The organism is Hyphomicrobium sp. B1 (assembly GCF_049532635.1).
Lineage (GTDB): Bacteria > Pseudomonadota > Alphaproteobacteria > Rhizobiales > Hyphomicrobiaceae > Hyphomicrobium_B.
In genome coordinates, this window is record NZ_CP134871.1 from 456894 (window position 1) to 513294 (window position 56401).

Annotated in this window: 58 protein-coding genes (1 of these 58 running past the window's edge); 34 read left to right on the forward strand and 24 right to left on the reverse strand. The window is 58.2% G+C overall.

The window, feature by feature from the left end:
- Nucleotides 1-43: 43 nt before the first annotated feature.
- Both RLW55_RS02280 and RLW55_RS02285 read right to left on the reverse strand, forming a co-directional pair.
- Nucleotides 44-454, reverse strand: coding sequence for a hypothetical protein (locus RLW55_RS02280; protein ID WP_423415443.1), 411 nt, complete (start codon nt 452-454; stop codon nt 44-46).
- 30 nt (nt 455-484) lie between these two features.
- The gene (locus RLW55_RS02285; protein ID WP_423415444.1) at nt 485-958 is read right to left on the reverse strand and encodes an SRPBCC family protein; all 474 of its coding nucleotides are present in this window, start codon (nt 956-958) and stop codon (nt 485-487) included.
- A gap of 230 nt (nt 959-1188) precedes the next feature.
- On the opposite strand from RLW55_RS02285, the gene RLW55_RS02290 reads away from it, so the two are divergent.
- The 4 genes from RLW55_RS02290 to RLW55_RS02305 all read left to right on the forward strand — a co-directional run bounded on the left by RLW55_RS02290 (nt 1189) and on the right by RLW55_RS02305 (nt 3685).
- Nucleotides 1189-1578, forward strand: coding sequence for a YciI family protein (locus RLW55_RS02290; RefSeq protein WP_409562029.1), 390 nt, complete (start codon nt 1189-1191; stop codon nt 1576-1578).
- 1 nt (nt 1579) lies between these two features.
- Complete coding sequence (locus RLW55_RS02295; protein ID WP_423415445.1) at nt 1580-2833, forward strand: RNA polymerase sigma factor; 1254 nt, start codon at nt 1580-1582, stop codon at nt 2831-2833.
- 71 nt (nt 2834-2904) lie between these two features.
- Nucleotides 2905-3312, forward strand: a complete 408-nt coding sequence (locus RLW55_RS02300) for a VOC family protein (RefSeq protein ID WP_409562027.1) — start codon at nt 2905-2907, stop codon at nt 3310-3312.
- Nucleotides 3313-3331: 19 nt separating this feature from the next.
- The gene (locus RLW55_RS02305) at nt 3332-3685 is read left to right on the forward strand and encodes a hypothetical protein (RefSeq protein ID WP_013946064.1); all 354 of its coding nucleotides are present in this window, start codon (nt 3332-3334) and stop codon (nt 3683-3685) included.
- Nucleotides 3686-3767: 82 nt separating this feature from the next.
- Here RLW55_RS02305 and RLW55_RS02310 read toward each other — a convergent pair whose 3' ends face one another.
- Both RLW55_RS02310 and RLW55_RS02315 read right to left on the reverse strand, forming a co-directional pair.
- Nucleotides 3768-5051 (reverse strand): Glu/Leu/Phe/Val family dehydrogenase, encoded by a 1284-nt coding sequence (locus RLW55_RS02310; RefSeq protein WP_423415446.1) that lies wholly within the window; start codon nt 5049-5051, stop codon nt 3768-3770.
- 124 nt (nt 5052-5175) lie between these two features.
- Nucleotides 5176-5613 carry a CBS domain-containing protein gene (locus RLW55_RS02315; protein WP_409562024.1) on the reverse strand — a complete coding sequence of 146 codons (438 nt, stop codon included), beginning with the start codon at nt 5611-5613 and terminating at the stop codon, nt 5176-5178.
- Between the two features lie 114 nt (nt 5614-5727).
- On the opposite strand from RLW55_RS02315, the gene RLW55_RS02320 reads away from it, so the two are divergent.
- On the forward strand, nt 5728-7389 hold the full coding sequence (locus RLW55_RS02320) for an alpha-keto acid decarboxylase family protein (protein ID WP_423415447.1): 1662 nt from the start codon (nt 5728-5730) through the stop codon (nt 7387-7389).
- A 73-nt stretch (nt 7390-7462) separates the two neighbouring features.
- On the opposite strand, the gene RLW55_RS02325 is transcribed toward RLW55_RS02320, so the two are convergent.
- Nucleotides 7463-8167 (reverse strand): sulfite exporter TauE/SafE family protein, encoded by a 705-nt coding sequence (locus RLW55_RS02325; protein WP_423415448.1) that lies wholly within the window; start codon nt 8165-8167, stop codon nt 7463-7465.
- Nucleotides 8168-8211: 44 nt separating this feature from the next.
- The gene (locus RLW55_RS02330; RefSeq protein ID WP_423415449.1) at nt 8212-10155 is read right to left on the reverse strand and encodes a primary-amine oxidase; all 1944 of its coding nucleotides are present in this window, start codon (nt 10153-10155) and stop codon (nt 8212-8214) included.
- Nucleotides 10156-10479: 324 nt separating this feature from the next.
- Between RLW55_RS02330 and qhpR the strand changes: the two genes are divergently transcribed.
- Nucleotides 10480-11556: an AraC-like transcriptional regulator QhpR gene (gene qhpR, locus RLW55_RS02335; RefSeq protein WP_409562020.1), complete on the forward strand. Its 1077-nt coding sequence runs from the start codon at nt 10480-10482 to the stop codon at nt 11554-11556.
- 15 nt (nt 11557-11571) lie between these two features.
- On the opposite strand, the gene RLW55_RS02340 is transcribed toward qhpR, so the two are convergent.
- From RLW55_RS02340 to RLW55_RS02370, 7 genes are all read right to left on the reverse strand, one after another.
- Nucleotides 11572-12372, reverse strand: a complete 801-nt coding sequence (locus RLW55_RS02340; RefSeq protein ID WP_423415450.1) for an ABC transporter permease — start codon at nt 12370-12372, stop codon at nt 11572-11574.
- 20 nt (nt 12373-12392) lie between these two features.
- Complete coding sequence (locus RLW55_RS02345; protein WP_423415451.1) at nt 12393-13334, reverse strand: ABC transporter permease; 942 nt, start codon at nt 13332-13334, stop codon at nt 12393-12395.
- A 3-nt stretch (nt 13335-13337) separates the two neighbouring features.
- Nucleotides 13338-14429, reverse strand: a complete 1092-nt coding sequence (locus RLW55_RS02350) for an ABC transporter ATP-binding protein (RefSeq protein ID WP_423415452.1) — start codon at nt 14427-14429, stop codon at nt 13338-13340.
- Between the two features lie 48 nt (nt 14430-14477).
- Nucleotides 14478-15443, reverse strand: a complete 966-nt coding sequence (locus RLW55_RS02355; RefSeq protein ID WP_423415453.1) for an ABC transporter substrate-binding protein — start codon at nt 15441-15443, stop codon at nt 14478-14480.
- A 358-nt stretch (nt 15444-15801) separates the two neighbouring features.
- The gene (locus RLW55_RS02360; RefSeq protein WP_414461618.1) at nt 15802-16914 is read right to left on the reverse strand and encodes an ABC transporter permease; all 1113 of its coding nucleotides are present in this window, start codon (nt 16912-16914) and stop codon (nt 15802-15804) included.
- A 1-nt stretch (nt 16915) separates the two neighbouring features.
- On the reverse strand, nt 16916-19687 hold the full coding sequence (gene rbbA, locus RLW55_RS02365) for a ribosome-associated ATPase/putative transporter RbbA (protein ID WP_423415454.1): 2772 nt from the start codon (nt 19685-19687) through the stop codon (nt 16916-16918).
- A complete protein-coding gene (locus RLW55_RS02370; RefSeq protein ID WP_423415455.1) occupies nt 19684-20850 on the reverse strand; it encodes an HlyD family secretion protein in 1167 nt (388 codons plus the stop codon). The genes rbbA and RLW55_RS02370 overlap by 4 nt, the downstream gene beginning before the upstream one ends.
- Before the next feature lie 399 nt (nt 20851-21249).
- On the opposite strand from RLW55_RS02370, the gene RLW55_RS02375 reads away from it, so the two are divergent.
- Nucleotides 21250-21396 (forward strand): hypothetical protein, encoded by a 147-nt coding sequence (locus RLW55_RS02375; RefSeq protein ID WP_013946049.1) that lies wholly within the window; start codon nt 21250-21252, stop codon nt 21394-21396.
- Between the two features lie 36 nt (nt 21397-21432).
- Here the strand turns inward: RLW55_RS02375 and RLW55_RS02380 are convergent, their stop codons facing one another.
- Nucleotides 21433-21849: an MOSC domain-containing protein gene (locus RLW55_RS02380; RefSeq protein WP_409562012.1), complete on the reverse strand. Its 417-nt coding sequence runs from the start codon at nt 21847-21849 to the stop codon at nt 21433-21435.
- Nucleotides 21850-21971: 122 nt separating this feature from the next.
- The gene (locus RLW55_RS02385; RefSeq protein WP_414461614.1) at nt 21972-22451 is read right to left on the reverse strand and encodes a hypothetical protein; all 480 of its coding nucleotides are present in this window, start codon (nt 22449-22451) and stop codon (nt 21972-21974) included.
- Nucleotides 22452-22839: 388 nt separating this feature from the next.
- On the opposite strand from RLW55_RS02385, the gene RLW55_RS02390 reads away from it, so the two are divergent.
- The gene (locus RLW55_RS02390; RefSeq protein WP_423415456.1) at nt 22840-23646 is read left to right on the forward strand and encodes a cobalamin-binding protein; all 807 of its coding nucleotides are present in this window, start codon (nt 22840-22842) and stop codon (nt 23644-23646) included.
- A 210-nt stretch (nt 23647-23856) separates the two neighbouring features.
- Nucleotides 23857-24210: a hypothetical protein gene (locus RLW55_RS02395; protein WP_423415457.1), complete on the forward strand. Its 354-nt coding sequence runs from the start codon at nt 23857-23859 to the stop codon at nt 24208-24210.
- Nucleotides 24211-24594: 384 nt separating this feature from the next.
- Here the strand turns inward: RLW55_RS02395 and RLW55_RS02400 are convergent, their stop codons facing one another.
- Nucleotides 24595-24768 (reverse strand): hypothetical protein, encoded by a 174-nt coding sequence (locus RLW55_RS02400; protein WP_409562008.1) that lies wholly within the window; start codon nt 24766-24768, stop codon nt 24595-24597.
- A gap of 597 nt (nt 24769-25365) precedes the next feature.
- Here RLW55_RS02400 and RLW55_RS02405 point away from each other — a divergent pair.
- Nucleotides 25366-25674, forward strand: coding sequence for a hypothetical protein (locus RLW55_RS02405; RefSeq protein WP_409562006.1), 309 nt, complete (start codon nt 25366-25368; stop codon nt 25672-25674).
- Here RLW55_RS02405 and RLW55_RS02410 read toward each other — a convergent pair.
- The gene (locus RLW55_RS02410; RefSeq protein ID WP_409562005.1) at nt 25619-26260 is read right to left on the reverse strand and encodes a TetR/AcrR family transcriptional regulator; all 642 of its coding nucleotides are present in this window, start codon (nt 26258-26260) and stop codon (nt 25619-25621) included. The two genes, RLW55_RS02405 and RLW55_RS02410, sit on opposite strands and share 56 nt — an antisense overlap.
- Before the next feature lie 98 nt (nt 26261-26358).
- On the opposite strand from RLW55_RS02410, the gene RLW55_RS02415 reads away from it, so the two are divergent.
- The 4 genes from RLW55_RS02415 to RLW55_RS02430 all read left to right on the forward strand — a co-directional run bounded on the left by RLW55_RS02415 (nt 26359) and on the right by RLW55_RS02430 (nt 30647).
- On the forward strand, nt 26359-26931 hold the full coding sequence (locus tag RLW55_RS02415) for a hydrolase (protein WP_423415458.1): 573 nt from the start codon (nt 26359-26361) through the stop codon (nt 26929-26931).
- A gap of 2 nt (nt 26932-26933) precedes the next feature.
- Nucleotides 26934-28040 (forward strand): AbrB family transcriptional regulator, encoded by a 1107-nt coding sequence (locus RLW55_RS02420; protein ID WP_423415459.1) that lies wholly within the window; start codon nt 26934-26936, stop codon nt 28038-28040.
- Between the two features lie 72 nt (nt 28041-28112).
- Nucleotides 28113-29108 (forward strand): aldo/keto reductase, encoded by a 996-nt coding sequence (locus tag RLW55_RS02425; RefSeq protein ID WP_423415460.1) that lies wholly within the window; start codon nt 28113-28115, stop codon nt 29106-29108.
- A 78-nt stretch (nt 29109-29186) separates the two neighbouring features.
- Nucleotides 29187-30647: an MFS transporter gene (locus RLW55_RS02430; RefSeq protein WP_423415461.1), complete on the forward strand. Its 1461-nt coding sequence runs from the start codon at nt 29187-29189 to the stop codon at nt 30645-30647.
- Here the strand turns inward: RLW55_RS02430 and RLW55_RS02435 are convergent, their stop codons facing one another.
- Both RLW55_RS02435 and RLW55_RS02440 read right to left on the reverse strand, forming a co-directional pair.
- A complete protein-coding gene (locus RLW55_RS02435) occupies nt 30648-32261 on the reverse strand; it encodes a DHA2 family efflux MFS transporter permease subunit (RefSeq protein WP_423415462.1) in 1614 nt (537 codons plus the stop codon).
- 50 nt (nt 32262-32311) lie between these two features.
- Nucleotides 32312-33499, reverse strand: a complete 1188-nt coding sequence (locus tag RLW55_RS02440; RefSeq protein WP_423416368.1) for an HlyD family secretion protein — start codon at nt 33497-33499, stop codon at nt 32312-32314.
- Between the two features lie 191 nt (nt 33500-33690).
- Here RLW55_RS02440 and RLW55_RS02445 point away from each other — a divergent pair, with 191 nt between their 5' ends.
- The 3 genes from RLW55_RS02445 (at nt 33691) to RLW55_RS02455 (ending at nt 37280) form a co-directional block, all read left to right on the forward strand.
- Complete coding sequence (locus RLW55_RS02445; RefSeq protein WP_423415463.1) at nt 33691-34338, forward strand: TetR/AcrR family transcriptional regulator; 648 nt, start codon at nt 33691-33693, stop codon at nt 34336-34338.
- 168 nt (nt 34339-34506) lie between these two features.
- Entirely contained in the window at nt 34507-35676 is a 1170-nt protein-coding gene (locus RLW55_RS02450) for an HlyD family secretion protein (protein WP_423415464.1), read from the forward strand.
- Nucleotides 35673-37280: an MFS transporter gene (locus RLW55_RS02455; protein ID WP_423415465.1), complete on the forward strand. Its 1608-nt coding sequence runs from the start codon at nt 35673-35675 to the stop codon at nt 37278-37280. Before RLW55_RS02450 ends, RLW55_RS02455 begins: the two co-directional genes overlap by 4 nt.
- A 34-nt stretch (nt 37281-37314) precedes the next feature.
- Here the strand turns inward: RLW55_RS02455 and RLW55_RS02460 are convergent, their stop codons facing one another.
- On the reverse strand, nt 37315-37542 hold the full coding sequence (locus RLW55_RS02460) for a hypothetical protein (RefSeq protein ID WP_423415466.1): 228 nt from the start codon (nt 37540-37542) through the stop codon (nt 37315-37317).
- Nucleotides 37543-37907: 365 nt separating this feature from the next.
- Between RLW55_RS02460 and RLW55_RS02465 the strand changes: the two genes are divergently transcribed.
- From RLW55_RS02465 to RLW55_RS02490, 6 genes are all read left to right on the forward strand, one after another.
- Nucleotides 37908-38528: a ribonuclease D gene (locus RLW55_RS02465; RefSeq protein WP_409561994.1), complete on the forward strand. Its 621-nt coding sequence runs from the start codon at nt 37908-37910 to the stop codon at nt 38526-38528.
- Between the two features lie 85 nt (nt 38529-38613).
- Nucleotides 38614-40566 (forward strand): LPS export ABC transporter periplasmic protein LptC, encoded by a 1953-nt coding sequence (lptC, locus tag RLW55_RS02470; protein ID WP_423415467.1) that lies wholly within the window; start codon nt 38614-38616, stop codon nt 40564-40566.
- A 90-nt stretch (nt 40567-40656) separates the two neighbouring features.
- Nucleotides 40657-41484: an LPS export ABC transporter ATP-binding protein gene (gene lptB / locus RLW55_RS02475; RefSeq protein ID WP_423416369.1), complete on the forward strand. Its 828-nt coding sequence runs from the start codon at nt 40657-40659 to the stop codon at nt 41482-41484.
- 44 nt (nt 41485-41528) lie between these two features.
- Nucleotides 41529-43064 carry an RNA polymerase factor sigma-54 gene (gene rpoN / locus RLW55_RS02480; RefSeq protein ID WP_409561992.1) on the forward strand — a complete coding sequence of 512 codons (1536 nt, stop codon included), beginning with the start codon at nt 41529-41531 and terminating at the stop codon, nt 43062-43064.
- A gap of 230 nt (nt 43065-43294) precedes the next feature.
- Nucleotides 43295-43909, forward strand: coding sequence for a ribosome hibernation-promoting factor, HPF/YfiA family (hpf, locus tag RLW55_RS02485; RefSeq protein ID WP_409561991.1), 615 nt, complete (start codon nt 43295-43297; stop codon nt 43907-43909).
- Nucleotides 43910-44001: 92 nt separating this feature from the next.
- A complete protein-coding gene (locus RLW55_RS02490) occupies nt 44002-44466 on the forward strand; it encodes a PTS sugar transporter subunit IIA (protein WP_409561990.1) in 465 nt (154 codons plus the stop codon).
- A 39-nt stretch (nt 44467-44505) separates the two neighbouring features.
- Here RLW55_RS02490 and RLW55_RS02495 read toward each other — a convergent pair whose 3' ends face one another.
- Nucleotides 44506-45303 carry an undecaprenyl-diphosphate phosphatase gene (locus tag RLW55_RS02495; RefSeq protein WP_409561989.1) on the reverse strand — a complete coding sequence of 266 codons (798 nt, stop codon included), beginning with the start codon at nt 45301-45303 and terminating at the stop codon, nt 44506-44508.
- Between the two features lie 142 nt (nt 45304-45445).
- Between RLW55_RS02495 and RLW55_RS02500 the strand changes: the two genes are divergently transcribed.
- The 4 genes from RLW55_RS02500 (at nt 45446) to RLW55_RS02515 (ending at nt 49160) form a co-directional block, all read left to right on the forward strand.
- Nucleotides 45446-46150 carry a glutathione S-transferase family protein gene (locus tag RLW55_RS02500; protein WP_423415468.1) on the forward strand — a complete coding sequence of 235 codons (705 nt, stop codon included), beginning with the start codon at nt 45446-45448 and terminating at the stop codon, nt 46148-46150.
- 8 nt (nt 46151-46158) lie between these two features.
- Nucleotides 46159-47310, forward strand: a complete 1152-nt coding sequence (gene queG / locus RLW55_RS02505) for a tRNA epoxyqueuosine(34) reductase QueG (RefSeq protein ID WP_409561987.1) — start codon at nt 46159-46161, stop codon at nt 47308-47310.
- On the forward strand, nt 47307-48176 hold the full coding sequence (locus RLW55_RS02510; protein WP_409561986.1) for an SDR family oxidoreductase: 870 nt from the start codon (nt 47307-47309) through the stop codon (nt 48174-48176). Before queG ends, RLW55_RS02510 begins: the two co-directional genes overlap by 4 nt.
- A 108-nt stretch (nt 48177-48284) precedes the next feature.
- Entirely contained in the window at nt 48285-49160 is an 876-nt protein-coding gene (locus RLW55_RS02515) for a hypothetical protein (protein WP_423415469.1), read from the forward strand.
- On the opposite strand, the gene RLW55_RS02520 is transcribed toward RLW55_RS02515, so the two are convergent.
- Nucleotides 49161-49955, reverse strand: coding sequence for an alpha/beta hydrolase (locus RLW55_RS02520; protein WP_409561984.1), 795 nt, complete (start codon nt 49953-49955; stop codon nt 49161-49163).
- Nucleotides 49956-49990: 35 nt separating this feature from the next.
- Between RLW55_RS02520 and RLW55_RS02525 the strand changes: the two genes are divergently transcribed.
- From RLW55_RS02525 to RLW55_RS02535, 3 genes are all read left to right on the forward strand, one after another.
- Nucleotides 49991-51970, forward strand: a complete 1980-nt coding sequence (locus RLW55_RS02525; RefSeq protein ID WP_423415470.1) for a glycosyltransferase — start codon at nt 49991-49993, stop codon at nt 51968-51970.
- Nucleotides 51971-52162: 192 nt separating this feature from the next.
- Nucleotides 52163-52693, forward strand: coding sequence for a translation initiation factor IF-3 (infC, locus tag RLW55_RS02530; protein WP_013946013.1), 531 nt, complete (start codon nt 52163-52165; stop codon nt 52691-52693).
- Between the two features lie 143 nt (nt 52694-52836).
- On the forward strand, nt 52837-53211 hold the full coding sequence (locus RLW55_RS02535) for a cyclic nucleotide-binding domain-containing protein (RefSeq protein WP_013946012.1): 375 nt from the start codon (nt 52837-52839) through the stop codon (nt 53209-53211).
- Nucleotides 53212-53700: 489 nt separating this feature from the next.
- On the opposite strand, the gene RLW55_RS02540 is transcribed toward RLW55_RS02535, so the two are convergent.
- On the reverse strand, nt 53701-53901 hold the full coding sequence (locus RLW55_RS02540) for a hypothetical protein (RefSeq protein ID WP_013946010.1): 201 nt from the start codon (nt 53899-53901) through the stop codon (nt 53701-53703).
- A gap of 232 nt (nt 53902-54133) precedes the next feature.
- Between RLW55_RS02540 and RLW55_RS02545 the strand changes: the two genes are divergently transcribed.
- Nucleotides 54134-54592: a GtrA family protein gene (locus RLW55_RS02545; protein WP_423415471.1), complete on the forward strand. Its 459-nt coding sequence runs from the start codon at nt 54134-54136 to the stop codon at nt 54590-54592.
- Here RLW55_RS02545 and RLW55_RS02550 read toward each other — a convergent pair.
- Nucleotides 54570-54917, reverse strand: a complete 348-nt coding sequence (locus RLW55_RS02550) for a hypothetical protein (RefSeq protein WP_013946008.1) — start codon at nt 54915-54917, stop codon at nt 54570-54572. The two genes, RLW55_RS02545 and RLW55_RS02550, sit on opposite strands and share 23 nt — an antisense overlap.
- A gap of 415 nt (nt 54918-55332) precedes the next feature.
- Here RLW55_RS02550 and rpmI point away from each other — a divergent pair, with 415 nt between their 5' ends.
- The 3 genes from rpmI to pheS form a co-directional block, all read left to right on the forward strand.
- Nucleotides 55333-55533 carry a 50S ribosomal protein L35 gene (gene rpmI, locus RLW55_RS02555; RefSeq protein ID WP_013946006.1) on the forward strand — a complete coding sequence of 67 codons (201 nt, stop codon included), beginning with the start codon at nt 55333-55335 and terminating at the stop codon, nt 55531-55533.
- Between the two features lie 101 nt (nt 55534-55634).
- Nucleotides 55635-56012, forward strand: a complete 378-nt coding sequence (rplT, locus tag RLW55_RS02560; RefSeq protein WP_013946005.1) for a 50S ribosomal protein L20 — start codon at nt 55635-55637, stop codon at nt 56010-56012.
- Between the two features lie 177 nt (nt 56013-56189).
- Nucleotides 56190-56401, forward strand: the start of a protein-coding gene (gene pheS / locus RLW55_RS02565; protein ID WP_423415472.1) for a phenylalanine--tRNA ligase subunit alpha. Its footprint extends 865 nt past the window's final position; 212 of the gene's 1077 nt are visible here — the first part of the coding sequence; its start codon is at nt 56190-56192; its stop codon lies beyond the right edge, outside the window.

Here is a 56401-nt window from a genome sequence, read left to right on the forward strand (position 1 = left end):
GTCACTCGCAGAACGACCGTCTACGCCGAGTGCGCAATAGATTCTAAAAAAAAGCATCCAGATACGCCGCAGCTTCATCTGAAATTCCGACGACCTTATTCGTGGCCTGTCGATAGAATTTGAAGTTGAGTTCTGTTTCAGGCCGGCCATCGTCCCAATCCGAAAAAAGTTTAAGGTTGTTGCGACCAAGAGCTTGCTTTGCCACGCCTGTCCGTTTGATGACCACGCTTACGCGAGGTGTCTGCCTCACGACGCCGAGTTTTCTCGCGACCGGTTCGGCAGCGACAATAACACCCCTCGCGATAAGACCAACACCACCCTCATTTTCGCTGGCGAACACAAAGATCGTATCGCCCTTAGCAACTTTTTTGCCGCCATACATGGTCTTCTGCGAGGAGAAGGCAAACGTCTTCGCCTTCACATCCAGCACTTCAACTTTGATGGCGTACTTCATGGCGGCTCGTCGGCAAATGCGCACATAGACTCAATCCGGAATATCCGGTTCGATGAGTTTCGCAAGCTGCTCCAGCGACTGTTGCCACCCGAGATAACAGGCTTCGACCGGAATGACGGCCGGCAAGCCAGATTGCTCAATGCTGACGTCCGTCCCGACTGAAACGGCCTTCAGCACAACGGTGACATGAATGGTGCCGGGAAGATTGGGATCGTCGAATTTATCCGTGTAGCGGATGAGCTCGTTCGGAACGAGTTCCAGATATTCCCCGCCAAACGAATGCACTTTTCCGCTCGTGAAGTTCTTAAATGACATTTTGAACTTGCCGCCCACCTTTGCGTCCATCTGCGCGACGTGACAGATAAAGCCGTAAGGCGGCAGCCAACGCGCCATAGCATCGCCATCCAGAAATGCCCGATAGACCTTCTCTGGCTTGGTGGCAAAGACACGATGCAATCGAACGGTATTTGTGGCTGCTGCAGTCGCTTTCTGCTTGTCCGACACAACGCTTCTCCCTTTTTCGCGGTCGCGGCAAAGCCGTTATCGGCTCCGCTCTGTCTTCAAGACGTTTGCTGCGCCGCCCATCCGACAACAGGAATGGGTGATTTTTTTGGAATGTTCATTCGCAATCCGGAGCGACAGCCCTATACCCGATGCCGTACCGCTTTTTTCTATTGAATATGTCGGACTGATAGGTGTTGAGACGTCCTGGAAGCGAACACAGAGGAGACGCCATGCTCTACACACTGCTTTGCTATAATAAAGAAGACGTCGTCTGGTCCTGGAGCAAGGAGGAAGACGACGCCGTGATGGGGCGGCTGAATGTAGTTCACGAGAAGCTCGTCAAAGAAGGCAAGCTCGGCCCCGCGCTACGACTCTTGCCGACCACCACCGCGACCACACTGCGCGGTCCCGACATGGTTATTGACGGCCCGTTCGCCGAAACCAAAGAGCAGCTCCTAGGCTTCTACGTCATAGACGTTCCCGACCTCGACGCAGCGTTGACGGTTGCGCGTGAACTCTCTGCGGCCAATCCGACGAGCGTCTATGAAATCCGTCCTGTAGCCCTCTACGTGCCTGAAGCGCGAGAGAACGCACCGAAGGATCGCATCAAAGCCTATTGATATGAGCCAGGTCATTCAAGATCCGACATGGATAGACAGCACACTGACCGCTTGTCGCCCGCAGGCGATCAGTGCGCTTCTTCGTTACTTTCGCGATATGGACACGGCCGAAGAAGCCTATCAGGAAGCCTGCCTTCGCGCGCTCCGCAATTGGCCTCGAAACGGCCAGCCACGCGATCCGGTCGCTTGGCTGATCTTGGTTGGCCGCAATGCGGCTCTCGACGGCACCCGTCGCAAAAGCCGTGACATAGCGTTACCGCCTGATGAGATGATCTCCGATCTTGGCGATGCGGAAGCTCCGCTGATTGAACGGCTGGATGACTCGCATTACCGAGACGATGTCTTACGCCTTCTCTTTATCTGCTGCCATCCGGAGCTTCCCGCGACACAACAAGTTGCGCTGGCGCTTCGTATCGTTTCGGGCCTCTCCGTCGCACAGATCGCACGCGCATTCCTTGTCAGCGATGCTGCAATGGAGCAACGCATCACGCGCGCCAAGGCTCGAATAGCGAAAGCCGACGTACCGTTCGAAACGCCAGGGCCGGTTGAACGATCCGAACGTCTCGCGACCGTCGCAACGATGATCTATCTGCTCTTTAACGAAGGCTATACGGCGGGCAACGACCCTGCCCGCGCGTCTCTATGCGATGAAGCCATTCGCCTGGCACGATTAATTTTGCGACTCTATCCGACAGAACCGGAAATCATGGGGCTGACGGCGTTGATGATGCTGCAGCAATCACGTTTGCGCGCCCGGTTCGATGACAAGGGCGAAGCAGTCCTGCTGGAAGATCAGGATCGAAATCTCTGGAACACAAAATTGATCAACGAAGGCGTGGCTCTCTTGGACAAAGCCATGCGCCATGACCGTCCAGGCCCCTACCAGGTCCAAGCTGCCATCGCAGCAACACACGCCCGCGCCGGCAGCTTCCAGGAAACCGACTGGCTGGCGATCGACGGTCTTTACGCCGCCCTCGAACACATGCAGCCTTCGCCCGTCGTCACGTTGAACCGCTCCGTGGTAGCCGCAAAACTTCGCGGACCCGACGCAGCTCTTGCCATGATCGAGCCGCTCGAGAAACCGTTGTCCGGGTATTTTCATTACTTCGGCGCCCGCGCCGCTTTTTTATTGCAACTCGGTCGAACGGCGGAAGCACGCGCTGATTTCGATCGCGCTATATCTCTGGCCACGACGCCAGCTCAGGCGGCTCATATTCGCCAGCACCTGGACCGGATCATCCGTGACGCCGAATGATTTTTTTATCCACCCTGTCGGATGACGACCGGAAGCACCGTCCTTGAGGTGCGATCAAGACGGAGGAAATCATGACCGAAAGTGTCAAGGCGCCGGTAAAAGGCGGCGCCATCGTCTATTTATCCATAGATGGCGCAGTGAAAGCAGCGGAATTCTATCAACGCGCGTTTGCAGGCACCCTGGCCGCGCTCGTCCCGCCCGACGAGCAGGGAAGGACAATGCATGCCCATCTCTACATCAACGGTTCGTCCGTGATGCTCAGCGATTTTTTCCCCGAGCACGGCTATGCGCCGGTCCCGCCCGCAGCCTTCAACATTACGCTCGCCGTCGATAACACTGACACATGGTACGAGCGGGCAATCGCGGCGGGCTGCACTTCGAAAGTTCCCATCTCGGACATGTTTTGGGGCGACCGGTACGGCCAAGTCCAAGACCCATTCGGCATCGTGTGGGCCATCAACGGACCCGTAAAAAAGTAATGTCATCAGGAGAGCTGCAATGAAAAACTACCTTGCCGTCTTCTTCGGAAAATCGGACGCGATGGAAGCCTGGAAGGCGCTGCCGGAATCGGAGCGCAAAGACCGCGAGCAAGCCGGCATGGCGGCGTGGCACAAATGGGTGGCCGATCATAACGGCGTCATATCCGAAATGGGCTCGCCGCTAGGAAAAACGAAGCGTGCGGACAAGAACGGCATGTCGGACACACGCAACGAACTATGTGCCTGGACGGTGGTTAAAGCCAATTCACAGGAAGAAGCAACGCGCCTGTTCCTCAACCACCCTCACTTTACGATTTTCCCCGGCGACCACATCGAGGTGATGGAGTGCCTGCCGGTTCCGGGGATGGCGTAATAGCTCCGCTTCGGCCTATCCATCGCAAAATCTTCGAGGGCGCGTGATATCTCGCGCCCCCGTCAATCTCCTACCACCGCTATTATGGATATAACCCCCGCGCCTCTCGAGCAGCCAGGATTCGCTCACAAGCCACGATATAAGCGGCCGTTCGTAGCGAAACCTTATTGAAATCCGCGCATGCCCATATCTTGCGGAAAGCTTCAACCATAAGCGTATCGAGTCGCGAATTGATTTCGTTCTCGCTCCAGAAAAAGCTCGAAAAATCCTGGACCCATTCAAAGTAGCTCACCGTCACGCCGCCGGCGTTACAGATGACATCCGGCACCACGAGAATATTGCGGTCGGTAAGAACATCGTCGGCATCAGGCAGGGTCGGTCCGTTGGCGCCCTCAAGCACAAGCTTTGCCGTCGTCCGGCGCGCGCGCTCGGCCGTCAATTGCGATTCCAGGGCCGCTAAAATCAGAATATCGCAGGGCGTGTTCCAGAATGCATCGTTAAGGTCCGGCGATCCGCCAATCCCTTTTCTCGACGGCGCGCTCATCATCAGCGCGGGAACGTCGATCCCCGCTTCATCGATAACGGTGCCCCACTGATCCTGTAGCGCGACCACCTTTGCACCATTGAGAACGAAAAGCTCCGCCGCGGACGAACCGACGTTGCCGAAACCCTGCACGCAGACCCGCGCGCCTTCGAGGCTCAAGCCCATACGCGATGCCGCTTCGCGTCCAGTAACGAAGACACCGCGTCCCGTTGCCTTGACGCGCCCCAGCGAACCGCCAAGATGCAATGGCTTTCCCGTTACGACACCTGACGCTGTAAACCCGACCTGCATCGAGTAGGTGTCCATGATCCATGCCATAACCTGGGCATTGGTATTGACATCTGGCGCCGGAATATCTTTTTGCGGGCCGATAATGATGCTGATTTCGCTGGTATAGCGCCGCGTAATCTTTTCCAGCTCGTTGTCCGACAGCGCAAACGGATCAACGCGAATACCGCCCTTTGCCCCTCCAAATGGCAGATCCATCGCGGCCGTCTTGATCGTCATCCAGGCAGCGAGTGCCATTGTCTCTTCCAGCGTAACCTGCGGATGAAACCGAAGGCCGCCTTTGCCAGGCCCGCGCGAAAGATTGTGCTGCACGCGAAAACCTTCGAAATGACGGACGATGCCATCGTCCATTTCGATAGGCACGTCGACAATCATCGTCCGCTTGGGATGTTTGAGCGTTTCCACCCAACGAGCCAAACTCTTGAGATAGGGCGTTACGCGATCGACCTGGGCAAGATACGTTGCCCAGGGGCTTGGAAATGAAGACTTTGCATATGACAACGGCGGCGACGTCTTTTCTGTGATGTTGGTCATGCGCTTCTTATCGCTGTTATTTGAAAGATGAATGTCCCTTATTCGATGGGCGCAAAACATGACGTGGCTGCGCCGGAAATGCGCCGCGGCCACTCACCGCAAAAACGTGCGATAGCTGTCCGAGCTAGCGGCCCGCAAGCGCGATATCGCGAAGAACCGCTGCCTCGAACTGCACTTCGTCAACTCGGTGTTTCAGAACGTCGCCGATACTGATGATGCCGACGAGATGATTATTCTCGACCACTGGAAGATGTCGGACACGCCGTTCCGTCATCAGATGCGTCACGTGCGCGATCGTATCGCCGGGAGAACACGTAACGATTTCGTGCGTCATGAGAGCTGATATAGGCAAAGCCAGAAGCCTGTTTTCGTTGGTCGCCAAGGCGCGCACCACATCGCGCTCAGAAATGATCCCATCCAACGCTTGGCCATCTCTGCTGACGACCATTGCGCCAACCCCCTCGGCCCGCAGCATCTGTACGAGCTTAAGGATCGTGTCGTCCGGCCGAACGGTCAGAACATGCGCATTCTTTTTTGCTTTGAGGATACTTTGAACAATCATAGCCATAATCCTAAAAATTGCGGTTTGGCCACTCACACCCCCGAATCTATCACTGACGACGTGCCTGTGCAGGGCTAATTTAGTTGGATGCCATGTCTTAAAGGCGGGGAAGGAATGCCGGAAAAATCGACAACGGTCGCCGACTACCTGATCGAGCGACTCAAACAGGCTGGCCTTGAGCATGCCTTTGGCGTTCCCGGCGATTATGTCTTGACGTTCATGGATCGCTTGATCGCATCTGGCGTCGACCTGATCGGAACCTGTAATGAACTTAATGCGGGCTATGCCGCCGATGCTTATGCTCGCATCCGCGGCATCGGTTGTATCGTCGTGACATGGGGCGTCGGCGGCTTCAGCGCCATGAATGCCGTCGCGGGCGCTTATGCGGAACAGGTTCCGCTCGTGGTCTTGGTCGGCGGACCGCGCACAAATCAGCGCCGCTCCTCAATGCTGCTTCATCACGGCGTGGGCGAATTTTCGACAATGCAACATGCCTATGCACACATCACAGTTGCGTCCGTTCTGCTCGACGATGCTGGAGACGCGCCCCAACTCATCGACCGTGCGCTTGCCCGCTGTCTCTCTGAGAAGCGCCCGATCATGATCGAAATTCCCGTCGATATCGTTGATCAGCCCTGCGAGCCCTCGAAACGGCAGACGCCGTCCGGACCACCCGTGTCAGATCCAGACTCATTGAACGAAGCCCTGGACGAGGTCATGGCCCTGCTCGCGTCGGCGAAGCGGCCGGTCATTCTCGGTGGCGTTGAGCTGCATCGCTACGGCCTGATGCAACAATTCATGCGTCTCGTCGAAAGGAGCAAGCTGCCGGTTGCAACGACCCTCCTCGGCAAGACCGTCATCTCGGAACTTCACCCGCAGGCAATTGGAGTTTACGAAGGCGCCATGTCGCGAAAGGATGTTCGGGCAATCGTCGAAGCCAGTGACGTCCTGCTCTGCATCGGCGCGTGGATCAGCGACATCAATTTCGGCGTGTTTACCGGCAAGCTCGAAGGCCGCCAATTGATCCTCGCAAATTCCGGTCGCCTGAAGATCAGCCAACACGTCTACGAGCAAGTATGGATCGGCGACGTGGTGACCGGCCTCGCGGATCGCATGCCGGCCCACGGGTTGCCCCATCCCCCATTCGAAAGCGTAGCCAAACGTGAGGCCAAGCCATCGATTGCGCGCCGCGGAGCCAAACTCACGGTCGACAAGGTCATGAGCCGCGTCAACGATTATATCTGCGACGACACCATCGTCGTTGCCGAGACCGGGGACAGCCTATTCGCCGCTGCCGACCTCGTCATGCATCATGATGTTGGCTTTATAGGGCAGGCGTTCTACCTGTCGATCGGCTACGCCCTTCCTGCCGTCCTCGGTGCATCGATCGCTGCCCCGAACCGCCGCGTTCTCGCTCTCATCGGCGACGGCGCGCTGCAAATGACGGTGCAGGAATTATCGTCGCTCTGCCGACGCAACATTCCCGCCGTGCTGCTGATCATGAACAATGACGGCTACACCACCGAGCGCGTCATTCACGAAGGCCCATATAACGATATTCAGCAGTGGGACTATCACAAGCTGCCGGATGTCTTCGGTGGCGGCTGGGGGCGTCGCGTCGAAACCGAGGAAGAACTTGAGGCGGCATTGAGCCAGGCGAGAAGCAGCAACGATGGCCCCGCCGTCATCGAAATCATGCTCGACAAACTGGATATGTCGGACGCCCTGAAACGCCTCGGCGCTGAACTTTCACCTGATAAAAAGCACAGCCGATAATAGGCGTCTCGCCTCGAAACCTTGCCTTTGGCCCGAGCGCAGAGCCTGAAGAGACACGAAGCGTTCCGACTGCCTAACCCGGCAAGCAAAGACTTGTCAGAGCTTCTGACGGAATGACGGCGCTCGCCAAGCCGAGTATCGCAACAATCGTCCCCGCTGCCGTTCTGAGACGCGGCCAAGAGAGCATACTCGCACCACCTACGGCCCGCGCCGATCCATACGCAGCGAGGCTGACCGCCGGCATCGTCGCAATTGCGAAACCGCCCATGAACAACGCGCCATCGGTCCCTGATCCACTGACCATTGCCATCATCAAAGCGTTGTAGACCATGCCGCACGGTGCAAATCCCCAGACCATGCCGGACACCACCGGCAAACCTTTCGTCATCCGTGCAGGTAGCCGCCGACGAATGCGCTCATGGACAGCGGGGACCGCCTTAAAAAGACCGTATCGCGGCAGAATGCCGGCAATCGACAGCCCTACTGCAACGACGAGCGCGGCGGCCATGATACGCGCAGCTGCCTGTAATCCGGCAAGATGCATCAAACTCGCAAATGATGAACCGACCGAGGCGACCACCGCTCCGCCGAGCACATACGTCAGCGTGCGCCCGGCTTGAATGCTGGCAAGTGCGCGCAACTGCAATCTCTGCGCGGAAGAGCTGGGCGCCGTCGCCAACAGCAGCGACGACGCAATGCCACCGCAAACGCACGAGCAGTGAAGACTTCCCGCGAGCCCCACGACGAACCCGCCGGCCAACAAAGCTGTGCCTTCCATCTGTCAACCTCCTCGTCCCAAAAAGGACTGGACCTCCAACGCCGCTATTTGCCGGTGTCGGCGTAGCAGCTCGCAGCGTTGACGACGGGTGGCAAATTGATCGCCGGATTTCCGTCAAAGAATCCTGACGGCATCAATTTGAATCCAGCCGAAATGCACGGCTGTACGGGAAAGTCTTCTGGCCGAACCGAATGGTGCAACCCGAACGTATGCCAGAGCACGATATCCGTGTTCTCGATCGGGCGGTTCTTCGCAACGAAAGACTTGATACCTCCCGATCCGTCCGAATGATTCATGAATTCGCCAGCAGGGAAACGCTCGGTCGGATCGTATGCCGAAACCCAGACGTGGTTTTGCGTGAAGGACGCGCGCTTGCCCGAAAACGAATTCGGCGCAACGAACGACGTCAGGCAATCCGGGGCATCGAGCTTGTATCCGACCGGCGTTCCAGCACGATTGAATTTGTTTGGATTGATAACCTTCCAATAGCGCTGCGTAACGAGATTTGCGGTCCGTGCGGCCTCGCCCTCCGTCTTGATGAGGGTCTCCTCTTCGTAGAAGGCGTTGCCGTAGGGGTTCTCTCCGTCTTCCTGCTCGGCATAGGTATTGCACTCGACAAAGCTGTTCTTGTCGCCATCGACGCACATCTCAAGCCGCGCGCAGAGGATGTGCTGATGGATCTGCCCGACGACGCCAGGCGCAACTTCGCGTCCGTATTTTCCCGGCTGGCCGGGAATGCAGGCCGTCGTGTTGATAATGCCGGTCGCCTTGAGTTCGAATTCGATCTTGCCGTCGAGGAAGAAATACCAGTACAGCGCATACTCATAGTTGCCGACCGTGCAGATCGACGAAATGACGAGCTTAGCGCCGCGGCGAATTTCAAACCGTTCCGTGCGGAAATCGGTATGCTTCCAGAGCAAGCCTGAATCTTCTTCGTGAATGCAGATCGCCTTTTTAATCGTCCACGGCTCGCCATCGCGCGTATTGAGATGCGCGTCGAGATACTTGATGACGCCGAGGCAATCGCAGCCGAGTTCCAGAGAGTTCGCGAGCTTGCCGATCCCGTACTCGCCGATATCGAAGACGTGCTTACGGAAGTGCCCGGCGTCCGGCGAACCATAGGGCACAGTCATCTCGACGATAGATGCGCGCCGAAGGATAGGTCGCCCGTTGAAGCTGATATCGTGCAGCGTCAGCGACTCGCGCGTATTGAACCCGATATTGAGCGCCCAATTACGCCACGTCAGACGACTTCCCTCGATTTTGAAATTCACGCCTTCCGGCTGGACGACATTGATCGGCTTTGCAGGCGGCTGGAACTCGTCGAAGAACTGGTGCTCATAGTTGTATTCTGCCATCGGGATCGGCGTAACGCCGTAATCGTCGATCCGAATGACCTCACCGCTGTTGATGTCCACCACAGCGTTGAGGCCTTCTATAGGATGCGCGTAGAAGTTCTCGAACTCCCGGAGCCGAAGCCAGCAAAAAACATGGCAGAGATGGCGCCCTTCCTCCCCCGGAATATCGAAGCTCCCCGCCGACCACGGATCGACACACACTTTGCCCATGTCGGTAATGCCGCGCTTGGCACACGCAGCGATGAATTCCGCATTGCCGCGAACAATGTCCTCGATAGCCAAGAACTGTTCGAGTTGTATCATTGGCCGTTTGTCGGGGCAGTCTTCGCTGAACAACACCTTTCCTGTATCGAGAGAAACGACGAACTTTGTAACGCCGATCGTCTCGGAGCTTGAGGCGTTGACTGCCGCACGCCGCTCGACTGGCTTACATTCGGCATAAGCCTTGAGTTCATCCTTTGTCGGCTCGTCCAATCCGATCGACTCGAAGCATGTCTTCGGTCCGTATGGCGCGACGGCCTTGACGATCCCAGCGGCATTCCGGATCTCATCGGGCGATAACGGATCCAATGGATGCCGGACCAACGATGACTTTTCCAGCACGGCCGTCGAGCAACAGCTTTCTGACATGATTAGGCTCCCGAGTGTTGCAATGCGCTCTGGTTGGTCACGCACTTTGGCCGAACGACGCTGCTTCAACAGCAGCCGAGGCGACGCCCTATCAGGGCAATCGTCCTTTCTCGAAAGACCCTAGCCAGCGCCATACGGACTGTAATTGATAGTTGGCGCCAAAAAGCGAATCTGTCCGCTCAGAAACCGTTTGCTGCGCTCATCTGGAAACCACCTCCGCACAGAGATTTCACGTTCAAAGGTGATCTGACGTCGCCGCAAACGAAGTGGTACGCTTCTTGCGATGCTGTCCCACTCAACGGCGACACTATGGGATAGAGTTGCATGCCTTCATCGGGCGTCATCGCGGCATCGATCATCAACGGAGTTCTCTCTACGATCGATCGCCGGAGAATGGACCCGGAGACGATTTCCGCGCGCGTCGGCATAGCAAACGATGGGTTGTTTGGACGCTCGCCTTTTCTTCCGCTCTCAGCCTTCACAACAATGCTGGAGATGGCGGCAACTCAAACGAACGATCACGCACTTGGCATGAAGTGGGGAAAACTCTTCAATATTCACGACTTAGGAGCAGCCGCCCAGTTATATCTCACCGCCCGCACCGTCGGCGAAGGGCTCACCAAGCTTTGTGAGTATTTTCCCACCTTCCAGGGCGGAACGCACTGCGCGCTGAACGTCAGCGGCGACACTGCACGCCTGACCTATTCTATTTTCGACAGAACCGTCTCGCATCGCGTCCAGGATGCGAATTTCTCAGAGGCTGTCTTGTGCTCGGTATTGCGCGCGACTTTGGGCAAGGACTGGGAGCCGCTATGCCTAGAGTTCGAGCATTCTCCTGGTGCAAATCTCGCCAGTTATCAGGCGCATTTTCATTGCCCACTACGTTTTGGCGCTCGTTATAACGCTATATTGTTTCCCCTCTCGGAGCTGAGCCACCCAATACACTCATATGATCGCATGCTGCACCACCGCTTGGAGAGTGAGCTGTCCGACTGCCTAAGATCGCAAGAACTTGAACTCGATCTCAGCAACAGCGTCAAGGCATGGATCAACGCCAGACTATGCTGCGTTAAGAGCATCGACATCCAGGACGCGGCCAGCGACTTCGGCATGAGCGTCAGAAGCTTTCAACGAAAGCTCGCCGATGCTGGCCTGAATTATGCAGATCTTCGCAACGCCGTGCGAACGGAAATCGCGAAGGCGATGCTGGCGTTCACCGATCGCACCATTCCGGAGATCGCGTTCGATCTTGGCTATAGTGAAACGAGCGCATTCTCACGAAGCTTCAAAAGCTTCACCGGCTCGACACCAGCCAAATACCGAGACGGCGCCGTTCGCGCGCGAACGTCCTCGGGAGAAAGAGCTTCTTTCATGGCGCCGACGAGCGCCACAAGTCACTGATTGGATGAGATAGCGCTAAGCCTTAGACGCTGACGCAAGTCCTTTGCCGCGCGAAGCCACGACACCGATCACGATGAGAACAATTGAAAATGCAATCACTAATGTCGCGACGGCGTTGATCTCGGGCGTTGCCTCGCGGCGCAGGATAGACCAAAGCGCCATCGGCAAAGTATTTTCGCGGCCGGTCAGTAGGTATGTAACCGCAATCTCGTCGAACGAGATCGAAAATACGATCAGCATCGTACCGAAGATGGCGGACTTCAGGTTCGGCAACGTCACTTTAAAGAACGTCTCGATCTGCGAAGCGCCAAGATTGAAGGCAGCCTCCTCCTGGCTCCGACCGAGCTGCTGCAGACGCGCAAAAACTTCCGTGACATAGATGCAAGTCAGAGCCGTACCTTGGCCGAGCATGATCGTATTGAGTGATAGCCGAAACCCGATCGTGATGTAGAAACTCAAAAGCGCAACACCGGTAATGACACCGGGAAGCACAATCGGCAGCATCACGATCCGCCGGAAAGCGGCTTTCCCCGGAAACTCGTAGCGGTCCAGCGCAATCGCCGCTGGCAGGCCGATGAGCATACTCAGAATGACCGTTCCGATGCCGACATAAACGGACGCGCCGATCGACCGCATCAGCGTTTCGTTCTCGAGAACCTTCTCATACCAGGAGAGCGTGAAGCCGTTGAACGGAAGCGCGGTAAACTGGCTAGCATTGAATGAAAAGAATGCCATTACGAGCAGCGGCGCATAGAGAAACAGCAGCACTGCTCCGGCCAGACCTGCGACAAGGGGTTTGTTTCCAAATGCGCGCATTCAATTTGCTCTCGTCCGTTCTAGAAGCGCACCTGAAATTGGTGCTCAAGGCGATGAGCTAAGGCAATCAGCCCAAGCCCCAGGGCGATAATGACCAGACCGATCGCCGCCGCCATCGGCCAGTCGTAGGCCGCGCCCAGCAGATTGATAACGATATTGGATATCATGATGGAATCCGCGCCGCCGACGAGCGCGGGCGCCACGAAATCTCCAAACCCCAACGAGAACGTGATGACGCCGCCTGCGATGATGCCCGGAATGCTGATCGGCAGAACGATCTTGCGGAAGATCTCCATACGCGTCGCACCCTGGTCGAGCGCTACTTCGATAAGGGACGTCGGGATGCGTTCGAGTTGAGCGTAAATCGAAAGCACTGCAAATGGCGTGAAGATATAGGCGAGCGTCAACGTCACGCTGAACTCGTTATAGAGAAACAACGTCAGCGGATGATCGATTATACCGAGCCCGAGCAGTGAGGCGTTGATGAGACCGCCTGTTCCGAGAATGGTTTTCCAGGCGTAGGCCTTGACGAGATAAGACGCCCACCACGGCACGATTACCAGAAGATAGACGTAGCGTTTGGTCGCTTCCGAAGCATGAAACGCCAAATAGAACGCCAACGGATACGCAACAATCGACGACAACACCGCTGTATAGATGCCGATCTTCGCTGATTTGAGCATCACGCTGAGATATGGCTCGGTTGTAAAAACCCTGACGAAATTCGCCAGTGAAAAGCCCGGCTTGAAGACGACGTAATCGACCGATCCCAGACTGTAATAGAACAGCATGCAGTAGGGCAGGATCATAAAGACGAAGAACCAAGCCGCCGGAGGCAAAAGCCAGAACAGCATGCGCGCGCGTTCGATCTTTTTCGCCTTCAGCGCGCCTGGGCTGATCTCGGCGGCCGTCTCCAAGACGGCGCTTGAAGTCGTCATGACGGAAGCTGCAGTGTCATTCATGGATCAAGCTGCCAACACGCGAATATCATCCGGTAGAACGGAAAGCGGCACGACATCGCCGATGCTGGCCTGCGCGCCGGTCGTTCGATCATGCACGCTTATCCGACCGGCACCGTCCGCAAGCTCGATCACATACTCATTCTTCGCACCGAGGAAGAGACGCTCAGCCACAGTGCCGCGAAGAATATTTCTTTGGTTAGATCCGTCGTCACCGATGGCAACGCGGTCGACGCGGATCATCACGCCGACTGTCTTGCCTGAGATGGTCGCGGCGTTGGCCGGTGCCGAAAGCGTTGCGCCGCCTGCCAAACGGATCTTAGCCGTCGGGCCATCGACGGCATCGACCACGCCTGTAAGAACGTTAGCCCGATCGATGAAGTTCGCCACAAACTTGGAATTCGGCTGGGCATAAACTTCTTGCGGACTTCCGCTTTGGACGATGCGCCCCTTATTCATGACGACGATGCGATCGCTCATCGCCATCGCTTCTTCCTGATCGTGCGTGACGTAAATGAAAGTCTTGTTGAACTGCCGGTGCAGCCGCTTGATCTCGACCTGCATCGCCTTGCGCAGATTGGCGTCAAGAGATGCAAGCGGTTCGTCGAAGAGAACGACCGCCGGATCGGTGATGAGCGCGCGCGCCAGAGCCGTGCGCTGCTTCTGCCCGCCGGAGAGTTGATGCGGCATTTTCTTGCCGTGATCGGCCAACTGCACGAGGCTCAAGTATTCATCAACCCGCGCACGGATTTGCGCCTCGGTGTAACGGCCTCGCATTTTTTTGAGGCGGAGACCAAAGGCAACGTTTTCTGAAATCGTAAGATTGGGAAAGAGAGCGAAATCCTGAAACACCATCCGCATGTCGCGTTCCGACGGCTGCGAATATGTTATGTCTTCGCCATCGATGCGAATGGTGCCCGTGTCCGGCATTTCGAAACCCGCAATGCAGCGCAGCGTCGTTGTCTTGCCGCATCCGGATGAGCCCAGAAGGGTGATAAACTCACCCTTCTGGATCGACAGGTCCACACCATCGACTGCTGCAACGTTCGAAGTTCCATACGTCTTGCGAATACCGATGAGATCTATGTAAGCGGCCATTCGCGCACCCTCTTGATCGCAGCTTGGACAGAGTAAAATGGGTCGTGGTTATTGCGCGGCTTTGACCTGGTTCCAGATTTCCAGATACTTCCCGCGCTGTTTCACCGGCTGCCACCAGCTGACGGTCTTCAGCGTCTCCGGATTCGTCATGCCGAGTTCTTCAAAGGACTTCTTCTGATCGTCCGGAAGGAAATCGACCATCTTGCCGTTCGAATATCCAAATCCCGTAACGGCGTGTCCGAGAGCTTGCGCCTTCGCACTCGACACGTAATTCAGCCATTTGTAGACGCAGGCGTTGGATGAAGCGCCCTTCGCAATCATCCAGCTATCGCTCCAGCCGCCCCGTCCTTCCTTCGGAACGACGTCGATGAGCTTGCGGTCGCCGCCGCGCAGCTTAACGAGCGTTTCTTCCCATGCGTTGCCGCCGATGACTTCCTTGCCTTGGAGCAAGGTTGTCATCTCACCCGCTGTCGTCCAATATTTGCGAATGTTCGGCTTGAGCTTCAGAAGCGCTTCTTTGACCTTCGCTAGCTCCTCGTCATTCATGTCGTAGACGTTCTTGATCCCGAGATAGCGCGCAGCCTCGTAGAGCGTCTCGATATCATCCCACATCGCGAACTTGCCGGCATACTTGGGGTCCCAAAGAAATGCGAGGCTGGTCGGCGGCTCCGATACGGCAGTGGCATCAACGACGATGCGAATGATACCCCAGGCATAGGGAACGCCGTACGTCTTGCCATCTTTCGACAGCCACGGCGGCGATTTCAGCATCGGGAAGAAATCGGCCTCCGCTGAGATCTTGCCGGGATCGATCGGATCGACCAATCCAGCATCAATCAGCTTCATCGTCGTGTCGTTGGAGGGCGTCACGAGATCATAAGTGCCGCTGCCGGCCATCAGCTTGGCGAAAATTTCGTCGTTCGTTCCGACATAGACAGCCGAGACGTCGCAGCCGCTTTCCTTTTTGAAAGGCTCGACGAAACTCGCGTCGGCGTAGCCCTCCCAAACCAGCATGTTTAGGCTATCGGCAGACGCGACAGAGGCGCCAAAAAGTGACAGCGCCGTGACTGCTCCGAGCGTTCGCGACAGACGTCGGACCAAGCCGCCACGATTTTCCGAGAAATTTTTACGTTGCGATACGCGACGACCTTCCGGCATGCGTTCAAACTCCATCGTTTGCGAAACCGAGCACAGCTCACGCTGAATGGGACTGACGAATAGTGCCCTGGCTCAAGCCAACGCCGCGCGCGCTCCTAGCCGACAGCCTGGAAAAACCTATCCAGGTCAGACTGGGAAGTAATTGACAGTTCATGCCAAAGTTTTCAGCGGCTTATTTTGCAGCCGCCAGGCTCGCGTGCGAATAGCGAGGCCGCTATCTCAGGAAGCGCCTGAAGCTCCACATGGAGAGCGCAAACAGCACACAGCCGATACCAAGCAGCGCTGCGAACTGCGGCCAGACGACGTCAAATCCCGAGCCGCGAAACAGCACTGACTGAGCAAGAATGATAAAGTGCGTGTTCGGAGCGGCCAGCATGATATCCTGAATGATGGCCGGCATGCTCTCGCGAGGCGTCACGCCGCCTGACAGAACCTGCAAGGGGATAAGAACAAGAATAAGCAGCATACCGAATTGCGGCATCGTCCCCGCCATCGTCGCCAGAAAAACGCCCAAGGCCGTCATAGCGAAAATATCCAGGGCAGCGCCAACGAGGAACAACGGCACCGAGCCGTTGACCGGAACCTGCAACAACCCCTGCACGACGAAAATCAGCGACATGCTCGACGCCAGCAGCACGACGAAGCCCATCGACCAGATCTTACTGACCATGATCTCGAATGGTGTCACGGGCATCACGAGAAGATGCTCGACCGTACCGTGCTCCCGCTCTCGAATGAGAGCGGCGCCGGTCAAAATGATCGACAGCATCGTAATCGACATGATGACGTTCGTTATCGCACCGAACCAAGTCTTGTTAAGATTTGGGTTGTATCGAGCACGCAGCGTCAATCGAACGGGAAGATCACCGTTCGAGCGATAGCGATCGAGAAACTCGCTGATCTCACCTGCGAGAATGGATTCGATATAACCGCCACCCGTAAAGGCCTGCGTCATGCGGGTTGCATCGATGTTGAGCTGTATCGTCGGCGAGCGGCCTGCAAGTAGATCGCGTTGGAACTCGGGCGGAATATCGAGCGCAAACGTATCGGCGCCGGCATCCATACGCTCATCCATTTGCTCCTGAGTGATCAGCCGCGGCACACTGAAGTACGGCGGATAAAATGCAGTGATGATACGGGACGATACGGGCGACTGATCCTCATCGACGATTGCGATCGCCGCGTGATTGAGCGTATCCGGTAACGCCCGCGACGCCGAATAGATCGAAACCGAGAAAGCATAGACGATCAGGATCAGCATCGTCGAATCGCGCATCAATCCGCGCAATTCCTTGACCCCGAGCTGCCAGATGTTCGCGACGCGCATCTTACGTCGCCTGCTTTTTGAGGAAGGCCGCGCCTAGGCCGAACAGGATGGGAATGGCAATCAGCAACGCCAGATAGTCGTTGGCCAAATCGCCAAACCCCAGCCCTTTCGAAAACGTCCCACGCGAGATCGTCACGAAGTAGGCCGCCGGGTAGATCTTGCCGATATAAGCACCGACTCCCTGCAGCGACGACACCGGGTCAATCAAGCCTGAATACTGGACAGCCGGAATCAGCGTTATCAGCGTCGTGCCGAAGATGGCCGCGATCTGGCTGCTCATGAATGACGACACCACCAGCCCCATGGACGTCGCCACGATCACATAGAGCAGCGCTCCGAAGGTGTAAGACAGAAAGCTGCCCGTAAACGGCACGCGAAAGACGAACACCGCAAACGCCGCCAGCAAAACGAAGTTGAGCATTGCGAGCGCTACATACGGAATTTGCTTGCCGAGCAGAAACTCCAGGCGCGTCACCGGCGTCACGTAAAAATTAATGATCGACCCGAGCTCTTTCTCTCGCACCACGCTCAGAACTGTGAGCATCGCCGGGATCATCATGAGAAGCAGCGGAATAACCGCCGGCGCCATCGCGACGAGACTTTCGACATCCGGATTGTAGCGATAGCGCAGCGCGACCTGAAAAGCACCGAGCGCTGATGAATCGCCATAAAGTTCACGCGCCTTCTGCGCCAGCCACTCGGTATGAATCTGCTGGACGTAGCTTGCGATGGTATCGCCGCGCATCGGCATCGCGCCGTCGATCCAGGCGCCGATCTCGACGTTTCGCCCGCGTGCAACATCACGTCCGAACCCCGGAGGAAATTCGAGGACGAGACTCAACTCGCCATCTCCCATGCGGCGATCGAGGTCTTTATAATCGGTGACCGGCGATTTCTCATTGAAATAGCGAGATCCGGCAATCTGCATGGCGTAATCACGACTGATTGTCGTGTCGTCGCGATCGAGAACGGCGAAGCTCAGATTATCGACGTCGAGATTGATGCCGTAACCGATGACGAACATCAAAAGCACGCTGCCGATCGTCGCGAGCGTGGCCCGGAGCGGGTCGCGCCGCAGTTCGAGTGTCTCGCGTCTCATATAGGCTAGCATCCGCCGGATGCTCTGGCTCAATGGGCTCGCCGGTCGAGCAGAGACAGCATGATGACCGGCTGCAAGTGACGTGGCGATCTGGTCGGCTTCAACGGCGCTGCCCGCCTTGCTCCCGATCGCGTCCTGCAGATAGTCGATAAAGGCATCTTCGAGCGACGATGCCTTGCGCTGCTCAACGATCGCGGCCGGCGTATCGCTGACGAGAACGCGGCCGGCATGCATCAACGAAATGCGGTCGCAACGCTCCGCTTCATTCATGAAGTGGGTCGAAACGAAGATCGTCACGTTATCCTTGCGCGAGAGATCGGCTAGGATCTGCCAGAACTGATCGCGCGCAACCGGATCGACGCCCGACGTCGGCTCATCAAGAATAAGCAATTCCGGGGAATGGATCATCGCCACGGCGAGCGACAGGCGCTGGCGGATACCGAGCGGAAGCGCATCAGGCAATGCGTCCATGACGTCGGAAAGATCGAAGCGGCGCACGACTTCAGCAATGCGCGGCGCGATATGATCGGGCTCCAGATGAAAGAGCCGCGCATGCAGATCGAGGTTCTGTGCGACGGTCAGTTCCGAATAAAGCGAAAAGGCCTGAGACATGTATCCAACGCGACGTCGGACGGCCATGTCATTGGGATCGACCTCTCGCCCGAACAATTTCACTGTGCCTTCGCTGGCCGGCAGAAGACCGGTCAGCATTTTCATTGTCGTCGTCTTGCCGCAACCGTTTGAGCCGAGAAAGCCGAAAATCTCTCCTTTGGTAATTCGGAAGCTGACATCATCGACAGCGGTGAAATCACCGAACCGCATCGTTAAATGATCGGCCTCGATCGCGACCTCATCGTCATTGTTTTCTGTGCGCGGCGGAATGACGACATCGACGTGTCCGCGGCGTTGATCTTCCGGCAATAGGGCAATGAAGGCTGCATCGAGATTGGGCGCACTGGTCTTCTTCAGAAGATCGCTCGGCGCGCCCGTTGCGAGCACGTTTCCTGCGTTCATCGCAATCAGCCAGTCGAACCGCGCCGCCTCTTCCATGTAGGCGGTCGCAACGAGAACACTCATGCCTTTCCGGCCGAGACGAATGCCGTCGATCAACTCCCAGAACTGCCGGCGGGAGAGCGGATCGACGCCTGTGGTCGGCTCATCGAGAATGAGCAATTCCGGATCGTGGATGAGCGCGCAGCAAAGCCCGAGTTTTTGCTTCATGCCGCCGGAAAGCTTGCCGGCCGGTCGGTCGGCAAAGGAGGCAAGACCCGTGCTCTTTAGCAGCTCGACAATCCGGTCCTGTCGCTCATGCTGGCCGAGCCCAAAAAGTCGACCGAAAAAATCGACGTTCTCGAAGACCGACAGCGTCGGATAAAGGTTTCTGCCGAGCCCCTGGGGCATATAGGCGATCTGCGGACAGGTTCGTCGGCGATGGGCCGCGTCCCGCATGTCGCCGCCGAGAACGGTGACGCGTCCCTCCTGCATCTTGCGCGCACCGGAAAGGAGCGACAGCAGGCTCGACTTGCCGACGCCGTCCGGGCCGATCAGGCCAGCCATAACCCCCGCAGGGACATCGAGTGTAATAGCATCGAGCGCCAGCGTCTTTCCGTAGCTTAGACTGACATTTTCGAGACGGGCGACGACGGGTACAGGTTCGGCCGGGCCGCTCGTCATTGCACCAGCTTTCCTGCGAGCACCGGCCATTGCGCGTTGGGATCAAGCTTGACGTACGCCACGCCGGGCAGCCCAGTCTTGACTTGCCGGATGTACTTCTGAAGCAGCGCCTTGGGTATCTGCGCCTTTATCCGGAACATCAGCTTCAGCCGCTCTTCTTCCGTTTCGACGCTTTTCGGCGTGAACTGCGCCACGTCGGCAACGAACGTTGCCTTTGCCGGGATGATGTATTGAGGTGCAGCATCGAGCACCAGCCGGACCTCCGCGCCCAGCGCCACTTGTCCCGCTTCCGCCGTGGGCAGGAAGAACGTCATGTAGACGTCGCTGAGGTCGACCATGTTGAGCACCCGTCCCCCCGCCGACAGCACCTCGCCAAGCTGCGCGACGCGATACTGCACCCGCCCGTCTCTCGGCGCCCGCAACGTGCTGTCGTCGATGTCAGCGGTGATGCTGTCGATAGCGGCCTTGGCGGCGTCGACGGCCGCACGCGCGTCAACAACCTGCGCCTCGGCCGAGCTGATTGCCGCCTCGGAGGCCGCAAGCTGAGCCTTTGCCGCCCCGACCGCTGCGACCGCGCCTTCCTTCGAAGCGCGATCGTCGTCGAGCGTCTGCTGTGACACGACGTTCGTCTTGACGAGTTCTGCTGAGCGCTTGAACTTACTCTCTGCGGCATCGAGTCCGGCCTCCCGCTGCGCGACGACTGCAACCTCCGCCGTTTTCTCCGCATTGCGTTGGGTGACGAGACTCTTCGCCGTATCGACCCCGATCTGCGCACGGTGGAACTGCGCTTGGGCCTGTCGCCGTTGCGCTTCGAGTTGAGCGGTATCCATCCGCGCAACGACCTGCCCAGCCGTCACAAAGTCGCCCTCGTCGACGTATATCTCTTTGATTCGCCCCGCTATTTTGCTCGCGATATCGATTTCGACAGCCTCGATGCGGCCGTTGCCACTGGCGATGCCGGGGGGCAAAGCCGAGCTGAAAAATTCTTTCCAGGCGAGATAGCCTCCGACCGCCGCAATCAAGACGATGACGATCAGCGCATCGCGGCCGATCCTTGCTGCCAGTTTTTTGGCTCCCGGACCAAGCGGGTTTGTCCGCAACCAATGGCTCAACGATTTCTGCTCGCCGGCCGCCGGGGGCTGCTCAGTTTGAGACTCACTCATGCGCCCCCCGCAGGAGAACGGCCGGAACGACGACACCGGCGGCCGGACCGATATCGGAGCGGAGCAGTTTCGAGGGATGCAAGAGAACAACCTTTGATAAATGTTGGCGCTGCGATTTAGCCCATGCTGGGATGAGCCACAGCGAAGACTCCGCCCACTAGCTGGCCTGCGCTAGGTCAAGATGCGTTGACCTGGAACAATACAATCGTTCGGGTTCCGTCCCGGAAGTAACCTTCTCTTCGCCGCGCTGAGAGCCAAGCGAATCCCCTTCCGGCTCATCCGCCAAGAGATATTCCCCGATCGGAACGTTTGCCCCCATTGGAGTCACAATTTTTTAGTCGAAGCGGAACAAGATGACGGCGTCCGAGTTCGCCTGTCATCTGCTCCGGAGACGCGACTATGCCCTACTCGTTTTATGCGGTGCTCAACGTTTTGCCGCAGATCGCGGCCACCGCATTCCTGCCGATCGTCGGCATCGCCCTCGTAAGCTACCTGATCAAATCGACCCGCCCACAAGGCCCACAGAAGCCGATCGGAATCGACTGAACCGGGACTGAACCGGTCATTGAGCGGCTGGGACTGTTAGGTCGCGGCGGGTGGCGGCCAATTCTCTACACGTTCGATCGCATCCCCCAGGCTTACTTCCCCACCAGTAATAATGCGTGCCGTGAGTCCGCCGCGGCCGCGAACGGCGTTATAGCCTCCCGGCCCCAAGTTCGCCTCCATCTGGCTGCACGGCGCACACTCGCCACTGACCTCCAAGACAACCTCACCCATCAGAATGCGCCGCTCCTTTAGGGCATTCAGATTGAGCCCGCTCGTGACGAGGTTTCGCCGCAACAGCTCCGGCGAAACGTCCCTACCCATAAATGACGCTATCGCGGCGAGATCCTCAGCGGCAATGAGCGTCACTTGTCGCGGACCGTTCCGCTGCGTCTTGTAGCGATCACCCTCGATCCCTTGACCCGCAACGAAAAGCGCCGATGCTGGAGTGAGCATCGGCGCTTTGCGGGAAGGTCGAAGACCGATCCAAATAAGCCGGCCCGGCCCCACGGGACCGGCCAGTAATTTCGCCAGAATCGATTGGGGAGGCAGCGACTGCACATGCCCCTCCTTTCACCTTAGTTCTTAGGCGGTTCGGCATCCTTCTGAGGCTCGGCCGATTTCGTCAGCTCATTCCACTTATCGCCGAGCTGCTTCTTGAGATCGTCGATCTTCTTCGACGCCTCTTCGGCTTTGGCGTTATATTCGGCCCGGGCTGCGGAATAGTCGGCGTTCGAAAGCTCGAATTCTGTCATGAACGGGCAACCGCCGTGCGACAGGTTCGGCGCTGCATAGCGAACGAGCGTCGTTCCAGGCGTGGCGCCCGGACCGATTTTCATGATCACCGAATCCTTCTCCATGTGGCACTTCTCGCCCTTGGCGATCTTCTTGAGATCAACCGCCACGTACTTTCCGCCCTCGTTGAGCAGCGTCACGTCCATCGCGCTCGGCATGAATGCCAGCTCGACGCCGTTCTCGGCGCTCTCAGCGGCATAAGCAGCCGGAGCAAGGGCCAAGAACGACACGGCGACGAGCAGTGACTTCAGGGTCGTTTCCATATTTCATTTCCTTCCGCTGTCCGCAAACACGGCCAGAACCTTTGACGAACCAGGATGTATTCCCGATGAACAGTTGATGCCACACGTCTCAATGATGCCTCAACCCACGCAAATGGACGAGGTGGTCATGTTCGATGCGCGCACGTACGTTTTACTGGAGCCTCAAGCAGATTTTGCGGCAGCTTTAACAATCGACCCGCAGATTTGTTCCAGACTGTTCTGATAAACATCCAGTAATATTCGCTTGTTCGCCAAAGCCAACTCTTGAGTTGTCTAGCTCAGGCGGAGGCGCCGGTTTCTCAGTGCGCATACGACTGGTAGCATCGCGCTCTGACTGGCCAAACGGAACCGACCGCACACCCAGCAATGGCATTCGTTCGGGCAACCCATGCGCACTTTTCCTCCTCGCCGGCTTGTATGCCTGACCGAAGAGACTGTCGAAACGCTCTATTTGCTCGGCGAGCAAGACCGCATCGTCGGCGTATCCGGATATGCCGTTCGCCCCCCGGAGGTCCGCCGCGAAAAACCCCGAGTTTCGGCATTTACCTCTGCCGATATCCCAAAGATACTCGCGCTCGAACCCGACCTCATCCTTGCGTTCTCAGACCTTCAGGCCCAGATCGCGGCCGATCTCGCGCGAGCAGGGCAAGAGGTGCACATTTTCAATCAGCGCGACCTCGCGGGGATCTTCGCGATGATCCGGACGCTTGGTACACTCATCGGTTGCGGAGACAAAGCCGAAGCCCTCGCCACCTCGCTCGCACAACGGGTAGAAGCCGTCAGCGCCGAAACAGCAGGACAGAAGCATCGTCCGCGCGTCTATTTCGAGGAATGGGACGACCCGCAGATCGCCGGTCTGGGCTGGGTATCCGAACTTATCGAAATCGCAGGTGGCGACGACATCTTTTCCAACCTGCGCCGCAAAGCGGCCGCCAAGGACCGCATCGTATCCGCCGAAACGGTGATTGCCCAAGCGCCCGAGGTCATTCTCGCATCATGGTGCGGTAAGAAGGTACGCCTGGAGACGATCCGCCGCCGGCCGGGCTGGGAAACCATTCCTGCCGTCGTCAACAATCTGGTCTTTGAAATCAAATCGTCACTAATTTTGCAGCCCGGACCGGCCGCACTCACCGACGGTCTCGATGCCATTCGCGCGGCGATGCGACAGGCATTAGTCACATTCAAAGATAACTGAGCAAATTCCGCTAAGATGATTTTTATCAGCCCACGGGAACGGCCGGGAAATCCGGGCGTAGTCTGTTAGGTTGGTGTGGGGGCACCCGAAGTCGAGTTTCAGACTGGTGCCATGTCTAATCGCGTCTACACCTCGCTATTTTATATAGCTCTGATCGTCGGAAGCTCTTGGATAGCAGTAACTGTCGGCGAAGCGTTGGCCCGCGAAGCGATGACCAAATTGGCCCTGCTTCCGTCGCGCGATCCGCGCCCCTCGCGCGTCGAAACCTATCTTGCCGAGCAAAAGCAGGCGCCAGAGCCCAAAGCCGACAAAACGCTGCTGATCCCAACCGCCCCCGTGATGACGGTCGGCGCACTGGCCAAGGCAATGGATGAGTCCGAGCAGATCAACTCAATCGATGTGAGCACCAATGGTCCCGTAACCGATCCGTCGCCGAATGCTGCGGCGCCAAAACCGCGCGTAGCAGGCTGGATGAGACAGGCGCCGAGGCGCTCTCCATCGCTCGCCGAGCACAATGAAACATCGAACCAACTTATCATGCGCACGCTGCGCGCAGGTATGTGATTTCCCCATGCGCCATACAGGCAGGTGGTGGGCACCCGGCGGGGGGAATGAGGGGGATGGCCGGATGCCCACGCTTCAAGCCTCATTCCGGGGGGAGGACATGAGGTATACTGAATATATCAGATAATCGAGAGTAAGGAGTTAACAACTGCCGTTTTATCGAAGAACGATGTTTAAATTGAGCCAGTTATTCGATTTTTCCGCGAACTATATTGCACGAAAGTATGAGCTGATCTGCGCAAGCTGCAATCAAGCATACGCAATTGCAAAACATCCATTCCGAAAGAATTAACCAAGAGCAAAGGGCACGGGCCGATAGGCGCCGTGAATAAGCGAATTCCCACTTCGCTGGCGCGTCAATCACCGCGCGGACGCTGAGCGGCGTCAAAAGCCTCTGGGTCGATTGATGTCGCGGCGATGGGCAGGCGCCCGTTTCGCATCCGGACGGGTCGAAAGCGCCTGCTCCCACGCACGTGCCAAGACATAGAGAAGCACGATCCCAAACGCATAAAGGCTGGCGACAAAAAAGATGACGGACGCTGCATCTTCATCTGGCATTAGGACGGCCTCCAATATCGCGTCCACAGCAACATGGATATTCGGAAAGCTACGAACAAGACGGCGATCACATTGCCGCGGACTTTCAAAATGCCCGCCAGACATCGCGATCAGTCGCCGACCATCACGACAAAAGGAAGTCCCCTTTACGCATTCCCGTTCGCGAACCAGCCGCTGTGGAGACCAATTTGGTCGCCCTTTCTGAGGCAATCCAAATCACGTAGCCTGCGAAGAAGGGAGGATCTTGCCTATGGATGCAAAGCTTGTCTCGCTCTTCCAGCGCGAAGCCACAGCTCGCTTGAACGCAGCGGAGCATGAGCTCGTCGCGTATACCCGCACATGCCGCGGTAAGGTCATCGAGCTACCTGAAATGACCCGGATCAGGCATCTGCGCGACCGTGTCGACCAGGCACGGATTCGGCATCTGCGCTGGACCGCTATCGTCTGCTCGCGGAATCCAGCGTCAACTGACGATCTGCATTCACATTAGGCAGCTCGCCCCGCATTTTGTCTAAATACTGATCAGGAAATTTGAACGCCTCTGATGTAGATTACCGACGTGTGCTCACCGATTCGCGTTCCCAAGGGACGACAGGCGTGACACTGGTCTTCATCGTTTTTATTGGCGCTATTTGCGATTATTATTTCGGTGCTATCGGCGCCATCCTCGGCGCTTTGGTCATCATCGCATCGCTTTCCAAAGCCAAGGCGAGCGTTATCTTTCCCTCTCTGTTGCTGATCGCCATATCTTGGGCGGCCGGCACTTTGTTGGCCGACAGCACCGGCGCCATCCTTGGCGTCATCGCCGCGACGGCCTTAGCCCTCTGGCTCGAAGCGGGCGGCAAGCTTGCTATTCCCGGCAACCGGCGTCCGCAAATATCTTCTCGAGATAGTGCCGGGTCATGACACGAAGCTCAACAAGCGCGCTCGGCCGAACGCCGTTGCCAATCTCCTTCGTCAGCGCACCTATGGACTTCATGTTCTGTAACAGAACTGCTGCCGCGTCCTCGGCCTGACCCTTGCGAAGCTTCGGACAGCGATGGATGAGCGTCCGCGCAATGCGCTTGCGAAGCTCACGGCGAAACTCAAGCCGGCGGGCTGACAATTCTGCTCTGCCCTCCAGAAGCGCGACGATGGTTTGCGTCTCCGATCGCAGATCTCCAAGCAGGTCGAGCAACGCGTCGGTCAACTCGGCAACGGAAAGCTCGCCGGCCCGTTGATCGATCGCATCGAAGAGCGAACCGGCCCTGTCATGAAACCGTTCGATCAGCGCGCTCGCAAGAACGTCCTTGTTGGGAAAAAACCGATAAAGCGATCCGATCTGCGCGCCCGCCCGCGCCGCGACCTCCGCCATCGTCGTGGCGTCATAGCCTTTCTCCGCGATGACAACTGCCGCCGCCTCAAGCAGCGCCGCCACCCGCTCCTGCCCTGGCCGACGCTGCGGGCTCAAGGCGGTGCGCTCTTGCGTCCCTGTTGACTTACTTGAGGCCATCCTCAACTATCCAGAATAATTTGAGCGATGCCTCAAATATCACGAAACCGTAATCAGGCCAACGGACACCAATGGCCAAGAGCGAAAGGCAGATGCCGATGCTTCAGCTTGACCCCCAAACGACGGCCCTCATCCTCATCGATCTCCAGAACGGAATTGTAGCGCGCAACGTCGCGCCACACACGGGAGCGGATGTCGTCAAGCGTGCGTCGGAATTGGCAACGCGCTTTCGTTCCGCAGGCGCCCCCGTCGTCCTCGTCAATGTCGCCTTCGCCAAAGATTTCGCCGACGCTGTCCGCGTCCCTGTCGACAGCCCCATAGCGATCCCTCCGGGCGGATTTCCCGATGACTTCTCCGAACTCGCCGATGGCTTAGCCATGCCGTCCGATATTCGCGTCACCAAGCACAATTGGGGCGCGTTCTACGGCACAGACCTCGACGTTCAGCTCCGTCGCCGTGGCATCAACACGATCGTCCTCGGTGGCATCGCAACGAACATTGGCGTTGAATCCACTGCGCGCCAAGCCTGGGAACGCAACTATGCCATCGTTCTCGCCGAGGATATTACCGCAAGCTTCTCAGCGGAAATGCACAACTTTGCCGTCGAAATGATTTTCCCTCGGATTAGTCGCGTCACCGAAGCAGCCGATATCGAATTAGGTGGCCAATAACAGTGCCGCCCAATTCGACCCGCGCCCCAGAGGCACTCCTGGCCAACCTTGCGAAGCCGATTCAGTGGTTGATCCTCGTCGCCCTATCGTTTGTGGTGACGGCACTGATCGGTCTGACTGGACTTCCGGCCGCGATTCTTCTCGGCCCAATGATCGCAGCGATCGTCGTCGAAACCAACGGCGGCTCGATCCGGTTACCGCCCTTCGTCAGGCTGGTGGCTCAAGCCATAGTCGGTTGCACGCTGGCGAGCGCCGTATCGCCACAAATCGTCGCGAGGTTTGTAACCGAATGGCCCCTGCTGCTTTCGGTGGTTCTGACAGTGATTTCGGCCACCAGCCTGATCGGTTGGGTGTTGGGCAAATACCAGATCATGCCGGGCACAACTGCTGTGTGGGGGTTTTCTCCCGGAGCTGCGACAGCCGCAATCCTTATGGCCGGCGCTTATGGCGACGATGTGCGCCTGGTGGCGTTCATGCAGTATTTGCGTGTCGTCATGGTTGTCGGGGCGGCCGCGATCGTCGCTCATATCTGGATCCAGGTCACGCCTACAGCCGATACGACCACGTGGTTTCCGCCTATCGATTGGACCGCATTCGCCGAAACGATTGCGATCGCGACCATCGGCGGAGTGGCTGGTCATCTTTTACGATTTCCGGCGGGTGTCATGTTGATCCCAATGGCATTTGGCGCCGTTTTGCAGTCTTCGGGTATCGTGAAAATCGAGTTGCCCTATTGGTTGCTCGCAATGTCCTACGCCTTTATCGGCTGGATGATCGGCCAAACGTTTTCTCGCGACATTCTTATGCACGCGTTGAAAAAGCTGCCTCACATTGTTTTGGCCGTTCTGGTTCTTATCATTTTTTGCGGGGGCCTTGCCGCGATCCTGACCGAACTCCTCGGTGTCGACCCGCTGACGGCCTATCTCGCAACGAGCCCCGGCGGCTTGAACTCGATTGCCGTGATCGCCGCCTCATCGAAAGTCGACATGTCATTCATCATGGCGTTGCAAACGCTGCGCCTCGTGATCGTCATCGCGGTCGGCCCCTCGATCTCACGCTTCGTTGCGCGACGGTTAGAGCAGACGCTCAATATTGGCACTTTGAAATAGAGCTTCAAACCGATAGACGGCTGCACGTCAGCCGTCCCCAAAAACACGGCTTCTACCGACGGAGGAATCCCGATGGATTACGTCAAACTTGGCCATACCGGTCTCGATGTGTCGCGCATCTGCCTTGGCTGCATGAGCTATGGCCAATCCAACGATGGCGTCATGAAATGGGCGTGGACGCTCCCCGAAGAGGAGAGCCGACCCTACATCAAAACTGCCCTCGAAAACGGAATCAATTTCTTCGACACCGCCAATGTTTATACGCACGGCGAAAGCGAACGCGTGTTGGGCCGCGCCATCCGCGATTTTGCTAGGCGTGATGAAGTCGTCATCGCGACGAAAGTGTGCTCGCCGATGCGCGAAGGCCCGAACGGCCGCGGTCTCTCGCGTAAGGCGATCTTCGCCGAAATCGACGACAGCCTGACGCGGCTGGGCACAGACTATGTCGATCTCTATATCATCCATCGCTACGACTACGGCACGCCACTTGAGGAAACGCTTGAAGCCCTCGATGAAGTCGTGCGCTCCGGCAAAGCGCTCTATCTCGGCGCGTCGTCGATGTTTACTTGGCAATTCATGAAGGCGCTCGGCTTGCAGCGCGCACACGGGTGGGCGCCGTTCGTTTCGACGCAGAACTACTATAATCTTCTCTATCGCGAAGACGAACGGGAGATGCTTCGGCTCTGCCAATCGGAAGGCATCGCCGTGACCCCATGGTCTCCGCTCGCACGGGGACGTCTTGCGCGGCCCTGGCAGGACGAGCCGGAAACGACGCGCGCACAGAACGATCCCTTTGCACAGCGGCTCTACGAGAAATCAAAGAAACTCGACAAGCCAGTCGTCGATCGTGTGGTCGAAGTTGCAAAAGCCCGCGGCGTTCCGCCAGCTCAAGTAGCGCTTGCGTGGATGCTGCATAAACCGGTCGTGACCTCGCCCGTCATCGGTGCGACCAAGCCCTACCAGCTTGATGACGCAATAAAAGCCGTATCTCTGAAGCTCTCGGACGAAGAGATTTCCAAGCTCGAAGAATTGTATGAGCCGCACGCACAAACCGAAGCTTTTGTCTGACATTTACGTTTTGGGCTGAAACGTACCCCTAGCTCCTGCGTTCTCATTGCAGACGCAGTGAGCTTAACGGGGGATGTGATGCAGAAGACGGCCTCGGACGCGGAAACGCAAACGGGCGACATTATCGAGACGAGCATCCCGCAACGCCTCGATCGCCTGCCGTTCGGACGCTTTCATATCCTCGTCATCGCGGCGCTCGGCATCACATGGATCCTTGACGGCCTTGAGGTGACGATTGTCGGCGCTATCGCTGGCGCACTTAAAGAAAGTCCCGCGCTCAAATTATCCAATACTGATATTGGCCTCGCCAGCAGCGCCTATCTCGCCGGCGCCGTTTTAGGCGCAATTTTTTTCGGCTGGCTGACGGACCGGCTGGGCCGCAAGAAATTGTTCTTCATCACTCTTGCGACATACATGCTGGCGACGTTCGCAACAGCATTTTCATGGAATTTGGCGAGCTTCGCAGCTTTCCGTTTTTTCACCGGCGCGGGCATCGGCGGCGAATATACCGCCGTCAACTCAACGATCCAGGAATTGATTCCCGCCCGCCTCCGCGGCTGGACCGACCTCGCGATCAATGGCAGCTTCTGGCTCGGCGCCGCAATCGGCGCGTTCGGTTCGATTGTGCTTCTCGACACGTCCCTGATTCCAACCGATCTCGGCTGGCGCCTCGCATTCGCCATTGGCGGCGGCATGAGCATTGTCATCTTCGCGATGCGCTTCTGGATACCGGAAAGCCCGCGCTGGCTCATCACGCATGGCCGCGCCACCGAAGCCGAAAAAATCGTCAACGGCATCGAAGCGGATTTTGCGCGCGAGGGTCACGCCTGGGATCGCACCGGCCTCTCGACAACGCAATTCAAGGCCCGCAGCCACACACCGCTGGCTGAAATCATTACGGCGATCTTCAAGACCAATCGCGATCGCGCCATCGTCGGCTTTGCTTTGATGGCCGCCCAAGCCTATTTCTACAACGCGATCTTCTTCACTTACGCCCTGGTTCTGTCGTCATTCTACGGCGTACCGACCGATAAAATCGGCCTCTATATCCTGCCGTTTGCCGCCGGAAATTTCCTCGGACCTTTGTTGATCGGCCGCCTGTTCGATACCTGGGGGCGCCGGCCAATGCTCGTTCTAACCTATGGCCTTTCCGGCATTCTGCTCGCCGGTACGGGATGGCTCTTTGCGGCCAATCTCGTTTCAACATGGCAACTGACGGCCTGCTGGGTCGTCGTATTCTTTTTTGGCTCCGCCGCCGCCAGCTCCGCGTATCTGACCGTCAGCGAGTCGTTCCCGCTCGAAGTCCGCGCGCTTGCGATTGCCATTTTTTATGCAGTCGGAACGGGCGTCGGCGGCATTATTGGGCCTTATTTCCTTGGCCACCTAATCGACACCGGTTCGCGCGATAGCGTCCTCATTGGCTATCTCATCGGCGCGGCCCTGATGATGATTGCCGCCGGCGTTGCAGCATTCAAAGCCGTCGCCGCGGAACGCAAACCTCTTGAAGAGGTCGCGCGTCCCTTGTCGGCGACGGATTGATCAGTGCGCAGCAGCGCCTGCCGCAGGTTTGGCTTTACGCGCAAAGAGCAACGCAACTGCCGCGATCGACAGCATCACGCCGATGACCGCGAACGTGTCGCTGAATCCCATGATCAGCGACTGCCGCTTGACGATATTGCCCAGCGCCACGATCGCCTGGTGCTTCGCCGTCGCGACATCGGACACGCCATGCGCCATGAAATAATTGGTCATCTCATCGATGCGCTGGCGCACGTTCTCCCGATTGATGTTCACCGATTGCCCGATGATGTTCGAGTGAAACTGCTCTCGCTTTGTAATGATCGTCTCCAGCGAGGCCGTACCGACCGCCCCGGCGAGGTTGCGCAGCATATTGAACAGCCCTGACGCGTTTGCTGCATCCTTCGGCCCGATCTGTGCCGTCGCGATGGCCGTCAGCGGCGTGAGGATCAAGGCTTGCCCGACCGCACGCACGATATTCGGGACGAACAACTGATCACCGGAATAGTTGAGCGACATCTCGATATTCATGAAGCAACTCGCAGCAAACAAGGCGATGCCGACGATTGTGATATAGCGAATGTCGAAACTCTTCATCAGGCGAGGAACGAATGGGATGATCAGAAGCTGCGGCAGGCCCGTCCAGGCCAGAACGTTGCCGATCTGCTCCGAGTTATATCCCTGCACCTGACCGAGATATTGCGGCAGCACATAAACCGTGCCGAACAGCGCAAAGCCGACGAGCATGTTCGCGACCGTTCCTATCGCGAAGTTCCGGTTTTTCAGCAGCTTCAGATCGACGAGCGGCTTCTTCACCACCAGCTCGATCCAGACGAACGCCGTCAGAAACACGACGGCTGTGGCCGCGAGATTGACGATGAACTGCGACCCGAACCAATCGTCCTTGTTGCCTTCCTCCAGCATAGTCTGCAGTGACGAAAGTCCGATCGCCATCGTCACGATGCCCGCCCAATCGCCCTCCTTGAGCAGCCCAAGCTGCATTTTTTCCTTTTCGAGCGTCGCCAGCAGCGCAACGATCATGATTGCGCTCGGAATGGTGTTGATGAAGAAAATCTTCTGCCAGCCGTAGTTCTCGGTCAGATAGCCGCCGATGGTCGGGCCGATGGCCGGCGCAAACGTCACCGCAATCGCAAACAACGCAAGCCCGATCGGTTGCTGCGGCTTCGGCAGGCGGGTCACCACCATCGTGAAAGCCATAGGGATCAGTACGCCGCCCGCGAAGCCCTGAAGGCCACGCATCGCAATCATCTCACCGAGATTATGAGCGAACGCGCATGCCATCGAGAACACGGCAAAGAAGAACGTGCTCGCGACGATATATGTGCGGAACGAAAAAACGCGACTGAGATAGCCGGTCAGCGGAATGACGACGATCTCGCCAATGAGATACGACGTCGAAATCCACGCCCCGTTATCGGCGCCGGTCCCGATGCCGCCTTCGATGTCGAGCAACGACGCGTTCGTGATCTGGATGTTCAAGATCGACATAAACGCGCCGATCATGCCCGCGATAACGGCGATCCACGTCGTCAGACTGGCTTTGTCTTCTGAAATCGAAGTCGTCTGACGGGGCAGAGTCGCGCCCGGCCCTGTCGTCTCAGCGATGCTTGCCATGACGTTTACTCCACAGTGCAGCCGCGCGTCATCACGCGCAGCCGCTGGGCTCACTTGGCTGCAACGGACGCAGCCGTCCCATCTGTCTTCTTCTTCGTCTCGATGGTCGGATAGACCGACATCCCCGGACGCAACTCACCCGCCAGCGGGCTATCCGGATCAAGCACAATCTTTACCGGGATACGCTGCACGATCTTCGTGAAGTTGCCCGTCGCATTGTCCGGCGGCAGCAACGCAAACTGCTGACCACTTGCCGGCGCGAGACTATCAACGTGCGCCGGGATCTCGACGCCAGGGAACATGTCGACTTCAACATTCACCGGCTGGCCGGGACGCACATCTTCGAGCTGCGTCTCTTTGTAGTTCGCGACGATGTACGCGGCATTCAACGGCACAACAGCCATCAGCTGCGTACCCGCCTGCACGTATTGGCCGACACGCAATGTACGATTGCCGACGACGCCATCAATCGGAGAAACGACCGTCGTGTATGAGAGATTGAGTTCGGCCTGATCCTGCACGGCCTCATCATGCGAGAGTGTAGCTTTCGCTTGCGCAACTTCCGCTTTCAGAATGTCGATCTGCTTCTGCGCGTTCGTCAGCGTCGCCGTATCGCGGGCGTTAGAAGCACGGGCAGCCGTAATCCGAGCCTCCGCCTGCTGCGCATTCTGGACGCTACCATAGCCTGTCGTTGCAAGATGGCTGTAACGCTCGCTGTCTTGTTCCGCGAATGTCTCGTTGGCCTTGTCGACGTCGATCGTTGCCTTGGCGGCGTTGATAACCGACTGCTGGGCATCAAGCGCGGCAACCTTATTGGCAACAGCAGCCTTCGCCGCCTGAACGTCGGCCTTCGCCTGCTCCAGTGCGACATTGAAATCACGATCATCGATGCGCGCCAGAACCTGGCCGACCTTCACACGCTCGTTGTCATTGACAAGAACCTGCGTGAGGTAGCCTGAGACGCGCGGAGCTATGGTTGTATTATCCGCCTGGACATAGGCGTCGTCGGTCGAGACTTCGAAGCGCCAGACGTTCCAATACTCCCAGCCGACATAACCGGCAGCAGCCAACGCGAGAAGGCTCGCACCAGCAATGAGCACGCGCTTCAGCCCTTTGCGGGGAACCGGCTCAGCGGCCGTATCCGCCCCCTGAGACTGCGAGGGAGCGACATCTGGCTCGTCGGTAGCGCGACCATGCGGCGCGGTCTCGGCCGGTGCCGGAAGGCGCTGGAGCGTTATTGGACGATCCACGTAAGGTACTGTTTCGTCTTCAGAAATTGACCTATCTGGCGTCAGAGCATTCGGATGAAGACTCATGGCCGGCTCCTGTAAAAATGTCGGACTTAGCGCCCGAAGAATTTTTTTAGAAACTTGCTGTTTTCCAAAATAGGGACCATTATCTCTGTGTCAAGTGAATTTGGAAAATGATCATGGGACAAAATAGTGCGGTTCAGAAACGGTGCCGTGGGCGGCCCCAAGTCCGGCCGGACTCGGAGACGCTTCATCTTCTGGTCGAAGCCGCCACCGCTGAATTTCAAGCCAACGGCTTCGCGGCGACCACAATGGGTAACGTCGCGCAGAGAGCTGGCATATCGACCAAGACGATGTACCGTCTGGTCCCGTGCAAAGCTGATCTATTCGAGAAGGTGATTTCCGAGCGGATCGGCAACTTCATGCTGGCCGTCGATCCTGTCAGCCTCGACAAATTGGACCTGACGGAAGCGCTCGAACGTATTCTCATTTCATTCGGCACGCTGACGCTGAGCAGCGAGACCATAGGTCTTCTTCGCCTCGTTATCGGCGAAAGCGACCGCTTTCCCGAACTCGCGGCTGCCTTTCACGAGATCGCCGTGACCCAAACCACAAACGCCATCGCCGGATGGCTAGAACGCCAGCGTCAACGCGGTTTACTGAAAATTGACGATCCCTTCAGATCTGCCTCCGCAATCCGCGGCATGATGACAATGGACCTTCAGCGTTCGGCTATGCTCGGCGTCGGCCACGTGCCTGAACCTGACGAAATCGAGGCCCGCGCGAAGTTCTGCGTGCATCTATTCCTCGACGGCTGTCGAGCCTGAGCAAAACCACGATAGTCGCTGATACCTCTGCCATCTGCATCGTGCGTTTCGGCAATTTTAGGACTTCCCTTCGGCGTCCAGATGGGGCAACGAGCCATGTATAGTGCCGTTGCGAATACTCTTTCTCTACGGCCATGATGTTCTGCCGGCACTGCTTCGAGGAGAGTCATGACCGACAGCCCAGCCGGCACGCAACAGCCCGACCCTGCAACGACCCCACGCCGCGCGACACCCGCCTGGGTCTTTACGACCTTGCGCGTGCTGGCGGTTGCCATCGCGATTTACATCGCGTGGTACGTCGCCGGGCATTGGGATCGCTGGACCGGAGCCGCGCGCTTCGAAACGACCGATGACGCATTCATTTCAGGCGACGTCACGCCGCTCGCGGCGAAGGTATCCGGCTATATTAAATCGGTCGCCGTCAACGATTTCCAGTTGGTAAAAAAAGGACAGCTCATCGTCGAGATTGATCCCGCCGACTACAACGCCGCCCTGGTGCAGGCACAGGCCAACGTCAGCGCCGCCCAGGCAAACCTCACCAATCTCGCCAACCAGAAAGATGTGCAGCGTGCGTTGGTCCGCCAGGCCGAAGCGACGATCGACGCCACCAACGCCGACCTCGATCGCTACAATCTGGAATCCGAACGTCAGCGCAACCTGCTGAAATCCGGCGTCGCCGGCACGCCGCAAGGCGTCGAACAGGCCGACGACAATGCCAAGCGGACGGCTGCTCAGCTTGAACTCAACAAGGCGCAGCTCACCCAGCAAAAGGCCATTCTCGCAAGCCTCGACGTCGAGCAGGTCCAGCTCGAAGCGCAAGTCCGCGCCGCCAAGGCTCAGGCCGCCCTCGCCCAGAACAACGTCGGCTATACCCGCATCGTGTCGCCCGTGAACGGTTTGGTCGGCCAGCGTCTTGTGCGACCTGGCCAGTTCGTCAACATCGGCACCCAAGTCATTGCAGTCGTCACACTTCCGGAAATCTGGGTCATCGCGAACTACAAAGAAACGCAGATGACCAATATCCGTCTTGGTCAGCCTGCGACCGTGCACGTCGACGCCTTTCCCGATTTGAAATTGACGGGTCACGTTGACAGCTGGTCGCCCGGTACGGGCAGCACGTTCGCTCTCCTTCCGCCCGATAACGCAACCGGCAACTTCACCAAGGTCGTGCAGCGCGTTCCGGTCAAGATCGTGCTTGACCATCATCCGGCTCTTGGCACGCTGGTGCGCCCTGGAATGTCAGTCGAAGCCACGATTGATACCGGCGCCGCACCACCGGAGTCCGCAGCAAGCCCAACGGCCGGCACACCGAACATTCCGTCGGGCTCCGGCAAATGAGCGCCGATGCCGCGGCAGCTCCCGTCCCATCCCCCGTAGCCGCGAGCGGCGCGGAGCAAACCGCGCAGCAGACACACAAGATTTCGTCGCGTCCCTATATCGGGCTGGTCGGCGTCCTGCTTGGCGCAACGATGAGCACGCTTGGCAGCCGCACGACGACGTTTGGCCTCGCTGATCTGCGCGGCGGCTTGCACGTCGGCTTCGATGAAGGGGCCTGGATCACCACCAGCTTCGGCGTCGGACAAATGTTAATCGGCGTCGCCTCGCCCTACCTCGGCGCCATCTTCGGCGTTCGCCGCATCCTGCTGATGGGCATCATCGTCTTCTTCATGACGAGCCTGCTCGGACCGCTATCGCCGAACCTCACCGCCTTTCTCATCATGCAGTTTCTCGGCGGCATCGGTTCGGGAACGTTCATTCCACTGACGGTCAGCTACATTCTTCGGAACATTCCGAAAGGCCTCGTCATATACGGCATCTCGATCTACGCCATGAATTCGGAGTTGTCGCAGAACGTCGCCGCCTCGCTTGAAGGCTGGTACACCGACAATCTGTCTTGGCATTGGATCGACTGGCAGTACTGCATCGCACTGCCCATCATGTATTTATGCATCTGGTACGGCATGCCGGTCGAAGGCGGCCTAAGCCGGCGACTGCGCGATCTCGACTGGCCTGGGATTTTCTATGCCGGCGCTGGCTTCGGCCTTCTCTATGCCGCGCTGGACCAGGGCAATCGCCTCGACTGGCTGAACAGTGGCCTGATCGTCGGACTGCTCGTCGGCGGCGGACTGCTGACGGCGCTATTCATCGCCCGCGAACTGATATCGCCCAGCCCGTTCGTCAACATCCGGGTCATCGCCCATGAAAACCTGATCCCGCTGCTGCTCCTGCTCGCCGGCTTCCGGTTCATCATTCTGTCGACCGCCTACATCATCCCGAGCTACCTGCAGACGGTGCAAAACTTCCGCGAATTGCAGGTTGGGTCGGTGCTCCTGTGGATCGCGTTGCCGCAATTCGCGATCGTCCTGCCGCTCGGCTACATCCTGAACCGCGTCGATGGCCGCTACGTGCTCGCGCTTGGCAACTTGATGATCGGCATCGCATGTCTGATGGGAACCAACCTGACGAGCGAGTGGGCGACCAATGATTTCCTGCCGTCGCAAATTCTGCAGGCGCTTGGACAGTCGTTCGCGTTGACGAGCCTGATCGTTCTCGTCATCAAATCGATCTCGCCCGCAGACGCGCTGACGATCGGCAGCCTCTTGCAGATGAGCCGATTGTTCGGCGGTGAAATCGGCACGTCTTTCATGCAAACGTTCGTGCGCGTCAGAGAACAGGTTCATTCGAACCTGATCGGACTTCATGTCGACGCTTCGTCCGTCATGACAGTCGACCGGCTAACGACGTACCAGAACGCTCTGGGCGCGCACTCCGCCGATCACGCCGTCACAGCCGGACGAGCGACAAAACTGCTTGGCTCGGCCGTCGCTCAGCAGGCCGCTGTTTATTCTTATATTGACGGCTTCCTTGCCGCGGCAGTCGGCTCGGCGATCTGTCTGCTTCTCGTGGCAACGGTCCAGAAGCCGAAAAACCCGGCGTTCTGATCCAAGCGGTCATCTGCGCTTTTGATCGCTTCGACTACTGCAGCCGTTCGCCGTCGTACTCTCTGAACCGAGAGACCGCGTGAACTTTCAGTCGATCCGGATCGAACTGGCCAGCCTTTGCCAAGGTAATGACAGCTTTGGCAACCCGAGCCCGCCCCTCTTCGTCCGAGGGTGTAATACCGAGCTCTCGGCAAGCGATATCGAACGTCATCTGAAGAATATCGACTTGCGCGCTATCGAAGCCTCCGAAGGTACCTTTCATGTGCGCTCCATCACTAAAAAAACAGGCGGGAGCACACGTACCTCTCTCAGCCATCGGCGCCCGGGCGATAGGCCGATGGTGGTGAGAGCATACTCGAGGTTTGCTTTGCGACCTAACGCCTTTTCGACATTCAATACAGCCCCCGGTTGATATTACCGTGAACACACTTAGGACCCTGCTTGCTATCGTCGATATGCGAATGCTACAGACGAACTGCTTTGAGTCCTCGAGCGCATAACAACATCAATCTCTTAGCGTCCCGAGTGCTCGCAAATGCTGTGCGTTACTTCCAGGCTTCTCCAGGTTTTCGAGCGCCGCGATGAAACTCTCGTCGCCAGAGCCGCGATAGACCGTTGAAAGACAACATGACCAAATCCAACATCAAAATTCATCACGGCGATCTTCCTGCCGGATTGTCGTTTCCCAACGGCGTCGCCATCGACACGGAAACGCTCGGACTTAATCCGCATCGCGACAGGCTGTGCCTCGTGCAGCTATCAAGCGGCGACGGGACGGCGCATCTCGTCAAGTTCGACGGCAAGAACTACGATGCGCCGCATTTGAAGGCGCTGCTGACGGATCCGGCGATCGTGAAAATCTTTCATTTCGCCCGCTTCGACATCGCGGTGATGAAGCAGTATCTCGGCGTCGAAACGGCCCCGCTCTACTGCACCAAGATCGCCTCCAAACTGGCGCGCACCTACACCGACCGCCACGGGCTGAAAGACCTTGTCGGCGAGCTACTCGGAATTGAAATCTCCAAACAGCAGCAAAGCAGCGACTGGGGCGCACCCGAACTGTCGGAAAGCCAGATGGCCTACGCCGCCAATGACGTGCTGCACCTTCACGCGCTCAAGTCGAAGCTCGACACGATGCTTGTGCGCGAAGGCCGCGCCGAGTTTGCGCAATCAGCCTTCGGCTTCCTGCCGACACGCGCCCGGCTCGATCTTGCCGGCTTCGAGGACGACGACATATTCGCTCACTAAAGTCGGGAAAAATCGCCTCAGGCGACAAGGTCCCAAAGTCTCCCCAATTTAAGGCGAGATTACCGGACCTAAGGGGGGCAATGGCATGGCCAGCATGGCTGCCGCTGAAACTTCAAGCGTCGCGCACGGACGGTCACGCGCATCGGGCAGCCGAATCGTCATTGCCGGCGATCGCACCCAAAGCCGCACGGCTGCACACCGCCATTCCCGCCGTGTGCGATTTCTGAAAATCGGACTACCGCTCACTGCCATCGCAACGGTGGCGCTCGCGACATTGAACATCCTTGAAAACATGGGGGTCGGGCCGACGCTGCCACCCATCGAGGTTCCGAAGATCATTGCCGACAACCTGAAGATGCACAACCCGCATTATCAGGGCTTCAATTCGGACGGCGGCCACTATTGGGTGAAAGCCGAAACGGCGCAGCAAGATCTCAAAACGATGACGGCCGTTCATCTCGACCGCATAACGGGCGAGCTGACCGACGCCAAAAAACAGAAGACCTATCTCACCGCTGCACGCGGCATCTTCGACAACAAGTCGAACATCCTCGAACTGTTCGACGCGATCAACGTGACCGGCGATGGCGGCCTCAATGCCAAACTCACGCGCGCAACGATTCAGACCAAAGAAAACATCATCACGTCGAACGAACCCTCGACGATCGTCATGGGCGCCGGTCAGATCACGTCCAATCAGCTGAAGATCCGCCAGAAGACGAAGGAATATACCTTCCTCGACAATGTCCGGACCCACATGCAGCCCAAGAAGACGGCCGCCTCCGCTGACAATCAGCAGGACCAGAATGCGCTGCCGTTCGGCAAGCCCGGACAACCCGTCGATGTCGCATCGAACCGCCTCGATATCGACGACATCAAGAAAACTGCGACCTACACCGGCGGCGTCGTCGCGAGCCAGGCAGGCGCGACGATGACAGCGCCCGAAATGGTCGTCAGCTACCAGGGCTCGGTCGCACCGGCCGGCAAAGGCGACGACAAGACCAAGGCGCAGACGGCGAACGCATCGGACCCGTCTGGAACCCAGGTCAAGCTGATCGTCGCGAAAGATTCGGTCGTTCTGAAGCAGCCGAACGGCCAGACCGCAACCAGCGACCAGGCAACGTTTGACACGCTAGCCCACACCGCCGTTCTCGAAGGCAACGTTGTCCTCACGCAAGGCGACGACCGACGTGCCGTCGGCGACCGCGTCGACTATGATGAGACCGCCCAGACGATGACGCTGACCGGCCCCGTTGTGGTGACCCAGGGCGCGAACGTGCTCAAAGGCCGGCGCCTCATCTACAATCGCGGCACGCAAAAGATGCAGCTTTCGTCTCCCGCGAACCTTATGGGAAGTTCGTCGGCGGGACGGATCACGGCGCATTTCGTCAAAGACCCGGCGAAGGCGTCGGCGGCGAAATCTGATAATGACAATGAAAACAGCGACGGCATCGCGTTTGGTGCCGCCTTCAAAGCCGACCCGAACTCACCTTATGATGTCGTGGCCGACCGTCTCGACGTCGACGACAACGCCAAGAAGGCAATTTTCGTAGGGAATGTCTCAGCCGTTCAAGGCACCATGACGATGCGCTCACAGGAGCTTACGGCATTTTATACCGGCAGCGCCGGAATGGGCGACAGCAACGACGGCAAGGCATCCGGCACAGCCGCCTCTCTCACTCACCTGACCGCGCGCAAGAAGGTCGTCGTCACCGCCAAGGATGGCCAGACGGCAACCGGCGACTGGGCCGAAGTGGATGTGAAGAAAAATTTGACGACGATGGGCGGTGCTGTCGTGCTAACGCAAGGCAAGAACATTGTTCACGGGACCAAGCTCGTGATCGACATGACAACCGGCGAAGCCACGATCAAAACAGAGCCGACGGCGACAAGCAGCGGAGCGATGGTCAGCAGCAGCGATGGCCAAGGCGGTGGTCCAGTGTTCAAGGCCGACCGGCCGAGTGCGGTCTTTTATCCCGGCCAGCTCCGAAAATCGAAAATTCAAGCTGACGGTTGGCAGGTCCGTACGTCGCCTTGACCGCGCCGCAGAGTTGGCCTGAGTTCGGGCGTCAAGGGAGCTTGCCGGACAGCGGCAAGGTATTTGGTGTTTAAGGCTCTACCCATCCGCCTGAAAAAGAACCGTGAGGCGCCGAATGGATCGGCCGCTTACAGCAACGGCGTGGCCCACGCCGCGCCGGCTGCGGAAGATCCCCACGCCATCGGTGCCGACGGCTGGCTGACGGCCTACGACGTTAAGAAATCCTATCGCAAGCGGATGGTCGTCAAAGGCGTCAACCTCGCGGTCGGACGCGGCGAATCCGTTGGCCTGCTGGGTCCCAACGGCGCCGGCAAAACGACCGTTTTCTATATGATTACGGGGCTCGTCGCCGCCGACGAAGGACGCATCACACTCGACGGCGAAGACGTGACGAACCTCCCGATGTATCAGCGCGCGCGCCTCGGTGTCGGCTACCTGCCGCAGGAAGCTTCGATCTTTCGAGGGCTGACCGTCGAGCAGAACATCATGTCCGTGCTCGAACTGATCGAGCCCGACCGCAAGGCGCGCAAAGAACAGCTCGACAGCTTGCTAGAAGAATTTTCAATCACACGGCTCAGAAAATCGGCAGCGATGGCGCTCTCGGGCGGCGAACGCCGGCGGTGTGAAATCGCCCGCGCGCTCGCATCGCGCCCGTCATTTATGTTGCTGGACGAACCATTTGCCGGCATCGACCCAATCGCCGTCGGCGACATTCAGCAGCTGGTTCGCCACTTGACCGAACGCGGTATTGGTGTGTTGATCACAGACCATAACGTTCGTGAAACATTAAGTCTTATCGATCGCGCATATATCATCTACGACGGTCAGGTTCTGACGCAGGGCAAACCTTCGGAAATCATATCGAATGAAGATGTGCGGCGAGTTTATCTTGGCGATATGTTCGTTAATACCGGTTGAGTATAGGTCGCTCCGGAATTCTAAGTACGGAGTAGCTAAATAGCGTGGCACTTTCAGCAAAATTGGAGCTGAGACAAGGCCAGCAGCTGGTCATGACGCCACAGCTGCAGCAGGCCATACGCCTGCTCCAGCTCTCGAACCTCGAATTGACAGAGTTTGTCGATGGCGAGCTTGAGCGCAATCCTCTACTCGAACGCGACGAAACCGGCGGCTCCAAGCCCGTCGAAGAACCTTTGAACGAACGCCAGGACGAGCGTGCCAGCAGCACAGACGAAAGCTGGCTCGACCTGCGAGAGCCGGTCCGCGATCACACCGGCGGCCTCGACGTCGATTTTGGAAACGTTTTCCAGGAACCGGGAACGGGCGAGCCGGGCTCCGCAGCGGGCGCAGCATCTGGGCTGAGCTGGGCCAACGTCTCGCAGCGAATGCACAATGGCGGCGACGGCGAAAGTGACCTCGAGGAATTTGTCGCCAACCAGGTTTCGCTGCGGGAACATCTGGCCGCGCAACTGCCGCTGACCGTGACCGATCCCGCTGAACGGCTAATCGGCCAGTACCTCGTCGATCTGGTCGATGAAGCGGGTTACATCCCGGCCAATCTGGATGCGATCTCTGAGCGGCTCGGTGCCCCGCTGGAATTCATCGAAAGCGTGCTCACCAAGCTACAATCGTTTGATCCACCGGGAATTTTTGCCCGTTCATTAGCGGAATGTCTGGCGCTCCAGCTCAAGGACCAAAATCGCTACGATCCGCTGATGGCGGGCCTGCTGGCCCACCTCGACCTACTTGCCAGCCGCAACATACCGGCCCTGAAAAAGGCGCTCGGCATCGACATGGATGAGCTGGCCGACATGATCCGCGAGATCAAGCGCCTCAATCCCAAGCCCGGTCTGAAATTCGGCTCGGTGCAGGTCCAGCCCATCGTCCCGGACGTCATCGTCAGAGCGGCGTCGGACGGCGGCTGGCACGTCGAGCTGAATAGTGACACTCTGCCGCGCGTCCTGATCAATCGCACCTATTATGCGCGGGTCGCACGTACGGCGACCTCCGAAAAGGACAAGACCTACCTGTTCGACTGCCTGCAAACGGCCAACTGGCTGGTGAAGAGCCTCGATCAGCGCGCCCGGACCATTCTGAAGGTCGCCGAGCAGATCGTCCGCCAGCAGGACGCCTTTTTCATGTACGGCGTGCAGCACCTGCGCCCGCTCAATCTCAAGGTGATCGCAGACGCCATTTCGATGCACGAGTCGACGGTCTCCCGGGTGACCTCAAACAAGTATATTTCGACGCCGAGAGGCATTTTCGAGCTTAAGTATTTCTTTACCTCGGCTATCGCGTCCGCCGCTGACGGCGAAGCCCATTCATCTGAAGCGGTCCGCCACCGCATCAAGCAGCTCATCGATGCCGAAAGCGCAGAAGACGTCCTATCCGACGATCAGCTCGTAGACCGCCTGAAAGGCGAGGGCATCGACATCGCTCGCCGCACGGTCGCCAAATACCGGGAAGCCATGCGCATTCCCTCGTCCGTTCAACGCCGCCGCGATAAGAGATTGGTGGAACGTTTGGGTGGCATGGCTTGAACTCCATGACCTTAACTTAATGAACAACCTATATTTTCTCGTTTCACTTAATTGCCCAAGCGTGATTTGACAGGGGAACTTGCCGAGCCTATCGCTATTAACAGGTACGTCCCGTCAGAAGTGGCGGTCACACTTTCCTCACGGACGTCCCGATAGGTGGCTCGCAACCTCTGAGCAGACATTGCTCGGTCCCGAGGCACGCACTTTGGCAGTGCAGAACAGGCATCTACATGACCATCCAAATCACCGGTAAGAACGTTGAAGTTGGCGACGCCTTCAAAAGCTATGCGGCCGATAAAATCCGCGCCGTCCTGCAGAAATACCTTGCGCGCGAAGTCGATGGACACATCCGGCTGGAACGCGAGCGCGAGGTCTTCAAGACCACGTGCTCCGTGCGCCTGACGAACGGCCTCCTACTCGAAGCCCATGGCGAAGGCGCCGATGCCTATAGCAGCGCCGATTCCGCTGCCCACCGGCTCGAAACGCGCGTGCGCCGCTACAAGGGCCGCATCAAAAACCATTCATCCGCCACCGCCCGGCGCAAAGTCGATATCGAGGCCCGCGACTACGTCGTGAGCCTGAACGATCACGACGAGCCCGAGCAGGACGAGGCGAATCCGCTTATTATCGCCGAAGGACAGCGCAATATTAGCCATATGACGGTCAGCGAAGCCGTCCTGCAGCTCGATTTGTCGGAAGCGTCGTTCATGATTTTCAAGAACGCCGCCCACGGAGGGCTCAATGTCGTCTACCGGCGCAATGATGGGCACATCGGGTGGATCGACGCCGATCTTCCCATGGGGGCAAAACCGAACGGCGCATCGGCGTCGAAGCACGTGGAATAAGCGTAGGCTTAACTTTGCATGACTGTGGACACCGCCCGTCATCCGGCGCGGCAAGCCACAATGGCGGCCATTTCATCGTGGATGGGACTGGGATGAACATCGAAGATATGCTTGCCGACGACGCGATAATTCCGCGTCTGGAAGCTGATGACAAAAAGCAGGCCCTGCAGGCACTCGCCGCCAAGGCATCGGCCGCAACGGGAGCCGGTGCGCCGGACATCTATGCCGCGCTGCTCCAGCGGGAACGGCTAAGCTCGACCAGCCTCGGCCGCGGCATTGCGATTCCGCACGTCAAGCTTCCGACGGTAGAGGCGATCACATGCATTTTCGCGCGGCTCGAACACCCTATCCCATTCGAGAGCCACGACGGTGAACCCGTCGATCTTCTGTTTTTCCTGCTCGCCCCCGAGGGCGCGGGCGCTGACCACTTGAAGGCCCTTGCCCGCATTTCCCGCCTCGTGCGCGATCCAGCAACGCTCGAAGGACTGCGTAACGCTGAGGATGTCGACGCGTTGCGCAACGTTCTGATGAACCCCGTCACCTCGCACGCCGCCTGAGCCGGCCACTCACTTGGACTGTGGGAGACTGTGGGCTGACTAGTGCAGCACCATAAGCGCACCGAGCCCCAAGCCGCCCACGAGAATACGCCACCAGCCGAAGAACGACAGACCGCGCCGCGAGATAAAGTCGAGCATGTAGCGCACGACGATCGCGCCGGTGATGAACGCCGCGATGAAGCCCAGCACGATGTGGCTGACATCGTCCGGCGTCAAAATCGACCAATTCTTGTAGAGATCGTAGGCAAACGCGCCGGTCATCGTCGGCATCGCGAGAAAAAAGGAAAACTCGGCCGCCGTCCGCTTATCAGCTCCGAGCAGCATGCCGCCGACGATCGTCGATCCTGAGCGCGAGACGCCGGGGATCATCGCCAGACACTGCACGAATCCGATGATCAGCGCTTTAAGCGGCGGGATATCCATCACGTCGACATATTGCGGCTGATAACGCATCCTGTCGACGACGAGCAAAATGATGCCGCCGATAACGAGTGAAATGCAGATGATCATCGGCGATTCGAAAAGGAAATCCTTAATAAATTTATGGGCCGCGACGCCGATGAAAACAGCGGGCAGAAATGCCAGCAGCACAGCGAACACGAAGCGCCGCGTCCGCGGATCGCTCGGGAAATCCACAGCTAAGCGCCAGAGCTTTGCGGAGTAGACCGTCAGCAGCGCCAAGATTGCGCCAAGTTGAATCAAAACTTCGAACGTCCGTCCCGTAGACGACACACCAAGAAGACGCTCCGTTAGCAGGAGATGCGCCGTCGAAGAAACCGGCAGATACTCCGTCAATCCCTCGATCAAGCCGAGCAATATGACTTGCCACGTTTCCATCGCTGCTTCCCCCTCGGGCTCATACAAAACGAGGGAGCGTTAGCAGAATTTCCAACAACTCCAAAGCGGTCGTTTGGCCGAGTTGCCATCGAATTGACGACACCACGTGTATAGTGCCGCCACCACTACGATCAGGAACGCTATGCCACTGCGCCTTACGCAATACCGTCTTTGTCCGCGATCCCGGTCTATCCGCCTGGCGCTTGCCGAATACCGCGTCGACGTCGAACTGTTCGAAGAAAAGCCCTGGGAATGGCGGCAAAGCTTTCTCGCCAAAAACCCTGCCGGAGAATTGCCTGTCCTCGAACTAGAGAACGGCCTGACGCTCTGCGGCGCTTATTCGATCTCTGAGTTTATTGCCGAAGACATGCCGTTCAGCGCCGACGGCGCTACCGCCGCGCCGCCAGCCCTCATCCCAGGCAACCGTGAAGACCGCGCAGAAGTCCGCAGGCTGATCGATTGGTACCAAGGCAAGTTCGATCGCGAGGTTACCCGCGAGCTACTGATCGAGAAGGTTTACAATTCGATGCGCCCGAGCGGCCCGATTGCACCCGATCCAGGCGTGCTGAGGGCCGTCCGCGCCAACCTCAAATATCACCTCTCCTACACCGGCTACCTCGCCGACTCGCGCCGGTGGTTATCGGGCGACGAGTTGAGCTTTGCAGACTTCGCCGCCGCCGCCCATATTTCGACGTGCGACTACCTGGGCGAAATCTCGTGGCACGACTATCCAGCCGTTAAGAATTGGTACCAGCGCATGAAATCGCGGCCTTCGTTCCGCACCCTACTGGGCGACCGCGTGCCTGGGACGGTACCGCCCCTTGCCTATTCGGATCTCGATTTTTAAATGGCAGTATGCCTGACGCCAGAAACGCGAGTTCCGATCACACTGAGATGCTCCGCGCCGAAGCGCAGAAGCTCGGTCTCGATGCAGTCGGCATTGCGCGGCTCACGTCCGACGCGCATCTGCCCGGCAGGCTCGCCCACTTCCTGAACGAAAAACGCCACGGCGACATGGACTGGATGGAAACCCACGCCGATCGGCGCGGCGATCCGCTCCGGCTCTGGCCTGAAGCGAAAAGCGCAGTCGTCTTCGGTCAATCTTATGCCCCGCCAACCAATCCGCTCGAAGCGCTCGATCACCGTTCGAACGCCGCTATCTCCGTTTACGCCAAAGGCCGCGACTACCACGACGTCCTAAAGAAGCGCATCAAATCTCTGGCACGCACTTTTGCCGAACGATCCGGCGCGGACGTCAAAGTCTTTGTCGATACCGCTCCATTGATGGAAAAACCTCTGGCCGCGAAAGCCGGTCTCGGCTGGCAAGGCAAACACACCATCCTCGTATCACGCGAGCATGGCGACTGGCTCTTTCTCGGTGTCATGCTGACGACGGCTGAATTGGAACCCGATGCCGAGATGACGGACCATTGCGGCTCATGCAGCCGATGCCTCGACATCTGCCCGACGAACGCTTTCCCAGCGCCTTATCAGCTCGATGCCCGCCGCTGCATTGCCTACCTCACCATCGAACACAAAGGCCATATCGCCCCCGAGTTTCGCACCGCTATCGGCAATCGTGTTTTCGGATGCGACGACTGCGCCGCGGTTTGCCCGTGGAACAAATTTGCCGGCGCTGCGACCGAAATTAAATACGCAGCGCGTCCGGAAACCGATAATCCGCCGCTCGCCGAACTCCTCGCGCTTGACGACGCGGCCTTTCGTCTGCGCTTCGCCGGCACGCCGATCAAACGCACCGGACGCGATCGCATCGTGCGAAACACGCTCATTGCGTCCGGAAACTCCGGCGACCGTTCGCTCCTCCGTCATATCGAACCGCTTCTTGCCGACGAGTCCCCTCTCGTTCGCGCCATGGCGGTCTGGGCAGCGCGGCGTCTCGCCGATACCAATGAACTGCACGCCCTGCAGCGCCGTTATCGAGATAGCGAACACGATCCTGAAGTCGCCGCCGAATGGATCATTCCAATGGAGGAACAAGCGGCATGAGCCGTCTTTTCTGTTTCGGACTTGGATACTGTGCCGCCGAGCTTTCCCGCCGCCTGTTGGCGCAAGGCTGGTCGATCGCAGGAACGACGTCGCACCCTGACAAGCTCCGAGGGCTGAAAGCGCAAGGCTTTACGCCCTTTCTTTTCGACGGAACATCGGCACCTGCCGATATCGCCGAAGCGCTCAAGTCGACAACACATGTACTGCTCTCTATTCCGCCCGACGCCGAAAGCGATCCAGCTCTGCGCTATTTCGGCGACGCCATCGCAGCCAGCTCCTCCATCACGTGGATCGGCTATTTTTCGACTGTCGGCGTCTACGGCGATGCCCACGGCAACTGGGTCGATGAAACGACCGAGCCCAACCCCGGAACAACGCGCGGTCAACGCCGCCTGCAGGCCGAAACCGGTTGGATCAACCTCGCCAGGAAAAGCGGCAAGTCGCTCGTCATCTATCGCTTGCCCGGCATCTACGGACCAGGCCGCAGCGCCATCGACCAATTGAAGGCTGGAACTGCACGGCGCATCTTCAAGCCGGGACAATTCACCAACCGCATCCACGTCGCCGATATCGCGACGGCTGTCGAAGCCAGCATGAATCTCGCGCCGGGAACGCATATCTTCAACGTTACCGATGATATGCCCGCGCCGCCGCAAGACGTGATCGAATACGGGGCCGAGTTGCTCGGCGTACCGTGCCCGCCGGCCACCGATCCGACGGACGAAGCGCTGTCGCCCGCGGCGCGCAGCTTCTACATCGAGAACAAGAAGGTCTCGAACGCACGCATGAAGACCGAGCTTGGCGTCAGACTGGCCTATCCGACCTATATCGAAGGCCTGAAGGCGATCGCCGGTCTTGCGCCGTGAAGTTTCTTGCAAATGGTCACATCATCTCCGCCATTCCGCCAGAATGGAGAATAATGGTCTCATCGTAGCCGTCGCGCATTGCGCGACGCGCACTTCGGCGAGATTGCCATGAAGCTTATAGTCTTTCTTGCCGCGTTGGCCGCAGTAACGGTATCCGCCGCTACGGCCCACGCTGAAACAGTCGATCCCGCGCAAGCCATCGCGCAGAAATTCTCAGACACGGACGCCGAGCCGCAGCAGCGGAGTTTCGCACGCCCCGGCGCAGACTACGAAGCCGACATGCTGGCGCGCGCCCAGGCCGAAGAATTGGCGCGCAAACAACAAGAAACAGAGCAAATGGCGGCAAAACCGGCCATATCGGAATCGGCACCGCAGTTTGTTCCATCATCCACAGTGTCTGCGCCACCTGTCGCGAAGCTCGCTGCACTGCCGCCGAAACCAGCCGCCGATTTGCTGCCCACACGCTCTGAACCCGCGCCGATGCCGACGCCACCCACGCGCTCCGCGGCAACCGTTCTTCTCGTTCTTGATCCCGATAACACCGGTCTCGGCTTCAAACCCGACCCGATCCTCTGCATCGACAATACCTGCTGGCTCTCGAACGGTTTTCGCGCCCCCGCGCGATCGCTGCCGCGCAATCAAGCCATGGCCTTGAGTGGTACGAACGACATGACGGCGGAATCCTGCAGCGGCAAATCGGGTTGCGTTTTTCGCAACGTCATCATTGATCCGATGCATCGCATCGACGTCATCGAGGTTGGCGAAGGCGGTGGTGCTTCATCGGGTGCGTACACCATCACCGCCGACAAAACCTGCCGCGTCGACGGCACCAGCTTGGCCTGCAGCAACGGCCTCGCAACTCAGAATTTTCGCATCTGGGTCGTGCCGGAAGCGCAAGCCGAAGCCGCAGGCGCCGTACGGCTCGAAAACACCCTTGCCGAAGGCCTTCCCGAAATCGACGTGACGTCGGCCAACGACAAATAGCTAGACCAGTTTATCGAGTTCCGAAAACAGCAGATCGAGATCCTGCGGCCGCGACAGTCGATGCTCGCCGTCCGCAATCTCGATCAGCTTGACCTTGTCGCCCGTCAAAAACGTCTTAAGTTCCCTCGTATGGGGAGCTGGCACATCAGGGTCTTGAAGTCCTTGCAAGATGACGATTGGGCGGCCCGGATCGAAAGATTCGCGCGCAAGAAGATGTTTGCGTCCATCCTCGATCAGTCTGCGCGTAATCAGATAAGGCGACGCATAGGCGGACGGCTGCCGGTAAGAGCCTGTGGCCATAATGTCGCGGCGCGTCTCTTCCGGAAAGCGCTTCCACATCAGTTCTTCTGTCATGTCCCAGGCCGGCGCGATCAGCAGCATCGCTTTGATGCGCGCAGCCTCTTGAGGCCGGTCGCGCAAGAGCCTCCGCAAAAGCAGAAGCGCAATATATCCGCCCATGCTCGAACCGATGATAACCTGCGGTCCGCTTGTTATAGTCGAGAAAATTGCGTCGGCCTCGTCGAGCCAGCGCCCGATGGTGCCGTCTTCCATGGTGCCGGACGAGCGCCCATGCGCCGAATAATCGAAACGTGTCGATGACAGTCCGCGCCCATCCGCCCATGCGGCGACGGCCGTCGCCTTCGTAGAGCCCATATCCGACATAAAACCGGAGAGCCAAAGTACTCCCGGTTCGCCTTTGGTGTGGTGGATAAACGCGATTTCCCGCACCTCCGTACCGACACCGACAGGAAGCATTTGCGGTTCAGAGCCCGGAATTTTATAGGAACTGTCCATCGTTGATCCCAACGAATCCCAATTGATGAGCTGAGATGACCAAGCCGTTGACCGTCCTGCAAGTAATACCTCGCATGCGAGCGGGCGGCGCCGAATTAGGATGTTTGCAGATCGCCGCTGCATTGGTCAAAAACGGACATCGGGCGCTGGTCGCTTCAGAGGGTGGTCCGCTCGCCGATCAAGTGGTCGCCGCTGGCGCAGAACATATCGTTCTGCCGCTCGCAACGAAGAACCCGATCGTTCTGACGCAGAATGCTTCTAAACTTGCCAGCATCATCCGTCGCGAAAACGTCTCGATCATTCATGCCCGCAGCCGTGCTCCGGCTTGGAGCGCGCTCCTTGCCGCACGACGCACCGGCATTCCCTTCGTCACCACTTACCATTCCGAGTATTCCGAGAAGGGTCGCATCAAGAACTTCTACAACAGCGTGATGGCGCGCAGCGACATGGTCATCGCCGTCTCGGATTACATGGCGCACCTCATTCGCACGCGTTATCACACGCCAGAGGATCGCATTGCCGTCATCCACCGCGCGTTCGATTCAGAGGTCTTCGATCCATCGAAGCTTACGCCCGAGAGACTGGCGGCGGTGCGCACGCTGCTCGATGCCGACGGCACAAAACCAGTACTGATGCTTGCTGGTCGCATTACACCGCGCAAGGCGCAGCACCATCTCGTTTCCGCTCTCGGTCTGTTGAAGCAGCGCGGCGCGCCGGATCTCGTTTGCGTGCTCGCAGGTGAAATCGAAAAGCCCGCATTCAAGGCTGAACTCGAAGCGCAGGCCGAACGCCTCGGCGTTGCGCATCAACTCCGCTTTCCCGGCCATGTCCGCGATGTCGCGGCCGCCTACGCGATCAGCGACATCGCCTTGAACATCTCCGAGCAGGAAGGTTTGCCGCGTGTTGCCATCGAAGGCCAGGCAATGGGCGTGCCGCTGATCGTTTCTGATACCGGCCCCGGACGCGAGGTCGCGCTGACCGAGCCCGATGTTCCGGCGAATGAAGCTACCGGACTGCGCGTCCCTTATGCAGATCCCGAAGCCGTCGCCAACGCCGTCGCCAAAATGCTGAGCTGGTCACCCGACGAACGCAAGGCCATGGGCGCACGCGGTTCGGCTCAGGTCAGGCGCCGCTTCACCCTCGACCAGCTCAAGTCGAAGACGCTCGCCGTCTACGAGCGCGTCATCGCGAGACGAACGTCGTCGAAGCAACGCGACAAAGAACCGACCGCAAGCTCGAAGTCGCGCTTGCCTGTTTCCTGCTTCATCATTGCGTTGAACGAGGCAGACCGAATCGGAGCCACCATCGCCTCCGTTCGCGACTGGGTCGACGAGATCGTCGTCATCGATTCCGGCAGCACCGACGGGACCCAGGCGATTGCCGAAGCTGCCGGCGCCAAGGTGATCTTCAATGCTTGGCCCGGCTTCGGCCAGCAAAAGCGCTTCGGCGAAGAGCAGTGCCGCAACGACTGGCTATTGAACCTCGATGCAGACGAAGTCGTAACCCCTGATCTGCGCCGGTCGATCGAAGCCATCTTCGAAAAAGGCCCGCCAGCCCAAAGCGTCTATGGCATGGCCGTCAAAATCGTCTATCCCGGCTGGACCAGACCGCGCCCAATAGCCAATGATCACTACTGCCTCCGGCTCTATGACCGTCGGCGGGTGCGCTTTGCAAACTCGACCTTGTTTGATTCGGTTGAGCCAAAAAACGAAAAGGTCGGCCACCTCCGCGGCACCCTCTATCACCATTCGATCCGGTCGCTGGAAGATCTGGCGCGCAAGTGCGACGAGCGCGCGACTTACAACGCCTTGAATTCAAAGCAAAAATCTCCAATCGAACTCAGCATCCGGACGGTGACTGAATTCCCCGCGCACTTTCTGAAATATTACATCGCCCGTGGTCACTTCACCGGCGGCTGGACCGGCCTCGGTTTTGCAGGAATTACGGCCTATTACCGCTGGCAGCGGATCCTGCGAATGCGGGAAAACCGCAAGTCAGCTGGCCTCATATTCTGACGGCTAGCCCCTGTGCCGACCTCTGTCGCGGCCCAACATGATTTCACCACCTGACGGTCATCTCCGCTTGACTTTTAGCGCCGAGTTACGAACTCTGCGCAATCGCGAAACTCTGGCCCTAGGCCGGAGCAATTGCATTTACGACGGTGGATAACGGAAACAGCAAGAGGAGCTTTTACCATCCGTAGACCTATGCGCCCCGAGCCTCAGAGCCGGGAAAACTCAGGGCCCCGCATCAACGACCAAATCCGGGCCCGAGAAGTCCGTCTCATTGATGAGAACGGCCAGAACGTCGGCGTAATTTCAAAATTCGATGCCCTTGCCCGCGCCGAGGACGCCGGACTGGATCTCGTTGAGATCTCGCCCGACGCTGAGCCTCCCGTTTGCAAAATTCTCGATTTCGGCAAGTTCAAATTCCAGGAACAGAAGAAAGCCGCCGAAGCCCGCAAGAACCAGAAGATTGTCGAGCTGAAAGAGATCAAGATGCGTCCGGGCATCGACGATCATGACTACGACGTCAAAATGCGCGCAATCAAACGGTTCTTCGAAGACGGCGACAAGGTCAAGATCACGCTGCGCTTCCGCGGTCGCGAGATGGCGCACTCGCAGCTTGGCATGGCGGTCTTGCAGCGCGTGAAAGCCGATACCGAAGCGATCTCGAAGGTCGAAAGCGAGCCGCGTTTCGAAGGCCGCCAGATGGTGATGGTCCTGGCTCCCAAGTAACCGAGCCCCAAGTGATCGGAAGGCGGCGGGGTCTCTCTTTTACCCCGCCCTTCGCGTCTCGGTCGGCCGGCCTACGACTTGCAGACGCACACGGACGGCTCTAGCTTGATCGGACATCTCGCGCCAGACGCCGGAGGCGCCGCATGATTGACGAGCAGCCGTTCGACTTTTCTCTTCTTGACCGCATCGGCGCACCATTCCGCCGCTTCGATGCGGGCGAAAAAATCTTTCTCGAAGAAGATGCCGGCAATGCCATGTACATGGTGCGCTCAGGCCGCGTCGACGTCATTACCTACGGGATCGTCCTCGAAAACGTCCGCGCCGGCGGTATTTTCGGCGAGATGGCCTTGATCGACGACGGACCGCGAAGTGCTGCCGCAATGGCCGCCGAGCCGACCGAGGTCGTCGCCATCGACAAGCCGACATTCCTTGCCGTCATTCGCGACGATCCGCAATTCGCCCTGAGGGTAATGGGCTTGCTCGCCACCCGTCTGCGACGGACGAATAAACAAATCTGAGAAAAATTCCCTGAAATGAAATCGCCGACGACCAAGTCCGGTCGCCGGCGTTTTTGTTTGAACGGCGAATACTCAGCAGCCGTGGCGCCACATGCAGCGGCGGAACCGCGGACCGCCCCAACCCCAGCGATCTGCGCAGATATGGCGCCACCGCCAGCAGTACCGGCGCCACGCAACAGGCGCCGCAAGCGATTGATTGGCTTCAATTCCTTTAAGAGGTGCGGGCGCGAACGTCGCCGCCTGCGGTGCGGAAGCCGCAGCAGTAACACCGATCGCAACAACGGACGCTGCCAAGAATGGTGCGAGACGCATGTTCAACTCCGTTTTTGTTTCTAATCGTGCCATAAGCGCTTACGTTTGTGCGCGTGCAGAATGTCCAATTTATTGGCTGAATGGTGACTGAACATCAGAAATACGGCGGATTATTCGAAAACTTCGAAATGCATCGTTGCTCGGCGGCTAGCGTCGCAATGACAAATTGGATCAATCTCAATCGAGATCGACAATTCCTAATGCGGCTAGCGAAATGAAGGTCGCAATCATGACGATGCCGACGACGACGACAAGCGCCGGATAGAACGCCGCGAACACAATACCCGCGCGCCAACCGGTGGTTGACCGCAAGCTGATGGCGGCCGTCGGAAGAGCTGCAACAAGAAGAATGGCAACAACGAACGGATCGAGTTTCATGGCCGAACTCGCAACGGGGGGGACACAAAAGCTTCCCCAGAATGCCATATCCCGACGTCTTCACCACTCAAGCAGGGGGAAATAGGCGCAATTGGAGGAAAACTGAACTTGCCGCTGAATGCCACCACACACGACTGAAACACCCGTCTCCGCTTGACCCGAGGCAAGCGGTCGGCTTGAAGCCGCGCTGCAAAATATCCATCCTCCGCCGACAACGACGAAAGCCTCGATCATGAACCCTAAGGTCCGCGAAGCGCTTCTCTATACGGGCGTAAATCTAAGCGCGACCATTATTGATTATATCATTTTCTTGACGCTGACCCACGCCTTCGGCTGGCCCATTTTGCAGAGCGTCATATCGTATTCGATCGCGACGATCGTGAATTACGGACTGACACGAACCTTCGTTTTCCGGCATGGCCTGTCGCCAAAGTCGGAGCATCGCCGCTTTCTCGAATTCCTCGCAACGAACGCCGTCGGGCTTCTCATCACGGCCGTCGTCATCTGGTTGACGGTTCACGAATGGGGCCTGAAGCCCTTCTTGGGCAAAACCATCTCCGTGCTAATCTGCTTCGTGACGCTCTATTACGTGCGCACGCAGATCGTGTTCGGAAAGGATCCCGACGGGCAGAGCGCAAGCTCACCGGAAAGCGGCACCGGCCGCACCTTTAGAAATTCACGTGCTGGATGACATAGCTTCCCGCCGCCGCGATGATGCCAGCTAGCAGCACGAACGGCAGCACCGATACGAGCACCAGCAAAAGCTCGACGAACGCTTTAAAAATCTGCTCGGCCGCCCTCCAGAGCTGGAAGAAGCCGCGGTAGAGCACATAGATAATCGCGATTACGACGATCGCCAGCACGACAATCTTCCAGATCGGCAGCGCTTGCCAGTTAGACTGAAAGATCGCGAACATCTGGCCAAACGACCACTGCCAGACCAGATCTACGAACTTGAAGATCGCCGTGATGCCCTGCTGGAGCAAATTGACGATCTGATCAACGATTTGCCTCACGCCCCGTCTCCCCTCGCGATTTCCCGCCCCACCAACGCATTAACCATGTACTTGGTTCGGTGGTATCCATACGGATTTTCGCGATAGGGCTATGAAAACCATCAGTCGGGATGCTTTTTTTCCGGCCCGCGTCGAAAAAGTTGCACTTTTCCCAACTCTTCCCTATAAACCGCCTCCAGAGCCGCCCGGCGAGGCATGCCGTGGCGGTTCTTATGCTTTTGAAAAACCAGCGGAAACCGCAAAAAGCATCCCTTCGCAGGAGAGTGCGGACATCTATCTGTCTGCACTTCGGACCGCAAGGTCCGTGGGCGCGACCGCGCCCCGCCGCTAGCGGCGCCCCGCGGAGGGCCAGGATACGAAGCGCGTCAGCGCAAGTGTCCGGCGCGGACCGTGACCGATAATTAGGATAAGCAAAATGCCTAAGTTGAAGACCAAGAGCGGCGCGAAAAAGCGCTTCAAGATGACGGGCACGGGCAAGGTCGTTGCGGCCCAGGCCGGTAAGCGTCACGGCATGATCAAGCGCACGGCGAAGTTCATTCAGAAGGCGCGCGGTACGGGCGTTCTGAACGATTCTGACGCCAAGATCGTCAAGAAGTACATGCCCTACAGCCGCTGAATTCTCCGGCGCTTGCAGCCGGCTCCGCGAAGCGGAGTCGCAAGCACCCAATAGAGAATCTCAGCCCACCCAATAAATCTTGAAGTTCTAGGAGCTATCCCATGGCCCGCGTCAAACGTGGCGTTACCGCCCACGCCAAGCACAAGAAAGTCATCAAGGCCGCGAAGGGCTTTTACGGCCGTCGCAAGAACACCATCCGCGTCGCCAAGCAGGCGGTTGAGAAGTCGCAGCAGTACGCTTATCGCGATCGCAAGCGTCGCAAGCGCAACTTCCGCGCCCTCTGGATCCAGCGCATCAACGCTGCCGTCCGCGAGCATGGCCTGACCTACGGCCGCTTTATCAATGGCCTTTCGAACCTCGGCATCGAAGTCGACCGCAAGGTTCTGTCCGACATCGCCATCAACGATCCGGCGGGCTTCAAGGCACTCGTCGACAAGGCGGCCGCTGCTGCCTCGTCGCCCGTCGCCAAGGCCGCCTAATTTCGGTTCGCCGAACCTCCATTATTGTCGCCCTCGGGCTTGTCCCGAGGGCCCATTCTGCTGCAAATCACCACGCGCGCCCGCGTGCTCCTTTTTCTACCGCGACATCAGCGGGGCCTGCGCATGGATCCTCGGGACGAGCCCGAGGATGACAATCTGCGAGGGCACGTCCCGCCTATGACCGACACACAAACGGATCTGACGAAACTCGAAAGCGAGCTTCTCGTCGAAATCTCTGGCGCAGCCGACCTCGCAACGCTCGATGCCGTCCGCGTCTCGAGCCTCGGCAAGAAAGGCCGCGTCTCCGAGCTGATGAGCAAGCTCGGATCGCTTCCTCCGGACGAGCGTAAAAGCTTCGGTCAGACGGTCAACGCTCTGAAGACGAAAGT

Bases quoted from the DNA above. Each gene is read 5' to 3' on its own strand.
- RLW55_RS02305 (WP_013946064.1), top strand. From the start codon at position 3,332: ATGAAAAACTACCTTGCCGTCTTCTTCGGAAAATCGGACGCGATGGAA.
- RLW55_RS02360 (WP_414461618.1), bottom strand. From the start codon at position 16,914: ATGCGCGTCGCGAACATCTGGCAGCTCGGGGTCAAGGAATTGCGCGGA.
- RLW55_RS02460 (WP_423415466.1), bottom strand. From the start codon at position 37,542: ATGAAAGGTACCTTCGGAGGCTTCGATAGCGCGCAAGTCGATATTCTT.
- RLW55_RS02380 (WP_409562012.1), bottom strand. From the start codon at position 21,849: ATGCTCACTCCAGCATCGGCGCTTTTCGTTGCGGGTCAAGGGATCGAG.
- RLW55_RS02345 (WP_423415451.1), bottom strand. From the start codon at position 13,334: ATGAATGACACTGCAGCTTCCGTCATGACGACTTCAAGCGCCGTCTTG.
- RLW55_RS02330 (WP_423415449.1), bottom strand. From the start codon at position 10,155: ATGTCAGAAAGCTGTTGCTCGACGGCCGTGCTGGAAAAGTCATCGTTG.
- RLW55_RS02455 (WP_423415465.1), top strand. From the start codon at position 35,673: ATGAGCGCCGATGCCGCGGCAGCTCCCGTCCCATCCCCCGTAGCCGCG.
- RLW55_RS02520 (WP_409561984.1), bottom strand. From the start codon at position 49,955: ATGGACAGTTCCTATAAAATTCCGGGCTCTGAACCGCAAATGCTTCCT.
- RLW55_RS02510 (WP_409561986.1), top strand. From the start codon at position 47,307: ATGAGCCGTCTTTTCTGTTTCGGACTTGGATACTGTGCCGCCGAGCTT.
- RLW55_RS02515 (WP_423415469.1), top strand. From the start codon at position 48,285: ATGAAGCTTATAGTCTTTCTTGCCGCGTTGGCCGCAGTAACGGTATCC.
- queG (WP_409561987.1), top strand. From the start codon at position 46,159: ATGCCTGACGCCAGAAACGCGAGTTCCGATCACACTGAGATGCTCCGC.
- RLW55_RS02385 (WP_414461614.1), bottom strand. From the start codon at position 22,451: ATGGAAACGACCCTGAAGTCACTGCTCGTCGCCGTGTCGTTCTTGGCC.
- rpmI (WP_013946006.1), top strand. From the start codon at position 55,333: ATGCCTAAGTTGAAGACCAAGAGCGGCGCGAAAAAGCGCTTCAAGATG.
- RLW55_RS02495 (WP_409561989.1), bottom strand. From the start codon at position 45,303: ATGGAAACGTGGCAAGTCATATTGCTCGGCTTGATCGAGGGATTGACG.
- RLW55_RS02540 (WP_013946010.1), bottom strand. From the start codon at position 53,901: ATGAAACTCGATCCGTTCGTTGTTGCCATTCTTCTTGTTGCAGCTCTT.
- RLW55_RS02395 (WP_423415457.1), top strand. From the start codon at position 23,857: ATGACCAAATTGGCCCTGCTTCCGTCGCGCGATCCGCGCCCCTCGCGC.
- infC (WP_013946013.1), top strand. From the start codon at position 52,163: ATGCGCCCCGAGCCTCAGAGCCGGGAAAACTCAGGGCCCCGCATCAAC.
- RLW55_RS02425 (WP_423415460.1), top strand. From the start codon at position 28,113: ATGGATTACGTCAAACTTGGCCATACCGGTCTCGATGTGTCGCGCATC.
- RLW55_RS02320 (WP_423415447.1), top strand. From the start codon at position 5,728: ATGCCGGAAAAATCGACAACGGTCGCCGACTACCTGATCGAGCGACTC.
- RLW55_RS02370 (WP_423415455.1), bottom strand. From the start codon at position 20,850: ATGAGTGAGTCTCAAACTGAGCAGCCCCCGGCGGCCGGCGAGCAGAAA.
- RLW55_RS02465 (WP_409561994.1), top strand. From the start codon at position 37,908: ATGACCAAATCCAACATCAAAATTCATCACGGCGATCTTCCTGCCGGA.
- RLW55_RS02410 (WP_409562005.1), bottom strand. From the start codon at position 26,260: ATGGCCTCAAGTAAGTCAACAGGGACGCAAGAGCGCACCGCCTTGAGC.
- RLW55_RS02300 (WP_409562027.1), top strand. From the start codon at position 2,905: ATGACCGAAAGTGTCAAGGCGCCGGTAAAAGGCGGCGCCATCGTCTAT.
- RLW55_RS02545 (WP_423415471.1), top strand. From the start codon at position 54,134: ATGAACCCTAAGGTCCGCGAAGCGCTTCTCTATACGGGCGTAAATCTA.
- RLW55_RS02435 (WP_423415462.1), bottom strand. From the start codon at position 32,261: ATGGCAAGCATCGCTGAGACGACAGGGCCGGGCGCGACTCTGCCCCGT.
- qhpR (WP_409562020.1), top strand. From the start codon at position 10,480: ATGCCTTCATCGGGCGTCATCGCGGCATCGATCATCAACGGAGTTCTC.
- lptC (WP_423415467.1), top strand. From the start codon at position 38,614: ATGGCCAGCATGGCTGCCGCTGAAACTTCAAGCGTCGCGCACGGACGG.
- RLW55_RS02280 (WP_423415443.1), bottom strand. From the start codon at position 454: ATGAAGTACGCCATCAAAGTTGAAGTGCTGGATGTGAAGGCGAAGACG.
- RLW55_RS02350 (WP_423415452.1), bottom strand. From the start codon at position 14,429: ATGGCCGCTTACATAGATCTCATCGGTATTCGCAAGACGTATGGAACT.
- RLW55_RS02535 (WP_013946012.1), top strand. From the start codon at position 52,837: ATGATTGACGAGCAGCCGTTCGACTTTTCTCTTCTTGACCGCATCGGC.
- RLW55_RS02430 (WP_423415461.1), top strand. From the start codon at position 29,187: ATGCAGAAGACGGCCTCGGACGCGGAAACGCAAACGGGCGACATTATC.
- RLW55_RS02445 (WP_423415463.1), top strand. From the start codon at position 33,691: ATGGGACAAAATAGTGCGGTTCAGAAACGGTGCCGTGGGCGGCCCCAA.
- rbbA (WP_423415454.1), bottom strand. From the start codon at position 19,687: ATGACGAGCGGCCCGGCCGAACCTGTACCCGTCGTCGCCCGTCTCGAA.
- RLW55_RS02450 (WP_423415464.1), top strand. From the start codon at position 34,507: ATGACCGACAGCCCAGCCGGCACGCAACAGCCCGACCCTGCAACGACC.
- RLW55_RS02315 (WP_409562024.1), bottom strand. From the start codon at position 5,613: ATGATTGTTCAAAGTATCCTCAAAGCAAAAAAGAATGCGCATGTTCTG.
- RLW55_RS02525 (WP_423415470.1), top strand. From the start codon at position 49,991: ATGACCAAGCCGTTGACCGTCCTGCAAGTAATACCTCGCATGCGAGCG.
- RLW55_RS02390 (WP_423415456.1), top strand. From the start codon at position 22,840: ATGCGCACTTTTCCTCCTCGCCGGCTTGTATGCCTGACCGAAGAGACT.
- RLW55_RS02375 (WP_013946049.1), top strand. From the start codon at position 21,250: ATGCCCTACTCGTTTTATGCGGTGCTCAACGTTTTGCCGCAGATCGCG.
- RLW55_RS02400 (WP_409562008.1), bottom strand. From the start codon at position 24,768: ATGCCAGATGAAGATGCAGCGTCCGTCATCTTTTTTGTCGCCAGCCTT.
- RLW55_RS02290 (WP_409562029.1), top strand. From the start codon at position 1,189: ATGCTCTACACACTGCTTTGCTATAATAAAGAAGACGTCGTCTGGTCC.
- RLW55_RS02325 (WP_423415448.1), bottom strand. From the start codon at position 8,167: ATGGAAGGCACAGCTTTGTTGGCCGGCGGGTTCGTCGTGGGGCTCGCG.
- RLW55_RS02340 (WP_423415450.1), bottom strand. From the start codon at position 12,372: ATGCGCGCATTTGGAAACAAACCCCTTGTCGCAGGTCTGGCCGGAGCA.
- RLW55_RS02295 (WP_423415445.1), top strand. From the start codon at position 1,580: ATGAGCCAGGTCATTCAAGATCCGACATGGATAGACAGCACACTGACC.
- RLW55_RS02310 (WP_423415446.1), bottom strand. From the start codon at position 5,051: ATGACCAACATCACAGAAAAGACGTCGCCGCCGTTGTCATATGCAAAG.
- hpf (WP_409561991.1), top strand. From the start codon at position 43,295: ATGACCATCCAAATCACCGGTAAGAACGTTGAAGTTGGCGACGCCTTC.
- RLW55_RS02500 (WP_423415468.1), top strand. From the start codon at position 45,446: ATGCCACTGCGCCTTACGCAATACCGTCTTTGTCCGCGATCCCGGTCT.
- RLW55_RS02415 (WP_423415458.1), top strand. From the start codon at position 26,359: ATGCTTCAGCTTGACCCCCAAACGACGGCCCTCATCCTCATCGATCTC.
- RLW55_RS02490 (WP_409561990.1), top strand. From the start codon at position 44,002: ATGAACATCGAAGATATGCTTGCCGACGACGCGATAATTCCGCGTCTG.
- rplT (WP_013946005.1), top strand. From the start codon at position 55,635: ATGGCCCGCGTCAAACGTGGCGTTACCGCCCACGCCAAGCACAAGAAA.
- RLW55_RS02355 (WP_423415453.1), bottom strand. From the start codon at position 15,443: ATGCTGGTTTGGGAGGGCTACGCCGACGCGAGTTTCGTCGAGCCTTTC.